The sequence below is a fragment of the Blastococcus sp. DSM 46786 genome, from assembly GCF_900109665.1.
In the GTDB taxonomy this organism is placed as follows: domain Bacteria; phylum Actinomycetota; class Actinomycetes; order Mycobacteriales; family Geodermatophilaceae; genus Blastococcus; species Blastococcus carthaginiensis.
Genome location: NZ_FOAO01000019.1, coordinates 1 through 57,671 on the forward strand (window position 1 = coordinate 1; position 57,671 = coordinate 57,671).

Consider the following 57,671-nt stretch of genomic DNA (forward strand, 5'->3'; position numbering starts at 1 on the left):
AAGGCCTACTCCTCACGCGCGATCCGCACCCAGCTGCGCGAGCGTGGCATCGGCGCCTGCATCCCCGAACGGGATGACCAGAAGGGCCACCGCATACGTCGGGGCAGCCGCGGAGGACGACCACCGGCCTTCGACGCAGAGCGCTACCGCGGACGCAACGTCGTCGAACGCGCCTTCAACGAGGACAAGCAGTGGCGCTCCCTGGCCACCCGCTACGACAAGCTCGCCGTCGTCTACCGGGCCGCAGCAGTCCTGCGCGCGGTCACCCTCTGGCTCAAGCGGTTAGGAGACATGCCCTAGGAGCCGCCGCCGAACGAGGCGGCCAGCTGCCGCGCGCGGTCGGCGTCCTCCGGGAAGACCAGCACCTCGGCGCGGTGGGCGGCCGGGAAGCGCAGGGTGGAGCGGATCCCCGCGTCGGAGAGCACCGCCCGGAACGCCAGGGCCGACTCGCGGCGGCTCAGCGTCGCCACGTGGGTGAGCAGCCCGTCATCGACGAGCCCGCGGTGCCGGCGGTCGCGGGAAAGGTCGCTGCCGAAGGCCCACCGGGTGAACAGCGCCACCAGCGCGAACGCCGCCACGGCGATGACCGGCCCCCCGGCGTGCAGCAGGCTGTCCGCGACCGCCACGGCCCTCCTCCCTCCGGGTTCACCCTTTCTCGAGTGTCCCACCGCACACTCTTCCCGGCGGGGCTGCTACCGGCCGGTAACCGCCCTACACTCCGCCGGTATGCCGTTCCCGCAGACGCCGGACGAGCGTGACCGCCCCTGGGTCATGCGCACCTACGCCGGCCACTCCTCGCCGGCCGAGTCCAACGCCCTCTACCGCCGCAACCTGGCGAAGGGTCAGACCGGTCTCTCGGTCGCCTTCGACCTGCCGACGCAGACCGGCTACGACCCCGACGACGAGCTCGCCCGCGGGGAGGTCGGGAAGGTCGGCGTGCCCGTCACGCACATCGGGGACATGCGGGCGCTCTTCGACGGCATCCCGCTCGACGAGATGAACACGTCGATGACGATCAACGCCACCGCCATGTGGCTGCTCGCGCTCTACCAGGCGGTCGCGGAGGAGCACGGGCACGACGTCTCGAAGCTGGCCGGGACGACGCAGAACGACATCATCAAGGAGTACCTGTCGCGGGGGACCTACGTCTTCCCGCCGGCGCCCTCGATGCGGCTGATCACCGACATGGTCGCCTACACGGTGACGGCCATGCCGAAGTGGAACCCGACCAACATCTGCAGCTACCACCTGCAGGAGGCCGGGGCGACCCCGGTGCAGGAGATCGCCTACGCGATGAGCACCGCGATCGCGGTCCTGGACTCGGTCCGCGACTCCGGCCAGGTGCCCCAGGAGCGCTTCGGCGAGGTGGTCGCGCGCATCTCCTTCTTCGTCAACGCGGGGGTCCGCTTCGTCGAGGAGATGTGCAAGATGCGGGCCTTCACCCAGCTCTGGGACGAGCTGACGAAGGAGCGCTACGGCGTCGAGGACCCCAAGCACCGCCGCTTCCGCTACGGCGTGCAGGTCAACTCGCTGGGCCTCACCGAGGCGCAGCCGGAGAACAACGTCCAGCGCATCGTGCTGGAGATGCTCGCCGTCACCCTCTCCAAGGACGCCCGCGCCCGCGCCGTCCAGCTGCCGGCGTGGAACGAGGCCCTCGGCCTGCCCCGGCCGTGGGACCAGCAGTGGTCGCTGCGCCTGCAGCAGGTGCTCGCCTACGAGACCGACCTGCTCGAGTACGACGACCTGTTCACCGGCTCGGTCGTCGTGGAGAAGAAGGTCGCCGAGCTCGTCGAGGGCGCCCGCGCCGAGATCGCCCGCGTGCAGGAGATGGGCGGCGCCGTGGCCGCGGTCGAGTCCGGCTACATGAAGGGCGAGCTGGTGGCCTCGCTGGCCGAGCGCCGGCGCCGGATGGAGAGCGGCGAGGACGTCGTCGTCGGGGTCAACAAGTTCGACACCACCGAGCCCAACCCGCTCACCGCCGACCTGGACACCGCGATCATGGTGGTCGACCCGGCCGTCGAGGCCGCGGCCCAGGAGGCGGTGCGGACGTGGCGGGCCGAGCGAGACCAGGCGGCCGCCGACCGCGCGCTCGACGCCCTCCGGGAAGCCGCGGGCAGCGACGTGAACCTCATGCCCGCCACCCTCGAGTGCGCGCGCGCCGGGGTGACGACGGGCGAGTGGTCCGGCGTGCTGCGGGAGGTCTTCGGCGAGTACCGGGCCCCCACGGGCGTCGCCGCCGCCACCGGTGGCGGAGAGGCCGACGAGACGCTCACCGAGGTCCGCGAGCGCGTGCGGGCCACCGGGGAGGAGCTGGGCGGACGGCTGCGCTTCCTGGTCGGCAAGCCGGGGCTCGACGGCCACTCCAACGGCGCCGAGCAGATCGCGGTGCGCGCCCGCGACGCCGGGTTCGAGGTGATCTACCAGGGCATCCGGCTGACCCCGGCCCAGATCGTGAGCGCCGCCGTCGAGGAGGACGTGCACGTGGTCGGCCTGTCGGTGCTCTCCGGCTCGCACCTGCAGGTGGTGCCGGCGGTCCTGCAGGGGCTCCGGGAGGCCGGGATGGACGACGTCCCGGTCGTGGTCGGCGGGATCATCCCCGACAGCGACGCGCGGCGGCTGCGCGAGCAGGGCGTCGCCCGGGTGTTCACGCCCAAGGACTTCGGGCTGAACGACATCATGGGCCAGGTGGTCGACGTGGTCCGCGAGGCCAACGGCCTCCCCGCCCACCCGCGGGAGCAGGTCCCCGCCCCGGCGTGACCGGAGGAGATCCGCGGGTGTCCCGCCCGCGGATCTCCTCTAGCGTCGGGGCATGGCTGACGGAGCACCCCGGGTCGAGCGCGACGGCGACGTCGTCCGCATCACGATGACGCGCGCGGCGAAGCGCAACGCGCTCTCCCGCGAACACCTGACGCAGCTGCTCGCCGCCGTCACCGAGGCGGGGGAGAGCGACGCCGCCGGCATCGTGCTGGGCGCGGAGGGGCCGGTGTTCAGCGCCGGTCACGACTTCGCCGACGTCGCCGGGGCCTCGCTGCCCGAGGTGCGCAGCCTGCTGCAGCTGTGCACCGAGCTGATGCAGACCGTCCAGGACGTGCCGCAGGTCGTCGTGGCACGCGTGCACGCCCTGGCCACGGCCGCCGGCTGCCAGCTGGTGGCCTCGTGCGACCTGGCCGTCGCGGCGGAGTCCGCGGGGTTCGCCGCACCCGGCGGGAAGGGCGGCTGGTTCTGCCACACGCCCATGGTGGCCATCGCCCGCAACGTCGGCCGCAAGCGGGCGATGGAGCTCGCGCTGACCGGCGACGTCATCGACGCGGCGACGGCGCTGGACTGGGGGCTGGTCAACCGCGTGGCGCCCGACGCCGAGCTCGACGCCGCCGTCGACGGGCTCGTGGAGCGGGCCACGCGGGGCTCGCGGGCCAGCAAGGGGTGGGGCAAGCAGACGATGTACGCGCAGCTGGACCGGCCCGAGCGCGACGCCTACACCACCGCGATCGAGGTCATGGCCGCGGCCAGCCAGTTGCCGGGAGCGCGCGAGGGCATGGCTTCCTTCCTGGAGAAGCGGAAGCCGGTCTGGACGGACTGAGGGGCCGGTGTCCCGTCGTCCGCCGACGGGCATTGCGGCCGGGTCAGCTACCCGGGCGACGACGGCCGGCCCGGGCCGCGAAGGCGTCCACGGCAGCCAGCACCTCGCGGGCCTGCCACAGCCGGTTGCGCGCCCGGCCGGAGAACTCGGTGACCACGCCAGCGGCGAGCAGCGGTTCTAGAGCACGAAGCGCGTTGCTCGGTGCGACGCCCACGTCCCGGGCGATGGTGGCGGCGTCGATCACCGGATGGCGGAGGAGGAGATCGGCGACCCGCCAGGCGGCGGCGTCGCGGCGGGCGACCACGACGTCGTCCCACCGGGCGCGCACCTGGTGCAGGTCGGCCACCAGCTGCCGGGCATTGACGATGGCCTCCAGTGCGCCGTTGGCCAGCGCCGCGACGATGCCGGTCGGATCGCCCTCCCGGTAAGCGGTGAGCGCTGCGAAGTAGCCGTCCACGTCGGTGAGCAGCCCGGCGGACACCGGGACGGTGACCGCCCGAGTCAACTCGTACCGGCGAAGCAGGGCGTGGATCAGCGCCCGACCCGTCCGCCCGTTGCCGTCGGGAAAGGGGTGGATGGTCTCGAACTGGGCATGGACGAGGGCAGCGAGCACCAGCGGGGGGATGTCGTCCCGCCGGGCGAAGGCGATCAGATCGTCGATGAGGTCGGGAACGTCGTCGGCGACCGGCGGGACGAATGCCGCGCCGTGGGGTCCGTAGGAGCTCCCGCCGATCCACACCTGCTCGGTGCGCCACCGGCCGGCGATGGCGGGTTCGACCTCCTCGAGCAGGGCCGCATGCATGGCCAGGATGGAAGTCGGGTCCAGCTCGCCGGCCAGGTCGAGTGCGGCTCTCATCGCCCTGACGTTGCCGACGACCGAGACTGCGTTACGGGTCGTGCCGTTGCCCAGCTCGGCCACAGCGATGGCCTTGGCGCCGGCGGTGAGCTGCTCGATCTGCGATGAGGAAGCCGATTCGCTGCGCAGTAGTACCGACGCGAACGGGGCGACCTCACCGCCCAGTTGCGCATCGAAGCGGGTGACCTCGCGAGATGCCTCGTCCGCCAGCGCGGCGGTTGCACCGTCGACCGTCAGTGTCGACGTCGCGATCCGCGGGACGATCGCCGCACGGTAGGGGCCGGAGTGCCGTTGCCGAACCGACCGCGGAACGGCGTCGGGTGGCACGCTCGGCCGCCAGGTCACGTCGCGCCACGTGACGGTAGGCCAGGAGGGCGTGGGAGGCGAGAACACGAGCCGACCTTATTCTCACTTAGAAGAAGATGTGAGAACTAGTTTTTCTCCGTTTTCCCTACTTCGGTGGACGTCGATCAGTCGGTCTCGAAGCCGGACTGCTCGAAGCGGAGGGTGCCGGCGTTCTCCGAGACGGTGCGGACGACGTCGTCGCCGAAGCCATCGGCCGTGGTCGCCGAGATCTCCAGCTCCACCTCCAGCTGCGCGTCGGTGGCCGACAGCCGCTGCAGCACCCCTTCCACGACGACGGCGAAGTCCTTGCCGTACGTCTGCGGGTCCAGGGTTCGCACTCCGAGGCCAGTGCGACGTCCGGCCGCACGAGCAGGGTCGTGCCGGTGACGGGCAGTGGCGCCGACCCGGTCCAGGAGCGCGCCGGCGTCGCCACCGACCTGCGAGGCCCGCCACCGCGTAGGCGGCCGGCCGCGACGGGCCCGGACCTCGCAGGAGGTCCGGGCCCGTCGCTCATCCCTCGGTCAGGTCGGCGCAGCCGGACTCGTGCGGCAGCAGCGGCCGGAGCACCACCGACCACCGCGCCCCGTCGTCGCCGACCCACGGGGTGGCCGCGTTGCCCTCGGCGGCGGCCTCGAGCACCGCCTGGGCCTGCTCCCCGGTGGCCGTGACGCACGTCGTCCCCGGTGCGATGGGCTCACCCGGCAGCTCCGGCCCCGGCCACGGCAGCTCCGGCTGGGCGGGGTCCACCTCGACGTAGGGGCCCACCACCGCGGCGACCGCCTCGGGCTCGTACGGCTCGGGCCCGGACACCCGGTCGGCACCCAGGGCGGCGACCGGATCGCGCAGCGCCTCGGCCAGCTCCGCCAGCCGGGCGCGCGCGGCCGCCTGCTCCTCGGTGATCCCGGTGTCGACCCCGGTGGGGAGACCGCCGTCCTGCTCCCGCTCGGGCGCCGGGCCCATGCCGAGGGCGTACACCTCGCGGGTCACCGTCTCGCCGCCGGTTCGGACGGTGAAGCGGGTGCTGGTCACGTCGGCGACCGGCGGGGTGCCCAGGTCGCCGGTCTCCGTCACGCCGGCGGCGACCGCGCGCTCGACGAGGTCGCGCACCCCGCCGTCACCCAGCCGGTACACCTGCAGGTTCGGCAGGGCGGGGGCCGGCCAGATGGCGATCACCGGACCGTCGGTGATGAGCCGGCCGTCGGCGTAGAGCGTCGCGGAGGGCACTCGTCCGGCGAGCAGGGCCGGCGTGGTGAAGCCGCCGACCTCGCTGACCTGGAGCACGACGGTGGCGTCCTCCGCGGCCGGGGGCGACGGGTCTGCAGCGGGCGTGCCGCCGCCACCGGCCGCGTCGGCGCAGGCGGCGAGCAGCAGGGCCAGGACCAGGAGGGTGGCGGCGCGCAGGGGACGGGTGCTCATACCCTTGACGACGGGTCGGGGTGGCCGGGAGGTTCCCCGGGGCCGAGGTCATGGCCTGGCAGGCCGGGTCGGTGTGCAGCCCCATGGCCAGCCCGATGTCGAGCTCGATGACGTCGGGGTCCAGCCGCAGGACGTGCCGGAGGCTGGCGTAGCCAGCGCCCGCGTCGTCCACGCTCACGGCGATCCCCGCCCGGCCAGCCGGTCCGCGTGCGGGGTGCCGGTCGCCGCCGTTGCGCTCACCCGCCCGTTCTGGGGCGCCGGCGGCCCGGACGACCCCGTTTCCGCACCGGCACCTTTCCGGAACACGGTGCCGGCCCGGCCTCCGGTCGCGGCGCGGTAGCGTCGGCGCCCGTGCGTCTGGTCATCGCCCGCTGCTCCGTCGACTACGTCGGTCGGCTCACCGCCCACCTGCCGATGGCGACCCGTCTCCTGCTGGTCAAGGCCGACGGCTCGGTGTCGGTGCACGCCGACGACCGCGCCTACAAGCCGCTGAACTGGATGAGCCCGCCGTGCCGTCTCGACGAGGCGCTCACCGACGGTTCGGGCACGTGGACGGTGACGAACAAGGCCGGCGAGCAGCTGATCATCAGCATCGAGGAGGTGCTGCACGACCACGCCCACGACCTCGGGGTCGACCCCGGGTTGCAGAAGGACGGCGTCGAGGCCGAGCTGCAGCGCCTGCTGGCCCTGCACGTGGAGACCTTCGGGGAGGGCTGGTCGCTGGTACGGCGGGAGTACCCGACGGCCATCGGCCCGGTGGACCTGCTCTGCCGGGACGCCGACGGGGGAGTCGTGGCGGTGGAGATCAAGCGCCGGGGCGAGATCGACGGGGTCGAGCAGCTGACGCGGTACCTCGAGCTGCTCAACCGCGACCCGCTGCTGGCCCCGGTCAAGGGCGTGTTCGCAGCCCAGGAGATCAAGCCGCAGGCGCGCGTGCTGGCCCAGGACCGCGGCATCGACTGCGTGACCGTCGACTACGCCGTGCTCAAGGGCACGGACGACCCGACCCAGCGTCTCTTCTGAGCGGACGCCGTCCCTCCACCCTCCGCTCGCCCGGGGCGGGCCTCCGGACGGTGCCGTGGCTACCTGCCGGTAGCCCCTGCGGCCCCGGGCGGCCGGGGTGAGAGACTTCCCCGCGATCACCGGCGATGGGAGATGGCAACGTGGCCAGGGAACTGAACGAGGTCGGCGTCGTGGGGCTGGGCACCATGGGTGCCGGCATCACGGAGGTGCTCGCGCGGGCGGGGCTGTCGGTCACCGCCGTGGAGACCGGTGAGGACGCGCTGGCGCGCGGCCGGGGTCACGTGGAGCAGTCGACCGACCGGGCGGTCGCCCGCGGCAAGCTCGACCCCGCCGACCGGGACGCGATCTTCGAGCGGATCCGCTTCTCCACCTCGCTGGAGGACCTGGCGAACGCGGAGCTGGTCATCGAGGCCATCCCCGAGCGCATGGAGCTGAAGGCCGACGTCTTCGCCAAGCTGGACAAGATCTGCCCGCCGGACACGATCCTGGCGACCAACACCTCCAGCCTGTCGGTGACCGAGCTGTCGGTGGTCACCGGCCGGCCGAGCAAGGTCATCGGGATGCACTTCTTCAACCCCGCGCCGGTCATGAAGCTGGTCGAGGTGGTCCGCACCGTCGTCACCGAGCCCGAGGTCGTCGAGACCGTCGAGGCGCTCGCCGACCGCCTGGGCAAGGTCGACGTGACCATCGGCGACAAGGCCGGCTTCATCGCCAACGCCCTGCTCTTCGGCTACCTCAACCACGCGGTCTCCATGTACGAGAACCGTTACGCCTCGCGCGAGGACATCGACGCCGCGATGCGTCTGGGCTGCGGGCTGCCCATGGGTCCGCTGTCGCTCATGGATCTCATCGGCATCGACACCGCCTACGAGATCCTCGACACGATGTACAAGCAGTCGCGGAACCGGCTGCACGCGCCCAGCCCCGTGATCAAGCAGATGATGACCGCCGGGCTGCTGGGCCGGAAGTCCGGGCGCGGCTTCTACACCTACGCCGAACCGGGCTCGGCCGAGGTCGTCGCCGATGCGCAGACCCCCACCCCGGGCGGTGCCGCGGCCGGCGCCCGCGAGGTGCGGACCGTCGGCGTCGTCGGCTCGGGCACGATGGCCACCGGCATCATCGAGGTCGCCGCCAAGGGCGGCTACGACGTGCGCTTCGTCGCCCGCTCGCCCGAGAAGGTCGAGGGCGTCACCACGGCGCTCACCAAGTCCCTGGACAAGCAGGTCGTCCGCGGCCGTCTCGACGAAGCGGCCAAGGATGAGATCCTCGGCCGGGTCTCCGGCACCACGTCGCTGGACGACCTCGCCGACCGCGACCTGGTCATCGAGGCCGTCGTGGAGTCGCTCCCGGTCAAGGAGGCGCTGTTCGCCAACCTCGGCGAGATCGCCAAGCCGGGGGCGGTGCTCGCCACCACCACCTCGAGCCTGCCGGTCATCGAGTGCGCCAAGGCCAGCGGCCGCCCGGCCGACGTCGTGGGCATGCACTTCTTCAACCCGGCGCAGGTCATGAAGCTCGTCGAGGTCGTCTCGACGATCTCGACCGCGCCCGACGTCGCCGCCACCGTCCACGCCGTGTCGGCGCAGCTGGGCAAGCACGCCGTCTCCTGCACCGACCGCGCCGGCTTCATCGTCAACGCGCTGCTCTTCCCGTACCTGAACGACGCGGTGAAGATGCTGGAGGCGCACTACGCCACCTCCGACGACATCGACGCCGCCATGAAGGTCGGCTGCGGCTACCCGATGGGGCCGTTCGAGCTGCTGGACGTCGTGGGCCTCGACGTCTCGCTGGCGATCGAGAAGGAGCTCTACACCGAGTTCCGCGAGCCGGGCTTCGCGCCGGCGCCCCTGCTGGAGCACCTGGTCACCGCCGGCTACCTGGGCCGCAAGACCGGCCGCGGGTTCCGGGACTACGCCGGCCGCTGACGCGTGCCCCGTCGCCGCCCCCGGGCCGGTTCCCGACCTGGTGGTCGGGAGCCGGTCCGGCGCGCCGACCCGGTCGAGGAGGCCGCCGACGGCGACTGGGTCGTGCGGCCGATCACCGGTGCCGCCACCGGCAAGACCTACCGCTGCCCGGGCTGCGACCAGGAGATCCGCACCGGGACACCGCACGTGGTGGTCTGGCCCGCCTACGTGCGGGACTCCGGCCTGGACCCGTGGGACGTCGACTCGGCGGCCGACCGGCGGCGGCACTGGCACACGGCGTGCTGGCGTTCGCGCGAGCGCCGGCGTTGACGAAGCGCCTCCTGCCCCCACCGCTCGCACCGGGCCCCTGCAGGAGGCCGTTCCCTCACGTCGCGAGACGGGCCCAGACGACGACGTTGTCCCGGTAGCTGCCCGTCGCGGCATCGAACTCCCCGCCGCAGGTGATCAGCCGGAGCTCGGCCCGGGGTGTCGGGCCGTAGACCTCCCGGGTCGGGAACCGGTCCTTCGGGAACCGTTCGGCACCGGTCACGGTGAAGCGCACCGTCGTGCCGTCGGCCTGGTCCACCAGCACCTCGTCGCCGGCCACCAGTTCGTCCAACCGGAAGAACACGGCGGGCCCGTCCCGGGAGTCGACGTGCCCGGCGATCACGGACGGCCCGACGGCACCGGGGGCCGGCCCCCCGGCGAACCAGCCGGCGCGGGTGTGGTCCGCGGGCGGCTCCAGGGCGCCGACGCCGTCGACGCCGAGTTCGACCAGCGGGCTGTCCACGCCGATCGCCGGGAGTCGCACCCGGACCGGCGATGCCGCCGTGACCGCGGTGCCGTACCCGGCCACCAGGGGGGCCGGTGAGTCCGCGATGACCTCCGCCGCCGGAGGGTCCGCGTCGGGGGACACCAGTGCGACCGTGCCAGCGACCAGCGCGGTGCCGGCGAGCAGCCGCAGCAGCGTCGGTACGGACCGTCGCGGCCGGCGGTGGGAGCCCACCGGACCCGCCTCAGGAACCGGCGGCGTGCCGGGACGGGTCGCGGCGCGACCACGCAGCCAGCAGCAGGCCGGTGAGGAGCGTCAGACCCGCGGCGCCGGCCACGAGGGCGGGGAGCGGACCTCCGGCCCCCGCCGCCCCGCCGGCTCCCGCCTCCACACCGCCGGTCGGGACCACGCCCGGGCCTGCGGCGTCCAGGACCGGGCGCACGGTCAGCCCGCCCCCTGGCTCGTCGAGGACGAACAGGCTGTACACGGAGCCGGGTGCCAGCTCCAGCGGCAGTTCGGTGGGCTCGCCGTCCACCGTCAGCTGCAACGATCCGGCATCGCCGGCCACGGTGGCGTAGTCGCCGGCCTCGGCGAACGCCAGGTCGGTGGCGAGGTCCGTGCCGCCGACGGCGGCGTCCAGCGTCAGCGCCGAGGCGGCGGCGGAGATGATCCGCACGCGGGCCTGGCCGGACGGCGCGAGCGTGAGGTCGTCCTCGAGCACCTCCAGGCCCAGATCGGCGAAGGGCCCGACCCCGGCGACGGTGCGCACGTCGCCGTCGCCGATCTCCACGGTGGTCGACAGGACCGCCGGAGCGGACGGGTCGGCGCCGGCCTGCCGCATGCTCACCGTGTAGACACCCGCCGGCACGTCCTGGTAGTCGGAGATGGTTCCGTAACCGACACCGGGCACGGTGAGCAGCGCCGTCCCGTCCCCCGGGTCGGCGACCGAGTCGACGTAGACGTCGACCGCCGGGGTGTCCGGTGAGAGGTGCGCCAGGCGCAAGAGCCCGGCGTCCTCGACGGCGGCCCCCGCGCCGGTGGGGGCGACGAGGAGGAAACCGGCACCGAGCGCGGCGACGGACAGCAGACGGATCAACCGGTCCACAGTGGCTCCAGGAGTTCGGGATCGGACCGGGAAGAGGCCCTCGGCTCCATTCGGCCACTCCACGCGTCTTCTGTCCAACCGGGCGTCACGGGGTCCCTTCGGCGACGAGCGCGTCAGGGTCGGACGCGTAGCGGTAGGAGAGCAGGACGCCCTCCTCCACCACTTCGACGCGGTCGGGTGCGAACGGCGGGAGCTGGGCCTCCAGCCAGGTGCGCAGTCTCGCGGTGGCTGCTTTCCCGGCGCCGACCGGTGCGCTGCCCACGGCATCGATCAGCACGGTGCGCGCCGGCCCCTCGGCCCCCTCGACGCGCGGGAACGACGCCACGCCGACGCCCTCCCGGGCGGTGAGCACCGCCAGGAGGGACAGCAGCCGCATGTCCACGTCGGCCGATCGCAGCACCGCGGCGGCCTGCTCCCCGGCCCGCGCCGTGGGGTTGGCCAGCACCGCCTCGGCCAGCGCCCGCCGCCGTTCGAGGTGCTCCTGCGTCGGGGTGCCGGGGGAGGGGTCGCCCAGGACGAGTTCGTCGAAGCGGGCGACCACCCGGCCGCCGGGCTCTGCGGAGCCGTCGGTCACCGTGAGGACGAGGTCGTCCGGGCCAGTGGACCGGCCGGTCGCCAGCAGCTCGTCGCCTGCACCGGCGGCGCTCAGGTCGTCGCGCACGTCCCCCTCGGCGCGCAGCTGCGTGCCGGGAGGCAGTTCGCGGTCGGCCCAGTCCAGCAGGGCCGCTGCGGCGGGCGGGGCGGTGGCGCCGGTCCGGGGCGCGCTGCCGGTTCCGGGGACGGTGGTCGCCGTCGGGGCGCTGGACGGGGCAGGCCGCTCCGGCCCCGTCACCAGGGTCGCTGCCGCCGCGACCAGCACCGCGACGAGCGCCCCCACGAGGACGAACGGCGCGCGGCGGTCGCCGAGAGCCGCGCGGAGCGGCCCCACGGCGCGGTGCCGGGGGCGGTGCCGCGCGCTGCGGGTCGGCACCGCACCTCCTCCCCGGCGTCCGTGGACGGCTCGGCCCGCGGCTAGCGAGGCCGGTGGGCCACGGGCCTCAGCCCTGGGCCCGGACCGGCTGGTCGACGGAGTCGGTGGCCGGGTTCCCGGTCGCAGCGACCGCGTGGTCGGGCTGCTCCGTCGAGGTCGCGCCGCTGCCCGTCGGGCGTGGCGGCAGGGGCAGCGCCCGGGTGGTCGGCTCGGCACGCTGGACCGCGGGGAAGGTGGCGGTCACCGGCTCGGCGCGGGTGGGCTGGCGGGCCGCGGCGGCCTCGCCCTCGCCCCGGGCGGCCTGCACGACCGGCTGCTGCCCCGTCTGCGGCCCGGCGACCGGGGCGGGAGCCTGACGGGTGGGTGCCGGCGCCTCCGCGCGCTCCGACTGCGCGGCCTGGGCCGGCTGCGGAGCGGTGGTCGGCTGCGCCCCCGGCGGCTGGGGTGCCGACTGCGGGGCCGTGGTCTGCTGCCGGGCCGACTCGGTGGTGCGGGCGGTGGGCTGCGGGCGCCGCCCGGCGTCGGCGTCCTCGCGGGGCTGCTGCGGGCGGTCGCCCAGGTCGGGCAGGTTGTCCAGCAGGCGCCGGGCCTGCACCAGCCGGCTGGTGAGCTCGTCGCGGACCTCCCGGATGGCCTCGGCGCGGGCCTCGGCCTCGGCGACGAGCCCTGCTGCGTGCTGCTCCGCGGCGGCGATGCGCTGGCGCGCGGCCTGGGTGGAGACGCGCTCGCGCTCCTCCTCGACCCGCGCCGCCTCGGCTCGGCGGGCGCGCTGCGCGATGTCGAAGTCCTCCTCGACCTTGGCGCGACGGGCCTGCGACTCGGCGTCGAGCCGGGCGACCCGCTCCTGGGCCTTGGCGACCAGCTCGTCGGCGCGCTGCTGGGCCTTCTGCGCGATCTGCTCGGCGCTCTGCCGCGCCTCGGCGATCATCCGCTCGACCTCCGCCTGCCCGGCGGCGTGGCGCTCCAGCAGCGCCCGCTCCTCGGCGGCGGTCTGCTCGCGCACGGCCATCGCGTCGGCCTCGGCGGCGCGGCGGATCTCCCCCGCCTCCTCCTCGGCCAGCTGCAGCATGTGCTGGATGCGCTCGCTGATGTTCTCGAACGTGGGTGCGGCGGCGGTCGCGGCCTTGCGGCGGAGCGACTCGATCTCGCCGTGGAGCGCCGACAGCTGGCTGGCCAGGTCGGAGGAGCGCGCGACGGCGGCGTCACGGTCGGCGAGGGCGATGCGGAAGTCAGCCTCGAGCCGCTCGATCGTGTCGGCGACCTGGCTGCGGTCGTACCCCCGCAGGACCACGTCGAACGAGTGCTGCGCCTCGTGCACCGGCATGTCACGGCGGGGGTCGCTCATGGGTTCCATCCTCGCAGAAGGGCTGGGGCCCGTCACCGTCCCGGGCGTGGTCCGCCCCAGATGCACCGGGCGTCCCAGACGACACGCCGGGCGACGCGCGCAGGGGCCGGACCGCAGCCGCGGCCCGGCCCCGGGCGCCGTGCTGGAACGGCCCTCCTGCAGGCCCCGCCGCGAGCGTGCGCGCGGTGGGGGGCAGGAGGGTCCTTCTACACGCCGCGGAACCGGTTGATCGCCTCGATGTGCTTCTCGCGCTTCTCGGCGTCCTTGACGCCGAGCCCCTCCTCGGGGGCGAGGGTCAGGACGCCGACCTTGCCCTGGTGGGCGTTGCGGTGGACGTCGAGGGCGGCCTGGCCGACCTCCTCCATCGGGTAGACCTTCGACAGCGTCGGGTGGATGAGGCCCTTGTCGATGAGCCGGTTGGCCTCCCACGCCTCCTTGTAGTTGGCGAAGTGCGAGCTCAGGATCTTCTTGAGGTTCATCCAGAGGTACCGGTTGTCGTACTCGTGCAGGTAGCCAGTGGTCGAGGCGCAGGTGATGATCGTGCCGCCCTTCTTGGCCACGTAGACGCTGGCGCCGAAGGTCTCCCGGCCGGGGTGCTCGAAGACGATGTCGACGTCCTCGCCGCCGGTGAGCTCACGGATCTTCTTGCCGAGGCGCTGCCACTCCTTGGGGTCCTGGGTGTCGTCGTCCTTCCAGAACTGGTAGCCCTCGGCCGAGCGGTCGATGACCAGTTCGGCGCCCATCTTGCGGACGATCTCGGCCTTCTCGGGGCTGCTCACCACGCACACCGGGATCGCGCCGCCGTTGAGCGCCATCTGGGTGGCGTACGAGCCCAGGCCGCCCGAGGCGCCCCAGATGAGCACGGTGTCGCCCTGCTTCATGTTGGCGCCGTTCTTGCTCACAAGCTGGCGGTAGGCGGTCGAGTTGACCAGGCCCGGGCTCGCGGCCTCCTCCCACGTGAGGTGGGCGGGCTTGGGCATGAGCTGGTTGCTCTTGACCAGCGCCAGCTCCGCGAGGCCGCCGAAGTTGGTCTCGAAGCCCCAGATGCGCTGCTGCGGGTCCATCATCGTGTCGTCGTGGCCGGCCGGGTCCTCGAGCTCCACCGAGAGGCAGTGCGCGACGACCTCGTCGCCCGGCTTCCACTTGTTGACCCCGGGGCCCACGCGCAGCACGACGCCGGCGAGGTCCGAGCCGACCACGTGGTAGGGCAGGTCGTGCCGCTTGGTGAGCTCGGAGACGCGGCCGTAGCGCTCGAGGAAGCCGAAGGTGGAGACCGGCTCGAAGATCGACGTCCAGACGGTGTTGTAGTTCACCGAGGAGGCCATGACGGCCACGATCGCCTCGCCCGGGCCGAGCTCCGGGGTCGGGACCTCCTCGACGTGGAGGGACTTGCGCGGGTCCTTCTCCTTGGTGGGCAGGCCCACGAACATGTCCTGCTCGTCCTTGCGGACCAGCACGGCGCGGTAGGACTCCGGCACGGCCAGGCCGCCGAGGGCGTCCAGCTGGTCGGCGAGGATGGCGTCCCTGATCTCGTTCACGCGAACTCCTGGGTCGTCGGTGGCCGTGTCGGCCGGCTCGGAGGGCGGTGCAGGTGCGGGTGCGGAGAGGTTACCGGTGGGTAACCGCGCGGGTCGGGGTGGTCAGTGCGCGGTGCCCGCGGCCGGCTCGACGAGCTCGACCAGGACGCCGCCGGCGTCTTTGGGGTGGACGAAGTTCACCCGGCTGTCCGACGTGCCGCGCCTGGGCGTGTCGTAGAGCAGCCGCAGGCCGCGCTCGCGCAGCGTCGCGCTGACCGCCTCGACGTCGTCGACCCGGAAGGCGAGCTGCTGCAGGCCGGGCCCCGAGCGGCCGATGAACTTGGCGATGGTGGACTCCGGGGTCAGCGGCGCGAGCAGCTGGATCCGGGTCTCACCGGTGCCGACGGCGAGCATCGCCTCGCGGACGCCCTGCTCCTCGTTGGTCTCCTCGTGCACCGAGTGCACCCCGAAGGCCCGGGCGTAGAAGGCGATCGCCTCGTCCAGGTCCGGGACGGCGATGCCCACGTGGTCGATGGTCGTCAGCAGGCCCTCGGGCAGCCCGGGGCGCTCGGCGTCGTTGCTCACGCCAGGCATAGTGCCGTCAAGACGTCTGAGACGACAGGTCGGTGTGGCAGGCCTCACCCCCACGGCGTGACCTCGGCCACTCGTCCGGCCCTGCCGCGTGTCGGGCGACCGTCCTATCCTTCCCGGAAGGCCCGACGCCGCGCCGGTATCGCCGTCGCGGTGCGTCCCGACAACGTGGTCGCCACCGGCGGCGGCCCGGCACTGGAGGCAGCATGTCCCGCTCGGTCATCGTCAGCGGCGCCCGTACCCCGATGGGCCGGCTCCTCGGCTCGCTGAAGGACTTCTCCGCGGCCGACCTCGGGGGTGTCGCCATCAAGGCCGCGCTCGAGCGGGCCGGCATCTCCGGCGACCAGGTCGACTACGTGATCATGGGCCAGGTCATCCAGGCAGGGGCCGGCCAGAACCCCGCCCGCCCGGCCGCGGTGGCCGGCGGCATCCCGATGTCGGTCCCGTCGCTGACCATCAACAAGGTCTGCCTCTCCGGCATGAACGCCATCGCGCTCGCCGACCAGCTCATCCGCGCGGGCGAGTACGACGTCGTCGTCGCCGGTGGCATGGAATCGATGACCCAGGCGCCGCACCTGCTGGCGGGCTCGCGCACCGGCACCAAGTACGGCGACACCGCGCTGATCGACTCGATGGCCCACGACGGGCTGTCGGACACCTTCGACCAGGTGGCGATGGGCGCGCTCACCGAGCAGGCCAACAGCCGCTACGACCTGACCCGCGAGGAGCAGGACGAGTTCGCCGCCGCGAGCCACCAGAAGGCCGCGCGCGCCGCCAAGGACGGGATCTTCGACGAGGAGATCACCCCCGTCCTCATCCCGCAGCGCAAGGGCGACCCGATCGAGTTCCGCGAGGACGAGGGCATCCGCCCCGACACCACCGCCGAGAGCCTCTCGAAGCTGAAGCCCGCCTTCGCCAAGGACGGCACGATCACCGCCGGCACCGCCTCGCAGATCTCCGACGGCGCCTGCGCCGTCGTGGTGATGAGCGCCGAGAAGGCTGCCGAGCTGGGCTGCACGGTCATCGCCGAGATCGGTGCCCACGGCGTCGTCGCCGGCCCGGATGCCACGCTGCAGAGCCAGCCGTCGCGGGCGATCCAGAAGGCCTGCGAGCGCGAGGGCATCGACCCGAAGTCCCTCGACCTGGTCGAGCTGAACGAGGCCTTCGCCGCGGTCGGCATCGTCTCCACCCGCGAGCTCGGCGTCGACCCGGAGAAGGTGAACCCCAACGGCGGCGCCATCGCCCTGGGGCACCCGATCGGCATGAGCGGCGCCCGGATCGTCCTGGACCTCGCGCTCGAGCTGCGCCGCCGCGGTGGTGGCGTCGGTGCCGCGGCGCTCTGCGGCGGCGGCGGTCAGGGCGACGCGCTGATCCTGCACGTGCCCGCGAAGGCGTGACGACAGAGGGGACCGCAGTCCGGTCGCCGGATTCGGGGCCCCCTCGGGGGCAAGCGCCCACCCGTCGCTCCCGGCGGTCCGCCGACGTCCCGGCGCTCGTCGCGGGCGCCCGCGAGGGTGACGCGCGGTCGGTGGCCCGGCTGATCTCGCTGGTGGAGGACGCCAGCCCGGCGCTGCGCGAGGTGGCGGCGGCGCTGGCGCCGCACACCGGCGGCGCCCAGGTCATCGGCCTCACCGGTTCACCGGGTGTCGGCAAGTCGACGTCGACGACCGCGCTGGTGCGCGCCCTGCGGCAGGCGGGCAAGCGGGTCGGGGTCCTGGCCGTCGACCCGTCCTCGCCCTTCTCCGGGGGTGCCCTGCTCGGCGACCGCGTGCGCATGCAGGACCACGCCGGGGACAGCGGCGTGTTCATCCGGTCGATGGCCTCCCGCGGTCACCTCGGTGGGCTCTCCTGGGCCACGCCCCAGGCGCTGCGGGTGCTCGACGCGGCCGGCTGCGACGTGGTGCTGATCGAGACGGTCGGCGTCGGGCAGTCGGAGCTCGAGATCGCCTCGCTCGCCGACACCACGCTCGTGCTGGTCGCCCCCGGCATGGGCGACGGCATCCAGGCGGCCAAGGCCGGGATCCTCGAGGTCGCCGACGTCTTCGTCGTGAACAAGGCCGACCGGGACGGCGCCGACCAGACGGTGCGCGATCTGCGCTACATGCTCTCCCTCGGTGGCCGGCACTCCGAGGCGGGTCACTGGCGCCCGCCGATCTGCCGCACGGTCGCCGCCCGCGACACGGACAACGGCGTCGACGAGGTGCTGGCGCGGATCGAGGAGCACCGGCAGTGGCTGGAGTCCTCGGGTGAGGGGCACCGCCGGCGCAGCGAGCGGGCCGCCCGCGAGATCGAGGCGATCGCGCTGGCCACGCTGCGGGAGCGGATGGGGGACGTGCGCGGCTCGGCGGCGCTGGGCACGCTGGCCGACGCGGTGGTGGGCGGCGGGACCGACCCCTACCGCGCCGCCGACGAGCTGCTCGGCCAGCTGTAGCGCTGACCGCGCAGGTCGGGCGCCCACCGGCCAGGATGGGACGGGTGAACGGACTACGGCAGTGAACGGCACGGCGGACGCCGTCGTCGTCGGAGCAGGGCCCAACGGGCTGGCCGCTGCCCTCCGCCTGGCCGCCGCCGGCCTGCGGGTGCAGGTGGTCGAGGCGGGCGAGCGGCCCGGTGGCGGGATGCGCACCGAGGAGCTCATGCGCCCCGGGTTCCACCACGACGTCTGCTCGACGGTGCAGCCGCTGGCCGCCGCTGCGCCCTTCTTCCGCGAGTTCGACCTGCCGGCGCGGGGCGTGCGCCTGGTGCACCCGGAGGTCAGCTTCGCGCACCCGCTGGACGGCGGCCGCGCGGCGGTCTCCCACCGCTCCCTGGAAGAAACCGCGGCCGGCCTCGGGGTGGACGCCGACGGGTACCGCCGGCTGTTCGAGCCGCTCGTGGAACACGGCGCCGACATCGTCGACTTCTTCCTCACCAGCCGGCTGCGCAGCCTGCCGATGCGCAGCCCGGTGCAGATCGCCAAGTTCGGGCTCACCGGCCTGCCCAACGTCCGCTGGCTGGCGCACCGGTACTTCGGCACCCCGGAGGGGCGGGCGCTCATCGCCGGCGCCGCGGCCCACGGGATGCTCGACCTGCGCCAGCCGCTGACCTCGGCGCTCGGCATGCTGCTCGCGATGCTGTCCCACCACGTCGGGTGGCCGCTGGTCGAGGGCGGGTCGCAGAAACTCGCCGACGCCATGGTGAGCGCCCTGGAGGAGCAGGGCGGCGAGGTGGTGACCGGCCACCTGGTCACCGACCTGCGCGAGTTCGAGGGCGTGCCCGCCGTGCTGCTCGACACCTCGCCGGACGCGTTCGTGGCGATGGCCGGGGACCGGGTGCACGAGGGCTACCGCCGCTGGGTGCAGCGGTACCGGCACGGCGCCGGCGTCTTCAAGATCGACTGGATCCTCTCCGAGCCGGTGCCGTGGGCCAACGCCGACGTCCGCCGCGCCGGGACCGTCCACGTCGCCGGGACCCTGGAGGAGACGATCGCGGGGGAGCGGGCGCCCAACGAGGGGCGGGTCACCGACCGGCCCTACGTGCTCGCCGTCCAGCCCACCGTGCCCGACCCCAGCCGCGCCCCGGACGGCGGGCACATCTTCTGGGCCTACGTGCACGTGCCGCACGGCTCCGACGTCGACATGACCGATGCGATCGAGCAGCAGGTCGAGCGGTTCGCGCCCGGCTTCCGCGACACGATCGTCGACCGCCACACCAAGAACGCCGTCGCCATGGAGCAGTGGAACCCCACCTACCTGGGCGGCGACATCTCCAACGGCCAGACCACCCTCTGGCAGATGCTCGCCCGGCCGGTCCCGCGCTGGAACACCTACAAGACGCCGGCCCGCGGAGTCTACCTGGCGTCGTCGGCCACCCCGCCCGGCCCCGCCGTCCACGGTGCCTGCGGCGACCAGGCCGCACGCGTCGCCCTGGCCGAGGTGTTCGGTGTGCGGCACGTCCCGCCGCTTCGCCCGCCGCTGCGCTGATCGGGGCCGCCCGTTGTCGAGTGGACGTGGGGTCGGGCGGCCCGGATCCCACGCGTGGTCGGCAGTCAGTGGACAAGCCGCAGGGCTGCGGCGATGCGGGCGATCAACTGGACCGGTTCGGCGAGGTCCTCCGCGGTCACGAAGACGACGGTCCAGCCGGCTGCGGTGAGGCGGTTCAGGCGTCGTCGGTCCCGGGCCACGTTCTGCCGCTCGCCGTGCCAACGACCCTCGTACTCGACCGCGAGCCGGTGGTCCGGCCAGGCGAAGTCCACCCGTGCGACGAAGCCGTCGCCGTCGCGCACGGTGTGCTGCGCGACCGGCCGAGGCAGCCGCGAGGAGTGCAGGAGGAGCCGCAGCCGTGTCTCCTGCGGCGAGCCGGCCAACCCGTCGGCGAGGTGCACCGCGACGCGGGCCCGGCGACAGCCCGGACCGGTCGCCGCGCCGGCCGCCGTCCGGACGGCTGCCAGGTCGACGACTCGGCGACCGGCCAGCTGGTCGATGTGCACGACCGCGTCCTCCCGGGGCAGGTGCCGTGCCAGGTCGAGGGCCGTCTGTACCGGCGTCGTGAGGCGGACGCCGGCCCGGACGGTGACGGCGTCGGCACCGAGGGAACGCCGCTGCACGCGTACACCGCGCACCGCGGTGACGTTGTGCCCGGGTGGCACGGTCAGCTCGACGTCCTCGTCGATGCCGGCGGCGTCCACGCCCCAGAGGACCGCGGCGCTGCGTCCCGTGACGACCGACCCCGGGAGCACCTTCCAGGACGCTGCGCTGGCGCGGACGCGGTGGGTGACCCGCACGCACGCGCACACGTACACGTCTCGGAACAGGCGCTGCCACGCCCGGCTGCGCAGCTCGTTCTTCGTCAGCTGACCGGCGGCGACCATCTCGGAGCCGCGGAAAACCTTCCGGTGGAGCTCGGCAGGGCTGCGAGGGGTCGGCGGCACCGCGGCAGCGTGCCGTGTCGCAGGAGAACGCCGCGGCCTCTTTCCACAGGTACCGGCCTGTGTCGACTTGTCGTGGTGTCGGTCGGGGTCGACACCACGGCATGTCGACACCGGGCAAGAGCGGCGGCGGTGCAACAGCGCCCCGGTAGCGTGCCGCGCATGGTCCGACCGCTGGGGCTGCCGTTCGACCCGATCGAGCGCGCCGGGGAGAAGTGGGAGAAGCACTTCGGCCCGTCGTCGGCGATGCGGGCGGCGACGTCGGTCTTCCGCGTCCAGCAGATCCTGCTCGCCCGCTTCGACGAGGTGCTGCGCCCGCTGGAGCTGACGTTCGCCCGCTACGAGGTCCTCGTGCTGCTCACCTTCAGCCGGTCGGGGGAGCTGCCGCTGAAGGTGATCGGCAGCCGGCTCATGGTGCACCCGACCAGCGTCACCAACGCCATCGACCGGCTGGTGGCCGCGGGGTACGTCGACCGCCGCCCCAACCCCGCCGACGGTCGCGGTGTCCTGGCCGCGATCACCGACCGCGGCCGCACCGTCGTCGAGGAGGGCACGCGGGCGCTGACCGCGCTCGACTTCGGGCTGGGGGAGCTCGCGGAGGAGGAGCACGAGGCGCTGTTCACGACGCTGCGCCGGGTGCGGCTGGGCGCCGGGGACGTGGCCGGCGACGCGCCATGACGCTCGACACACGATAGTTGGACGTCCTAGCATCTTCGGCATGAGCGACGACGCCCGGCAGCGGTGGCAGCAGCGGTACGACGCGGCGCTCGCCGCGGGGCGGGTGCGTGACGCGGACTTCACCACGCTCTCGGGCGTGGAGGTCGACCCGGTGTACGGCCCCGCCGACGAGAGCACCATCGAGGGCTTCGAGCGGATCGGCTACCCGGGCGAGTTCCCGTTCACCCGGGGCCTGCACGCCACGGGCTACCGCGGGCGGGCCTGGACCATCCGGCAGTTCGCCGGCTTCGGCAACGCCAAGCAGACCAACGAGCGCTACAAGATGATCCTGGCCGAGGGCGGCGGCGGGCTCTCGGTCGCGTTCGACATGCCCACGCTCATGGGCCGCGACTCCGATGACCCGCGCAGCCTCGGGGAGGTCGGGCACTGCGGCGTGGCCGTGGACACCGCCGTCGACATGGACGTGCTCTTCGACGGCATCGACCTCGAGGCCACCACGACGTCGATGACCATCAGCGGCCCCGCCGTCCCGGTCTTCTGCATGTACCTCATCGCAGCCGAACGCCAGGGCGCCGACCTCGGCCGGCTCAACGGCACGCTGCAGACCGACATCTTCAAGGAGTACATCGCGCAGAAGGAGTGGCTCTTCCCGCCGGAGCCGCACCTGCGCCTGATCGGCGACCTGATGGAGTACTGCGCGGCGGAGATCCCCGCGTACAAGCCGATCAGCGTCTCCGGCTACCACATCCGCGAGGCCGGTTCGACGGCCGCGCAGGAGCTCGCGTACACGCTGGCCGACGGCTTCGCCTACGTGGAGCTCGGGCTCTCCCGTGGCCTGGACATCGAGCAGTTCGCCCCCGGGCTGTCGTTCTTCTTCGACGCGCACGTCGACTTCTTCGAGGAGATCGCCAAGTTCCGCGCCGCCCGCCGCATCTGGGCGCGCTGGCTGCGCGACGTCTACGGCGCCCGGACCGAGAAGGCGCAGCAACTGCGCTTCCACACCCAGACCGCCGGCGTCAGCCTCACCGCCCAGCAGCCGGACAACAACATCACCCGGACGGCGGTGGAGGCGCTGGCCGCGGTCCTCGGCGGCACCCAGTCGCTGCACACCAACGCCCTCGACGAGGTGCTGGCGCTGCCCAGCGCCAAGGCCGCGCAGATCGCGCTGCGCACCCAGCAGGTGATCGCCGAGGAGACCGGCGTCATGAACGTCGCCGACCCGCTCGGCGGCTCGTGGTACGTCGAGGCGCTCACCGACGAGCTCGAGCGCCAGGCGGAGGAGATCTTCGCCCGCATCCGCGACATGGGCACCGACGGCACGATGACCTCGGGCATCCTGCGGGGCATCGAGGACGGCTGGTTCACCGGCGAGATCGCCGAGGCCGCGTTCGTCTACCAGCGGGCCCTGGAGAAGGGCGACAAGAAGGTCGTCGGCGTCAACACGCTGGTCGGCTCGGTGGACGCCCACGACAAGCTGGACATCCTGCGGGTCAGCCACCAGGTGGAGGTCGAGCAGAAGGCCGAGCTGGCCGGCCGCCGGCAGCAGCGGGACGACGACGCCGCACGTGCGGCCGTCGCGCGCATGGTCGAGGTGGCGCGCACCGAGGCGAACATGGTCCCCGCGATGCTCGACGCCGTGCGCGCCGAGGCCTCCCTCGGCGAGATCTGCGACGCCCTCCGCGCGGAGTGGGGCGGCTACACCGAGCCCGCCCGCTTCTGAGCTGTGGCATCGCGGTCCTCCGGACCGCACCGCGGCCACGTGCCGTCCCCGACGGGCGCTGAGCCACTCCTCGGCACACCTCGGGGAGCCTCCGGGCCCCGCTCGTGCTGCTGTTCTCCGCGGACCTCGACGCGAGCGTCGCCGCGGTGGAGGCCGCCGGTGGGCGCGTGGCCGAGGGCCCGTACGAGTTCCCGGGCGGGCGCCGGTTCCACTTCGAGGATCCCAGCGGCAACCAGCGGGGCGTCTGGGCGGAGCGCTGAGCCCCGGCCCGGACGCACCCGGACCCGCGGTGGGATGATCGAGGTCATGCAGCCCACCCGCCCCGGACGTCCCGACCCGCGCGCGCAGGCGCAGCAGGCCCAGATGGCCGCCACCATGGCCGGCGCCGTCGACCTCGCCGCCGTCAAGGCGCGCTCGGAGGCCGCAGCACGCGCCCAGGCCGCCCCGCCGCCGAGCGCCACCGCGCCGGCGGGTGCCCCGGGGGGTGCGGTCGTCGACGTCACCGAGGCGACGTTCCAGGCCGAGGTGCTGGACCGGTCGTTCCAGGTGCCGGTCGTGCTCGACCTGTGGGCCGAGTGGTGCGGGCCGTGCAAGCAGCTCTCCCCGGTGCTCGAGGGGCTGGCCGCCGAGGGCGGCGGCTCCTGGGTGCTGGCGAAGGTCGACGTCGAGGCCAACCCCGCGCTGGCCCAGGGGTTGCGCGTCCAGGGCATCCCCGCCGTCAAGGCGGTGTGGCAGGGCCAGCTGGTCGCCGAGTTCACCGGGGCGATCCCCGAGGAGCAGGCCCGCCAGTTCGTCACCGAGCTGGTGCAGGCCACCACCGGTGGGGCGGTCCCGGGCGCCGAGCCGCAGGAGGAGGCGGAGGACCCCCGGCTGGACGCCGCCGAGGCCGCCCTGGAGCGCGGCGATCTGGCCGCGGCCGAGGCCGCCTACCAGGCGATCCTCGCCGAGGAGCCCGACCACCCCGACGCCGGCATCGCGCTGCGCCAGGTGCAGCTGTTCCGCCGGGCCGAGGAGGCGGGGCCCGATGCGCTCGCCGCCGCGGACGCCGCGCCCGACGACGTCGCCGCGCAGACCCGCGCCGCCGACTTCCTGCTGGGCACCGGCAACATCGAGGCGGCCTTCGACCGGCTGCTCGACGTGGTCCGCCGCACCGGGGGAGAGGACCGGGACGAGGCGCGCAAGCACCTGGTGGAGCTCTTCGCGGTCGTCGGCGACGCCGACCCCCGCGTCGCGACGGCCCGCCGCCAGCTCACCGCCGCGCTCTTCTAGACGGCGGGGGGTCAGACCCCGATCCCGCAGGCCGCTCCGCCGTCCAGGAAACCGTTCCGGAAGGCGCCGACCAGCTCGAAGCCCGAGGCGTCGGTGCCGGGGAAGACCTCGTCCTCGACGCCGTACCGCAGCAGGAACTGGACGGCCTCGTCGAGGTCGCCGGGGCTGATCTCGGCGCCGACGACGTCGGAGAACTCGGCGTTGTACCACTGCGCCTGGTACCAGCCGGTGAGGCAGACCGCCGACCGGGTGGCCTCGCCGTCGTCGACCGGGAGACCGGCCTGATCCCGCACCGCCAGGGCGTAGGGGAGGGCCATGGCGGTGGCGAGGGCGAAGTCGCCGATCTCGTCGTAGGCGGGCACCGCCAGGTCGGTCTCGTCGATGTAGACGGTCCGGTCGTCGGCGCAGTAGCCCAGGTCCCGGCCGTCGAGCCCGTCGCAGCCCGGCGCGCTGCCGACGAAGCCGGCGATCTCGGGCTCCTCGAACTCCCCGCCGAACGCCGCCGGGAAGACCTCGCCCCAGAAGACGGGCAGGGTGGCGCCGACCCAGTCCACGATGTCGGCGAAGTCGGCGTTCCCCTGGTCGAGGTCGGTGGGCGTGAAGGCCGCGGCGGTGAACAGCCGGTCCTCGCCGAATGCATCGCGGCAGGTGCCCAGGCCGCGCTCGAAGCCGTCGTAGAACGCGGAGACCCGGTCGAAGTAGGAGCCGTGGGCCTCGACGTCGTCCGGGTCGCTCCCCACGTCGTCGCGGAGCAGGAGGAACCCCCGGACGACGTCGTCGAGCTCGGGCTCGCGCAGCGAGAGGTGGGCGGCCCGGCCGTCGGCGACCCAGCGCGTCCACGCCCCGGCCAGGCAGTCGGCCTGGGTCTCGTCCTGGATGCTGCGGCCGGACTCGGCGAACCCGAAGCGCCCCTGCATCGCATGGCCGAACTCGTGCGCCATCACCACAGGCACCAGGAAGCGGCCGTAGTCGTCGGACAGCTCCTGCAGCAGGGCGCGGTCGTAGGCGATGACGTCGCAGACGGGGTCGTAGAACGCGTTGCCGGCGACGTCCTCGGGTGCGGTGTACGAGCCCTCGCAGCCGATCCCGGTGCCGGGGTAGGCGCTCTCGTCGAGGGCCTCGGAGTCGACCGAGAAGTAGCCGCCCGCCAGGGGCGTGTACTCCTCGCCGAAGTACTCGGGGTAGGCCTGCGCCCAGAAGGCGTCGAGGTCGGCCAGGGCGTTGCGGGCGAACTGGTCGATGGGCTCGTCGCCCGCCCCCGTGACGGGGAACTCGCCGGCGGTCACGTCGGTCGGCCCGTCGCCCGGCGGTGTCGCCTGCCCCCGCACGGTGCCGGTGGCGCAGCCGGTGAGCACCAGCGCCGCGACGACCACGGGGGCCACCCGGTGCAGCAGCTGTCTCATCGGGCGGTTCCTCCACGTGCGGCGCGGGCGTGCGCCGCACAGCATGCCACCGGTGACGTGCTGGAACGGCCACCCTTCAGGGCCCCACGCCGAGCGTGCGAGGCGTGGGGGGAAGGGTGGTCCTTCTACTCGTGCAGGAACCAGACGGTGCCCAGGGGAGGTGCGGAGATGGTCGCCGAGTACGGCTGGCCGTGCCAGGGCTCCGGCTCGGCCTCGATCCCGCCGTAGTTGCCGACGCCGGACCCGCCGTACCCCTCGCCGTCGGAGTTCAGCACCTCGCGCCACTGACCGGGGCGGGGCAGCCCGATGCGGTACTCGTGGTGGGGGGCGCCGGAGAAGTTGACGACGCAGGCCAGCGCCGAGCCCTGCGCGGCCTCCTCGGCGGCCCCGTCCTCGACGGGAGCGGCGGGGCCGGCGCCCTGCGGCGCGGCGCCGTAGCGGAGGAAGGAGAGCACGTTGCCCGAGGCGTCGTTGGCGTCGATCCACTGGAACCCGGCCGGGTCGACGTCCAGCGACCAGAGGGCGTCGAGCTCCTTGTAGCGGCCGTTGAGGTCGGTGACCAGCTGCAGGATGCCGCGGTGCGCGGGGTCCTCGAGGTGCCACCAGTCCAGCGAGCGGCTCTCCGCCCACTCCGAGTCCTGGGCGAACTCCGACCCCATGAACAGCAGCTGCTTGCCCGGGTGGGCCCACATGTAGGCCAGGTAGGCCCGCAGGTTGGCCAGCTGCTGCCAGCGGTCCCCGGGCATCTTCCGCAGCATCGAGCCCTTGCCGTACACGACCTCGTCGTGGCTGATCGGCAGGACGTAGTTCTCGCTGTACGCGTAGTGCATCGAGAACGTGAGCTGGCCGTGGTGGTAGCTGCGGTAGATCGGCTCGCGCTCGACGTAGGCGAGCGAGTCGTGCATCCAGCCCATGTTCCACTTGAACCCGAAGCCCAGGCCGCCCAGGTGGGTGGGCCGGGTGACCCCCGGCCAGGCGGTGGACTCCTCGGCGATCGTCATGACGCCGGGGACCTCGCGGTAGACGGTGGCGTTGAACTCCTGCAGGAAGGCCACCGCCTCCAGGTTCTCCCGGCCGCCGTACTTGTTGGGCAGCCACTCGCTGCGGGAGTAGTCCAGGTAGAGCATCGAGGCCACCGCGTCCACGCGGATGCCGTCGATGTGGAACTCCTTGCACCAGTACAGCGCGTTGGCGACCAGGAAGTTGCGGACCTCGGAGCGGCCGAAGTCGAAGACGTAGGTACCCCAGTCCAGCTGCTCGCCCCGGCGCGGGTCACCGTGCTCGTAGAGCGGCGTGCCGTCGAAGCGCGCCAGCGCCCACTCGTCCTTGGGGAAGTGGGCGGGCACCCAGTCGACGATGACGCCGATGCCGGCCTGGTGCGCCCGGTCGATCAGGTAGCGCAGGTCGTCCGGGGAGCCGTAGCGGGACGTCGGCGCGTAGTAGGAGGTGACCTGGTAGCCCCAGGAGCCGCCGAACGGGTGCTCGGCCAGCGGCATGAACTCGATGTGGGTGAACCCGGCGTCGCGGACGTAGTCGACGAGTTCGTCGGCCATCTCGCGGTAGGACAGCCCCTGGCGCCAGGAGCCGGCGTGCACCTCGTAGACGCTCATCGGCCGCTGGTGCCAGCCGGCCTCGGCCCGCTGCTCGAGCCAGCTGTCGTCGGCCCACTCGTAGGTGGACTCGGTGACGACGGAGGCGTTCAGCGGCGGCACCTCCGTGGCGAAGGCGAGCGGGTCGGCCTTCTCCCGCCAGGTGCCGTCGGCGCCCAGGACGTGGTAGCGGTACCGGGTGCCGACCTGCGCACCCGGGATGAAGATCTCCCAGACGCCGGAGGACCCGAGCATCCGCATGGGGTAGGCGCGGGCCTCCCAGTAGTCGAAGTCGCCGGTGACCTTGACGCCCTGGGCGCTGGGCGCCCAGACGGCGAAGGAGACACCCTCGACGGTGCCGCGCGGGGTCTCGTAGCGCCGGACGTGCGCGCCGAGCACCTCCCACAGCCGCTCGTGGCGTCCTTCGCGGATGAGGTGCTCGTCGACCGGCCCGAGGGTGGGCAGCCAGCGGAAGGGGTCGTCGACCGTGTGCGTCGTGGTCCCGCCCTGGCCGTCGCCGTAGACGACCTCGATCCGGTAGTCCCCGGGCTGGCGCGGGAGCGACGCCTCGTAGACGCCGCCGCCATGCAGCTGCGCCGCCTCGTAGCGGCTCCCGTCCTCGTCGAGGACGGCGACGCTGACGGCGTCCGGGCGCAGCGTGCGCACCGCCCAGCCGTCGGCGGTGCGGTGCGCGCCGAGGATGCGGTGCGGGTCGCGCGACCAGCCCTCGACGATCGCCCGGAGGTCGTCCTCGCCGAACTCCTCGACGTCGGCGTCCCCGGCCGCGCCGGCGGTGGTGCCGCCCGCGGGGGAGCCGTCGCCGGTCGGGGCATCGGCGGTCGGGGTGCCGGCGGTCGGGATGCCGGCGGTCGGGGTGTCCGCGGTCGGGGCATCCCCGGTCGGGGTGCCGGCGGTGGACGGGGCGTCGGCCGGGAGGACCGGCGCCGCGGGCTCCGCGGACCCGTCGGAGGCCGCCCGGTCCTCGTCCGGGGCCTGCGGGGTGGGCGGCGTCGCCGGGTCGGGGTCGGGGGCCACCGGCTGGCCGGCCGGGGCGCCGGTGCCGTCACCGGGCTCGGCGATCGGTGCCGGTGCGACCACCGGGTTGGCGGTGACCTCGGTGTCCTCGCCGCCCTGCTCCGGGGTGGCCTCGGTGGCGGTGGGCGCGGCGGCGACCTTCTTGGCCGTCGACCGCTTCGCCGCCGTCGCCTTCGTGTCGGTGGCCGCCTCGGCCGGCGCGGCCTTCTTCGCCGGGGCCGCCTTCTTGGCGGCCGCGGTCTTCTTCGCGGGCGCCGCCTTCTTGGCCGCGGCCCGCTTGGTGCTCTTCCTGGCCGGCTCGGCGTTCACCGGCGGCTCGCTGCCCGCGGCCGCCTCCGCCTGCGCCACCTTCTCCTCCACGGCGCGCTGCAGATCGTCCTTGCCGGCCACGGGGCTCTCGCCTCGGTCGTCGGTCGTCATCGTCTCGCCGTCCTTCGTCCGTTCTCGGTGCTCTGGTCCGTCGGTTCGGGAGCTCAGTCGCGACCGGCGAGCCGGGCGATCGACTGGAGCGGGATCATCAGCCAGTGCGGACGGTTCCTCGCCTCGTAGACGCATTCGTAAACCGCCTTGTCGGCCTCGAACGCCCGAAGGAGTGGTGACTCCCCGCACGGGTCCATCCCGCTGGCCTCGGAGTAGCCGGCGCAGAACGCGGCCCGGTTGCGGGCCGCCCACTCCTGGGCGCGGTACTCGCGCTGGCTGTCCTCGGGCTGCTCGACGAGCAGGTGCCGGGCGGCGTAGTCGAAGCTGCGGAGCATCCCGGCGACGTCGCGCAGCGGGCTGTCGAGCTCGCGGCGGGCGGCCAGCGCGCGGGCCGGCTCGCCCTCGAAGTCGAGGATGATCCAGCCCGTGGCCGTGCGCAGCACCTGACCCAGGTGGAGGTCGCCGTGCACCCGCTGCCGCACGACCGGCTCCTCGCTGCCGGCGACGGCGGCGTACACCTGCCGCAGCGCCTCGGCGTGCTCCTGCAGCTGCGGCACGATCTCGACCGCGGCGTCGAGGCGGTCCGACATCTGCTGGGCGACGGTGCCCAGCCAGCCGGCCGCGGCCTCCTCGGTGGGCAGGACCCGCGCCAGGTCGGCGTGCACCGAGGCGGTCGCAGCGCCCAGCCGCTCGCTGTCGGCGGCGAAGTCGCCGCCGACCTCGTCGGCGTGCAGGTCGCCCTCGGCGTAGAGGTCGCGGACGCTCGCGGTGGCCAGCCGCCACCCGTCGCTGGCATTGGGGACGAAGGTCTGCAGCATCGCGACCGTGGCCGGGTCCCCGCCCTGCGGGTCGTCGATCTCGATGTGGCCCAGCAGCGCGGCGATGTGCGGGTTGTCCGCCCGGCGCAGCGCGTCGTGGATCTCGACGTCGGGGTTCAGCCCCGGCTCCAGCCGGCGGAAGAGCTTGAGGATCGCCTCCTGGCCGTAGACCAGCGAGGTGTTGCTCTGCTCGGTGGAGACGATGTCGCCCGGCAGGCCCTCGGGGATGTCGCCCTCGCCGGCGGGGGAGAAGCGCATCGGCCCGATGGCCGAGCCCTGGGCCAGGTGGATCAGCCAGGGCGCGGTGGACTCCCGGTCGCGCATCGCGTCGTAGGCGTAGGTCTCGGTGCCCTCGTTCGCGACCGCGCCGACGAGCGCCTGCTCGAGGTCCTCGGCCGGGTGGTCGCGCCAGGACAGCGGTACCAGGTAGGTCTCCACGGCGTCGTCGGTGTACCGGATGCGGACCCGGTGCACCGAGAGGACCGGGTTCCCCCGGTCGAGGAAGAACCCGTCCTCGGTGACCTCGGCCCACTCGCGGCCCTTGCCGCCGAACCACCGCTGCTGCGGGATCCAGTCGCGGAACAGGTCGGTCAGCGCGCTCATCGGACATCTCCGGACTCGTCGGACGGCTCGTCGGCGGCGCTGACCACGCCCGCGGCCAGCAGGGTGTCGGCCACCGCGCTGGACGTCGCGTTGGCCCAGTCCTCGTGCTCGTCGGGAGCGGGCTCGATCGGCTTGGCGAGCTCGAACCAGTAGAAGCCGTGCCCGGCGAGGGTCAGCATGTACGGCAGGACGCCGATCTGCGGGAATTCCACCCGCCCGGTGAGCTCGATCGGCGTGTAGCCCTCGAACTCGCGCAGGTCCAGCTCCACCGGCTGCGGGAAGCGCGAGAGGTTGTTGACGCACAGCACGATGTCGTCGCCGAACCGGCGGACGAACGAGAGCACCGTCGGGTTGCGGGAGCCGACCTCCTCGAAGGTGCCCAGCCCGAAGGTGGGGTGCTGCCCGCGGACCTGGATCATCCGCCGGACCCACTGGAGCAGCGAGTTGCTGTTGCGCAGCTGCGACTCCACGTTGGTGACCTGGTAGCCGTACACCGGGTCCTGGTTCAGCGGCAGGTTCATGCGCTGCGGGTCGGCGGTGGAGAAGCCGCCGTTGCGGTCCGGCGTCCACTGCATCGGTGTGCGGACGCCGTCGCGGTCGCCGAGCCAGATGTTGTCGCCCATCCCGATCTCGTCGCCGTAGTACAGGACCGGTGAGCCCGGCAGCGAGAGCAGCAGCGCATTGAACAGCTCGAGGGTGTTGACGTCGTTGTCCAGCAGCGGGGCCAGCCGCCGGCGGATGCCGATGTTGGCCTTCATGCGGGGGTCCTTGGCGTACTCGGCCCACATGTAGTCGCGTTCCTCGTCGGTGACCATCTCGAGCGTCAGCTCGTCGTGGTTGCGGAGGAAGACGCCCCAGGTGCAGTTCTCGGGGATGTCCGGCGTCTGGGCCATGATCTCCGAGATCGGGAAGCGCTGCTCGCGCCGGACGGCCATGAACAGGCGCGGCATCACCGGGAAGTGGAAGGCCATCTGGCACTCGTCGCCGTCCTCGCCGAAGTACTCGACGACGTCGGCCGGCCACTGGTTGGCCTCGCAGAGCAGCACGGTGTCGGGGTAGTCGGCGTCGACGACCTTGCGCACCTGCTTGAGGAACTCGTGGGTGCGCGGCAGGTTCTCGCAGTTGGTGCCCTCCTCCTCGAAGAGGTAGGGCACGGCGTCGAGGCGGAAGCCGTCGATCCCGAGGTCCAGCCAGAAGCGCAGCGCGTCGATGATCGCCTCGCGCACCTTCGGGTTCTCGAAGTTGAGGTCCGGCTGGTGGGAGAAGAACCGGTGCCAGAAGTACTGCTTGCGCACCGGGTCGAAGGTCCAGTTCGAGCTCTCGGTGTCGACGAAGATGATGCGGGCGTCGGCGTAGCCGCTGTCGTCGTCGGCCCAGACGTAGAAGTCGCCGTAGGGGCCCTCGGGGTCGCTGCGGCTGGCCTGGAACCAGGGGTGCTGGTCCGAGGTGTGGTTCATGACGAAGTCGATGATCACGCGCATGCCGCGGGCGTGGGCCTCGTCGAGGAACTCCTTGAAGTCCTCGATCGTGCCGAACTCCTGCAGCACCGCGGTGTAGTCGCTGACGTCGTAGCCGCCGTCCCGCAGCGGGGAGGCGAAGAACGGCGGCAGCCAGAGGCAGTCGACGCCGAGCCACTGCAGGTAGTCCAGCTTGTCGCGCATGCCGCGCAGATCACCGACGCCGTCGGCGTTGCTGTCGGCGAAGCCGCGGACGAGCACCTCGTAGAAGACCGCGCGCTTGTACCACTCGGGGTCGGTGCCCGGCGGCGGCAGCGCGGAGCGGTTCGCGGGTGCGTCGGGGACGGGAACGGTCATCGGGAGCGGGTTCCCCTCTCGGGAGAAGGACCCCGTCCTCCCCACCCTTCGCAGGCTCAGGGCGGGACCCGGGACGGAGCCGGAGATCGATCTCTTCAGGAGACGGGTGTGGGGAACTGGACGGGTCGCGGGAAGCTGAGCGAGAAGACGTGCGCCGGCTCCCGGTAGGGGTCGAGCTCCACGTAGTTGAACTGGCCCCAGTCGTAGCGGGCACCGGTCAGCTCGTCGGTGACGCCGAAGCGCTCGTGCCAGTCCAGGCCGAGCGCCGGGAGGTCCAGCGCCGTCGTCCCGATCTGCGTGTCCCGGCTGGACAGGTTCACGATGACCAGGACGGCGTCGTCGGACGCCGGGTCGGTCTTGGAGAAGCAGAGCAGGTTCGGGTTGTCGACCTGGTGGAACCGCAGCGTGCGCAGCTGCTGCAGCGCCGGGTGGGCACGCCGCACCTCGTTGAGCCGCCGCAGGTAGGGGGCGAGGCTCCGCCCCGACGCCTCGGCGCCGGCCCAGTCGCGGGGGCGCAACCGGTACTTCTCGCTGTCCAGGTACTCCTCGCTGCCCGGCTTCACCGCCACGTGCTCGAACAGCTCGAAGCCGGAGTAGACGCCCCAGGTCGGGCTCATCATCGACGCGAGCACGGCGCGGATCTTGAACATCGGCGGGCCGCCGAACTGCAGCGACTCGTGCAGGATGTCCGGGGTGTTCACGAAGAAGTTCGGCCGCATGTAGTGGCTGTTGGCGGCCAGCTCCCGGCCGTACTCCTCCAGCTCTTCGCGCCCGGTCCGCCAGGTGAAATAGGTGTAGGACTGCGTGAAGCCGAGCCGGGCGAGCTGGTGCATCATCGCCGGCCGGGTGAACGCCTCGGCGAGGAAGAGCACGTCGGGGTGGCTCTGCTTGACGTCCCAGATCAGCCAGTGCCAGAAGTTCAGCGGCTTGGTGTGCGGGTTGTCGACGCGGAAGATCGTCACGCCGGCGTCGATCCACACCTGGAGCACCCGGCGGCACTCGGCGTAGATGCCCTCGGGGTCGTTGTCGAAGTTGACCGGGTAGATGTCCTGGTACTTCTTCGGCGGGTTCTCCGCGTAGGCGATCGTGCCGTCGGGCTTGGTGGTGAACCACTCCGGGTGCTCGGCCACCCAGGGGTGGTCCGGGGCCGCCTGGAGCGCGAAGTCCAGGGCCACCTCCATGCCCAGCTCGCGGGTGCGGGCGACGAAGGCCGTGAAGTCGTCCATCGTGCCCAGCTGCGGGTGGACGGCGTCGTGCCCGCCCTCGGCGCTGCCGATCGCCCACGGCGAGCCGACGTCGTCCGGACCGATCTCGTGCGGGTTGCCGCCGGGGAACTGGCTGGAGTTCGGCCCCTTGCGGTTCACCGTGCCGATCGGGTGGATCGGCGGCAGGTACACGACGTCGAAGCCCATGTCGGCGACGGCGGGCAGCCGGTCGGCGGCCGTGGTGAAGGTGCCGTGGGTGGGCACCCCGGCCACCACCGGGCCCTCCGACCGCGGGAAGAACTCGTACCAGGAGCCGAAGAGGGCCTCCTCGCGGTCCACCCACACCTCGTAGCGCGGCGACCGGGTGACCAGCTCGCGCACCGGGTGCTCGTGCAGGTAGCGCTGCAGGCCGGCGGCGAGCGCCGGGGCGATCCGGACGGTGAGCTCCTGCGAGGTGTCCCGCAGCGCGGCGGCCGCGGCCTCGACGCGGCCCCGCCACTCGTCGTCGGCCTCCGCGGCCACGCGGTCGAGCAGCCGGGCGCCCTCCTCGAGGTCGTTGGCCAGCTCGTCCGGGCCCTGGCCGGCCTCGACCTTCACCTCGACGGCGTGCCGCCAGGTGGCCAGCGGGTCGCTCCACGCCTCGACGCGGAAGGTCCACCGCCCCTCGCGGTCGGGCACGACCGTGGTGAGCCACCGGTCCGGTTCGGGGGGCAGCTTCGCCATGCGCAGGAAGGGCCCGCTCGCCTCGTCGCCGCCCGGCGGCGTCCAGACGACGTTGGCCGCGACGGCGTCGTGGCCCTCGCGGAAGACGGTGGCGGTGATCGGGACGTGCTCGCCGATCACGGCGCGGGCGGAGAAGGACCCGCAGGACACGACGGGGGCGACATCGGTGATGCCGAGGCGGAGATCAGGGCGGCCAGTCATCGCCGACCACGCTACTGAGCTGCCGCCTCACCAGCATCTCGGCAGCCGTTCCGGTCCCTGCGCCTCACCCGTCCGGGCTGCGGCGTGCCGTTCCGGACGGTGCCCGACGCCCCTGCCGGTGGGCCCGGATCTCGCTAGGCTCGCCCGGTGCGAGCACTCCGTCGGTTCACCGTCCGCGCGGCTCTGCCGGAGCCGCTCCTGCCCCTGTCCCAGCTGGTGATGAACCTCCGCTGGTCCTGGCACGCCGAGTCCCGCGACCTCTTCGAGGCGCTGGACCCCGACCTCTGGCGCCGCTGCGGCGGCGACCCGGTCAAGGCGCTCGGCGAGGTGTCGGCCGAGCGGCTGGCCACCCTCGCCAAGGACCGGCGCTTCGTCCGCCGGCTGACCGACGCCGTCGACGACCTGGAGGAGTACCTCGCCACGCCGCGCTGGTACCAGTCGCTGGGGAACGAGGCGCCGCGCAGCATCGCCTACTTCTCCGCCGAGTTCGGCATCACCGAGGTGCTGCCGCAGTACTCCGGAGGGCTGGGCATCCTCGCCGGCGACCACCTCAAGGCCGCCTCCGACCTCGGCGTCCCGCTGATCGGCGTGGGCCTGCTCTACCGGGCCGGCTACTTCAGCCAGGGGCTGTCGGCCGACGGCTGGCAGCTCGAGCACTACCCGTCGCTGGACCCGCACGGCCTGCCCATCAAGCTGCTGCGCCAGGCGGACGGCTCGGCCGTGGTCATCACCGTGCCGTTGCCCGAGGGGCGCACGCTGCACGCCCACGTCTGGCGCGCGCAGGTGGGCCGGGTGTCGCTGCTGCTGCTCGACAGCGACATCGAGGAGAACTCGCCCGCCGAGCGGCTGGTGACCGACCGGCTCTACGGCGGCGACGAGGACCACCGCCTCCGCCAGGAGATGCTGCTGGGCATCGGCGGGGTGCGGGCGGTGCGCGCCCACTGCTCGCTGACCGGCACCCCGCAGCCGGAGGTCTTCCACGCCAATGAGGGCCACGCCGGCTTCCAGGGCGTCGAGCGCATCCGCGAGCTCAGCGAGGCGCACGGCCTGGGCTTCGCCGAGGCGCTGCAGGCCGTCCGCGCGGGCACCGTGTTCACCACCCACACACCGGTCCCGGCGGGCATCGACCGGTTTCCCAAGGCGCTCATCGAGCGCTACTTCACCGGGTTCGGCGTGCCGATGGACCAGCTGCTGCCGCTGGGCGCCGAGGACGACCCGGCGAAGTTCAACATGGCGCACATGGGCCTGCGGCTGGGCCAGCGGGCCAACGGCGTCAGCCAGCTGCACGGGCACGTCAGCCGCGGCATGTTCAACGACCTGTGGCCCGGCTTCGACGAGGGCGACGTGCCGATCGGCTCGATCACCAACGGGGTGCACGCCCCCACCTGGACCGCCCGCGAGCTGGTTGAGATGGGTACCCAGACCTCCAGCCAGGGCGACCCGGTGGAGGTCGACGGCGAGGTGCACTTCGACGGGGTCGACCGCATCCCGGCCGCCGAGCTGTGGGGCACCCGGCGCATGCTGCGCGCCCGCCTGGTCGAGGAGGTGCGCCGGCGCGTCCGGGAGACCGCGCTCTCGCGCGGGGCGACCGAGGCCGAGGTCGGCTGGACCGACAACGTCTTCGACCCCGACGTGCTCACCATCGGCTTCGCCCGCCGGGTGCCCTCCTACAAGCGCCTGACCCTGATGCTGCGCGACCCCGAGCGGCTCAAGGCGCTGCTGCTGGACCCCGAGCGCCCGGTGCAGCTGGTCATCGCCGGCAAGAGCCACCCGGCCGACGACGGCGGCAAGAAGCTGATCCAGCAGATGGTCGCGTTCGCCGACGACCCGGAGATCCGGCACCGCATCGCGTTCCTGCCCGGCTACGACATCGGCATGGCCCGCTACCTCTACTGGGGCTGCGACGTCTGGCTGAACAACCCGCTGCGCCCGCTCGAGGCCTGCGGGACCTCGGGCATGAAGGCGGCGCTCAACGGCGGGCTCAACCTCTCCATCCGCGACGGGTGGTGGGACGAGTGGTTCGACGGCCAGAACGGCTGGGCGATCCCGACCGCCGACGGCGTCGCCGACCCCGACCGTCGCGACGAGGTGGAGGCCCGGGCGATCTACGACCTGCTCGAGACCCAGGTGCTGCCGCGGTTCTACGAGACCGACCACGACGGGATCCCCGCCCGGTGGGTCGAGATGGTGCGGCACACGCTGCGGGAGACCGGCCCCCGCGTGCTGGCCACCCGCATGGTGCGCGACTACGTCCGCGACCTGTACGTGCCGGCCGCGGGCTCGGCCCGGACGATGGCCGCCGAGGGGTACGCCCCCGCCCGCACCGAGGCGTCGTGGCGGGCGCACCTGCTGGCCAACTGGAACGACGTCCGCGTGGCCCACGTGGAGGCGACCGGCGCCGGCGACACCCCGGAGATCGGCTCGACGCTGGCGCTGCGCGCCGAGGTGGAGCTCCCCGGGCTGCAGCCCGACGACGTCGAGGTGCAGGCCGCCTACGGCCGGGTCGACGACGCCGACGGGCTGCACGAGGTGACCACCGTGCCGATGAGCCACGAGCACACCGACGGCTCGCGGCACTGGTTCACCGCGACCCTCCCGCTGGAGCGGACGGGGGCCTTCGGGTACACCGTGCGGGTGCTCCCGCACTCCGAGCACCTGGCCGACCCGGCGGAGCTCGGCGTGGTCAGCACCGCCTGACGGAGAACCAGCGGGCACTCGGGCCACGCCGGTCACAGTGACCTCGTGTGACGTCGTCGCGCCCCGGCGTGGCGGTGGCCCGCGGCCAGCCAGAACGCTCGCGCATCACTAGGCTGGACGCCATGCCCGACCGCTGTGAAGTCCTCCCCGGAGATGCCGTCGTCGCGCGCCGTGGCGGCGGCCTGCTGTGGGTCGACGCTCCCGGCTCGCCCGCCCTCGTGTCGGCCCTGCACGCCTGCCTGGGTGTGTCGGGTCCCGGGGCCGACCGCGTGCTGGCCGCCGTGGCCGGCGAGGTGAGCTCGCTGGCCTCCGGTGGCGCCTCGTTCGCCCTCGTCCTCACGACCGACGCCGGTACCGGCGTCGCGCTCTGGGCGGGCAAGGGTCAGCCGGCCGTCGACGGCGTCCCGGTCTCCGGCTCGTCGATCGACGGGGGCAGCCTCGCCACCGGCATCTCGCTGGGGCAGTCGCTGTACGTCGGCCCCGGCCAGTCCGCGCCGCGCACCCCGCCGGGTGTGAGCTACGACCTGGTCGAGGGCACCGTGCCCGGCGGCGGCGCCACGCTGCACCTGGCCGGGGCGGCACCCGCCGCCGCGGCCGCGGCCCCGGCGGCGGCGCAGTCGTTCTCGGCGGGCACCGACTCCGGCTTCGGGTCGGGTGGCGCCTCGGCGTCCGCGGCCGCGGCCCGCCCCGAGTCGGGCGAGCAGACGGCCTTCTGGCGGCCCGAGTCGGCCGAAGCCACGCCGATCCTGCGCTTCGACGACGGCATGGTCGTCACCATCGACGAGGACCTGGTGCTCGGCCGGCGTCCCGACAACCACGAGATGGTGTCCAGCGGCTCGGCCCGCGCCGTCCCGATCGCCGACACCCAGAACGTGCTCTCCTCGGCCCACGCCGCGCTGACCCGCAGCGGCCGCGAGGTCTCGCTGGTCGACCTGGGCTCGCTCAACGGCACCCACGTCGCCGGCCCCGAGGCCACCGAGTGGACCCAGCTCGAGCCCGGAGTGGCCCACCCGCTCTCCGACGGCGACCGCCTGCTGCTGGGCTGGACCGTCATCACCTTCGAGCAGCCCCAGGAGTAGGCCCAAGCGTTGAACGCCGGTGGCCCAGAACCTCTGAGGTTCTGGGCCGCCGGCGTTCTACGACGTCTCCCGGCTCTCTCGACGGCTCCGGCCGGCGTGAGGTGGGATGCGCCCGTGCACATCGAAGCCTTCGCCGACGACCTCGCCCTCAGCTCGCCGACCCGGCTCCCGGTGACAGCCCGCCGGTCGTCGCAGAAGGTGCTGCTGGTCCTCCTGTCGGGCCGCATGTGGGTGCGCGACGCCGACGGGCGGCGCCGGGAGATCACGGGACCGACGTGGGTGGTCTGGTACCCCGGCGAGACGCTGGAGTACGGCGCCCACGGCGCCACGGTGCACTGGGTGTTCGCCGCGCCGACCGGGCCGGTGCCGACCGGGTCGCCGCGACCGGGCTCGCTGGTGCGCCTGCGGGACGTCCGGGATGACGACGGGGTCGAGGACGCGCTCCTGGTCGACTACCTGGACGACTCGCCGGACGGGTCCGGGCCCCTGTCGGTGGTCGCGGACGGCGCCGGCAGCGGCATCGGGGTTAACGCGCTCACCGACGTCCTGCAGGTCGTGGACGAGGCGGACGAGGACCTGCGCGGCTGGTCGTACGGGCCCGGGCACGACCACCCGCTGCGTCTCGACCGGAGCTGACCGTCAGGGGCGGCGCTCGACCCGCAGCAACCAGACACACCGGCCGGGCAGCTCCACCGGCCCCGGTGGCAGGAACGTGAGCGCCGGGGGGGCGCCGCGGGCGTACTCCGTCGAGAGCACCAGCTCGTAGCCGTCCGCCCATGGCGGGCCGGGCAGCTCGACGGTCACCGGGTCGGGCCCCGCGTGCAGCTGCACCAGGTAGGAGTCGTCGACCACCGGGTGGCCGTGCTCGTCGCGGTGCCGGATGCCGCGGCCGTCGAGGTACATGCCGACGGTCTGCAGTCCGGTGTCGAACCAGTCCGCGGTGGTGAGCTGGCCGCCGCCCGGCGCGAACCAGGCGAGGTCGCGGGTGCCCTCGGTGCCCGCCAGCTCGTGGCCCTCGAAGAACGCCTCCTGCCGCAGCACCGGGGCGCCGCGCCGCAGCCGGACCAGCCGGGTGACGAAGGCGAGCAGGTCCTCGTGGGCGGCCGCCCAGTCCAGCCAGGAGATCTCGTTGTCCTGGCAGTAGGCGTTGTTGTTGCCGCCCTGCGTGCGGCCGAGCTCGTCACCGGCGGTGAGCATCGGCACCCCGGTGGAGAGCAGCAGGGTGGCCAGCAGGTTGCGCACCTGGCGGGCGCGCAGGGCGAGCACCTCGGGGTCGTCGGTCGGCCCCTCGACGCCGCAGTTCCAGTTCCGGTTGTGGCTCTCGCCGTCCCGGTTCTCCTCGCCGTTGGCCTCGTTGCGTTTGCGCTCGTAGGTGACCAGGTCGGCGAGCGGGAAGCCGTCGTGCGCGGTGACGAAGTTGATGCTGGCGAACGGGCGGCGGCCGTCGGAGCGGTAGAGGTCCGAGGAGCCGGTCAGCCGGTAGGCGAGGTCGCGCACGCCGACGTGGGCGCCGGACCACACGTCCCGCACGGTGTCGCGGTACTTGCCGTTCCACTCCGTCCACGGGGGTGGGAAGTTGCCGACCTGGTAGCCGCCGGGGCCGACGTCCCACGGCTCGGCGATCAGCTTCACCTGGCTGACCACCGGGTCCTGGTGCACGACGTCGAAGAACGCCGACAGCCGGTCGACGTCGTGCATCGACCGGGCGAGTGCCGAGGCGAGGTCGAAGCGGAAGCCGTCGACGTGCATCTCGGTCACCCAGTAGCGCAGCGAGTCCATGAGCAGGCCGAGCACCGCCGGCCGGCGCACGTCGAGGGTGTTCCCGCAGCCGGTGTAGTCGGTGTAGCGGGCGGGGTTGCCGCCGTCGAGCCGGTAGTAGCCCGGGTTGTCGATGCCCTTGAACGACAGCGTGGGCCCGGTGTGGTCGCCCTCGGCCGTGTGGTTGTAGACGACGTCGAGGATCACCTCGATCCCGGCGGCGTGCAGCTCCTTCACCATCGTCTTGAACTCGGTGACCTGCTGGCCACCGCTGCCCGCGGCGCTGTAGGCGGCGTGCGGCGCGAAGTAGCCGAGCGTGTTGTAGCCCCAGTAGTTGGTCAGCCCGCGGCGCAGCAGGTGCGGCTCGCTGACGAAGTGGTGCACCGGCAGGAGCTCCACCGCCGTCACGCCGAGCGCGAGCAGGTGCTCGACGAACGCCGGGTGGGCGAGGCCGGCGTAGGTGCCGCGCAGGTGCGGCGGCACGCCCGGGTGCCGGGCGGTCGCGCCCTTGACGTGCACCTCGTAGATGACGGTGTCCGACCAGGAGCGCCGCAGCGGGCGGTCGCCGTCCCAGGGGAAGGGGTCGTGGACGACGACGCCGCGGGGCACGTGCGGCGCGGAGTCCTGGTCGTCGGGGACGGCGGAGTCGGGGTGCTCGAAGGGGTGCCCGAACAGCGCGGTGTGCAGCCGCAGCCCGCCGTCGACGGCCCGCGCGTAGGGGTCGAGCAGCAGCTTGGCCGGGTTGTAGCGGGAACCGGACGACGGGTCGTAGCCGCCGTGCACCCGGTAGCCGTAGCGCTGCCCCGGGCCGACGCCCGGGAGCCGGCCGTGCCAGATCTGGTGGGTGGTCTCCTCCAGGCGGTGCCGGTGCTCGGTGCCGTCGGGGTCGAACAGGCACAGGTCCACGGCGGAGGCGCCGGCCGACCACAGCGCGAAGTTCGTCCCGCGGCCGTCCCACACCGCACCGAGGGGTGCGGGTGCGCCGGGCAGCACGTCGGGGAGCAGGTGTCCGGCCGCTGCGTGTTCGGTCACCGGGCGATCGTGCCTGGTCCCCGCCCGCAGCGGGCGCACCGACCGGCGCGAGGGTTGGTTGGATGGGGGCGTGCCGAATGCTGACGCCCTCGCGGGGGCGGTCGTACGGATGACCGGGGTCGACGTCGTGCGGGGCGAGAACCACCTGCTCCGCGGCGTCGACTGGGTGGTGGAGGAGGACCACCGCTGGGTCGTCCTCGGCCCCAACGGGGCGGGGAAGACCACGCTCCTGCAGTTGGCCGCCGCGCAGCTGCACCCGACGCGGGGCGAGGTGCGGCTGCTGGGCGAGACGCTCGGCGCCGTCGACGTCTTCGAGCTGCGGCCCCGCATCGGGCTGACCAGCGCCTCGCTCGCCCAGCGGATCGCGCCGTCGGAGAAGACCGGCGACATCGTCGTCTCGGCCGGCTACGCCGTCGTCGGCCGGTGGCGGGAGCGCTACGACGTCCACGACCTGACCCGGGCCGGGCTGCTCATGGCGCAGTGGGGCGTGGCCCAGTACGCGCACCGGCCGTTCGGCACGCTCAGCGAGGGGGAGCGCAAGCGCACCCAGATCGCCCGTGCGCTGATGCCCGATCCCGAGCTGCTGCTGCTCGACGAGCCCGGTGCGGGCCTCGACCTCGGGGGGCGCGAGGACCTCGTGGCCCGGCTGTCGGACCTGGCGCGGTACCACTACGCGCCCGCGCAGGTACTGGTCACCCACCACGTCGAGGAGATCCCGCCGGGCTACACCCACGCGCTGCTGCTGCGGGAGGGGGAGGTCGTGGCCTCCGGCGCGGCCGACGACGTCCTCACCGCCGGGCACCTCTCCGACACCTTCGGGCTCCCGCTCGAGCTCAGCCGCACCGATGGCCGCTTCACCGCTCGCCGGGCTCGCTAGGGTGCCGTCCATGGCATCGACGCCCGAGTTCGTGACCCTGCAGGTGGCCGACGCGGTGGGCACCATCCGCCTCGACCGGCCGAAGATGAACGCGATCGACGAGCAGCTGCACAGGGAGGTCAGGGCCGCGGCGCTCGAAGCCGGGGAGCGGGCCGACGTGCGCGCCGTCGTGCTCTACGGCGGCGAGCGGGTCTTCGCCGCGGGCGCCGACATCAAGACGATGTCGCAGCTGGACGGGCGGTCGATGGAGGCCTGGGGCCGCGAGCTGCAGAACTCCTTTCGCGCGGTGGCGCAGATCCCGAAGCCGGTCATCGCCGCGGTCACCGGCTACGCGCTGGGCGGTGGCTACGAGCTGGCGCTGTGCGCGGACTTCCGGGTGCTCGGCGCGGGCGCGAAGGTCGGCCAGCCCGAGATCCTGCTCGGCATCATCCCGGGCGCCGGCGGCACCCAGCGGCTGGCCCGGCTGGTCGGCCCGGCCCGGGCCAAGGACCTGGTCTTCACCGGCCGGCACGTCGGCGCGGAGGAGGCCCTGGAGATGGGGCTGGCCGACGCCGTCGTCCCCGACGCCGAGGTCTACGACACCGCGCTGGCCATGGCGCGCAAGCTCGCCGCCGGCCCGCCGCTGGCCCTGGCCGCCGCGAAGCGGGCGATCGACGAGGGGCTGGACCTGCCCCTGGACCAGGGGCTGGACCTGGAGAGCCGGCTGTTCACCGAGCTGTTCGACACCGAGGACCAGCAGTCCGGGATGCGCTCGTTCCTGGAGAGCGGCCCGGGCAAGGCCGAGTTCAGCGGCCGCTGAACCGGCGTGGACGACGTCGTCGACCGGTCCGACCCCGGCGGCCGGGCCTGGGTCGACCGGGCGGTCGCCGTCGTCGAGGCCGACGCGCGGCGGAGCGCTGACACGCACCTGCTGGTCTACCCGCTGCCGCCCGAGTGGGGCGTCGACCTCTACCTGAAGGACGAGTCGACCCACCCCACCGGCAGCCTCAAGCACCGGCTGGCCCGGTCGCTGTTCCTGTACGGGCTCTGCTCCGGGCAGATCACCGAGGGCAGCACGGTCGTCGAGGCCTCCAGCGGGTCGACGGCGGTGAGCGAGGCCTACTTCGCCCGCATGCTCGGCCTGCCCTTCGTCGCGGTGATGCCGCGCTCCACCAGCCCGGAGAAGATCGCGCTCATCGAGTTCCACGGCGGCCGGTGCCACTTCGTCGACCGGGCGCCCGACATCTACGAGGAGGCCCGCCGGCTGGCCGCCGACTGCGGGGGCCACTACCTCGACCAGTTCACCTACGCGGAGCGGGCCACCGACTGGCGCGGCAACAACAACATCGCCGAGTCGATCTTCGAGCAGCTCGCCGCCGAGCGGCACCCGGTCCCCGAATGGGTCGTCGTGGGCGCCGGCACGGGAGGCACGAGCGCCACCATCGGCCGGTACATCCGCTACCGCCGCCACCCCACCCGGCTGGCCGTCGTCGACCCGGAGAACTCCGCCTTCCTGCCCGGTTACGCGGCCGGCGACCCCGCGTGGACCACCGGGACCCCGTCGCGGATCGAGGGCATCGGCCGGCCGCGGGTCGAGCCCTCGTTCGTCCCGACGATCGTCGACCGGATGATCGGCGTGCCGGACGCCGCCTCGCTGGCGGCCATGCGGCACCTGGAGCGGGTGACCGGGCGCCGGGCGGGCGGGTCCACGGGCACCAACCTGTGGGGGGCCTTCGGCTTGGTCGCCGAGATGGTCGCCGCGGGCCGCCGCGGGAGCGTCGTGACGCTGCTGTGCGACGGCGGCGAGCGGTACGCGCGCACGTACTACTCCGACGACTGGGTGGCGGCCCAGGGGCTGGACCTGGCGCCGCACGAGGAGACGCTCGAGCGGTTCGCCGCGGCGGGGGAGTGGGCGACCCCACCGGTCACTCCGGCGTGATGTGCCTCACCCGCCCCTCGTGCCGCGGCGGCGTTACCCCGCAGTAGCCTCCATCATCAGAGCCAGGCGGGCCTCGTGCCCGCATCCTGAACGCGTCCTGAGGAAGGTTCAGCGCGATGAACATCGTCGTTCTTGTCAAGCAGGTCCCGGACTCGGGAAGTGAGCGGAAGCTGGACCCGGCCGACAACACCGTCGACCGGGCGGCTGCCGACAACGTGATCAACGAGATGGACGAGTACGCCATCGAGGAGGCGCTCACCCTCAAGGAGGCGCAGGGCGGCGAGGTCACCGTGCTGACCGTCGGCCCCGAGTCCGCCACCGACGCCATCCGCAAGGCGCTGTCCATGGGCGCCGACAAGGCCGTGCACGTCATCGACGACGCGATCCACGGCTCGTGCGCGGTGCAGACCTCCGCGGTTCTCGCCGCGGCGCTGGGCCAGATGGAGTACGACCTGGTCATGTGCGGCGCGGAGGCCACCGACGCGCAGCTGTCGGTCATGCCCGCCCTGCTCGCCGAGCGCCTCGGCCTCCCGCAGCTCTCCGGGGCCCGCAAGGTCACCATCGAGGGCGGCACCGCGAAGGTGGAGCGGCAGACCGACGGCGGCTTCTGGGCTCTCGAGGCCCCGCTCCCGGCGATCATCTCGACCTGGGACACGATCAACGAGCCGCGCTACCCCTCGTTCAAGGGGATCATGGCCGCGAAGAAGAAGCCGGTGGAGACCAAGACCCTGGCCGACCTGGGCGTCGACGCCGGCAGCGTCGGCCTGGCCAGCGCCACCAGCAAGGTGCTCGACTTCGCCGGCCGCCCGCCGAAGGGCGAGGGCGTCAAGGTGACCGACGAGGGCGACGGCGCGCAGAAGTTCGTCGACTACCTCGCCGGCCAGAAGATCGTCTGACCCCGCCCGGATCGAAGGAAGAGGAGAACACCCCATGGCAGAGGTCCTGGTCCTTGCCGAGCTCAACCCGGCCGGTGGCGGCGTCCGCAAGACCACCCTGGAAGCCCTGACCGCGGCGCGCGCGCTCGGTGAGCCGTCGGCCGTCGTCCTCGGTGCGCCGGGCACGGCCGCCGGCGTGAAGGACGTCCTCGCGGAGTACGGCGCCGCGACCGTCTACGTCGCCGAGTCCGAGGACGTCGAGGCCTACCTGGTGGCCCCCAAGGCCGAGGTGCTGGCGCAGCTGGTGAGCGAGAAGTCGCCCGCCGCCGTCGTCATCCCCTCCTCGCCGGAGGGCAAGGAGATCGCCGCCCGCCTGGCCATCAAGACCGGCAGCGGCTTCCTCACCGACGTCACCGAGATCGCCTCCGACGGCACCGCCACCCAGGCGGCGTTCGCCGGGGCGACCATCGTGCACTCGCAGGTGACGGTCGGCACCCCGATCTACACGCTCCGCGGCAACTCGGTCACCCCCGAGCCGGCCCCGGCCGCCGGTGCCGAGCAGACCGTGGACGTCGCGGTGAGCGACGCGGCCAAGCAGGTCCGCGTCGTCGAGCGCGTCGTCGAGCAGAAGAGCAACCGTCCCGAGCTCACCGAGGCCTCGATCGTCGTCTCCGGTGGCCGCGGTGTGGCCAGCGCCGAGAACTTCTCGATCATCGAGGGCCTGGCCGACTCGCTCGGTGCGGCCGTCGGTGCCTCGCGCGCCGCGGTCGACTCCGGCTTCTACCCGCACAGCTTCCAGGTGGGGCAGACCGGCAAGACCGTCTCCCCGCAGCTGTACGTGGCCGTCGGCATCTCCGGTGCCATCCAGCACCGCGCCGGCATGCAGACCAGCAAGACGATCGTCGCCATCAACAAGGACCCCGAGGCGCCGATCTTCGAGCTGGCCGACTTCGGGGTCATCGGTGACCTGAACACGGTCGTGCCGGCCGCCACCGAGCAGATCAACGCCCGCAAATAAAACACCCCGTCCCCCTCACGCCTCGCTCCGCTCGGCGTGAGCCTCTGGACGGGGCGGCCGGTCCAGCACGTTGCCCTCGAGGGCCGGTTCCCGTGAGGGGCCGGCCCTCGACGCATGTCCGGTGACGGGAAGCAGCCGGGGGCACGGGTGGTTGGGCACGGCGTGGACACCGGAGCGCCCCCGGCGCTGTTCGACCGGGCGCACCGGCTCACCACCGCCGGGCTGCTGATGCTGGTCACCTTCGTCGCCTTCGAGGCGATGGCGGTGGCGACGGCGATGCCGACCGCGGTCGCCGAGCTGGACGGGCTGGCCTGGTACGCGTGGCCGTTCAGCGCGTTCCTCGTCGCCTCGGTGGTCGGGATGGTGCTCGGCGGCGACCTCGGTGACCGCCGCGGGTCCCGGGTGGCGCTGCTGACCGGTGTGGCGGTGTTCGCGGCGGGACTGCTCGCCGCCGGCGTCTCGGGGCACATGGCCGTGTTCGTCGCGGCCCGGGCGCTGCAGGGTGTCGGCGGCGGCGTCATCGCCGTCTCGCTGTACGTGGTGGCCGGGCAGGCGTTCGCGCCGGGGCTGCGGCCGCGGCTGTTCGGCGCGTTCGCCGCCGCGTGGGTGCTGCCGGCGCTGGTCGGCCCGGTCGTCGCCGGGCTGCTCACTACCCACCTCACCTGGCGGCTGGTCTTCCTCGGCCTGCTGCCGCTGATCCTCCTGGGCCTCGGCCTGGTGCTTCCCGCCGTCCGCGTGCTGCCCCGGCCCGCCGGAGCCGCGGCGCCCGCCTCCGCCCGCCGCTGGTGGGCGCTGCTGGCCGGAGTGGGCATCAGCGCCCTGCAGTACGCGGGCCAGCGCCTGGACCTCCTGGCGGCCGGGATCGCCGTCGCCGGGTTGCTGGCCCTGGTCGCCGGCCTGCGCCCGCTGCTGCCGCCCGGGACCGCCGTCGCCCGCCCGGGGCTGCCCGCGGTGGTCGCCGGCCGCGGGCTGCTGGCCGGCGCCTTCTTCGGCATGGACGCCCTGCTGCCGCTGGCGCTCACCGAGCTGCACGGCTACTCGGCCACCGCGGCGGGGATCCCCCTCACCGCCGGGGCCCTGGGCTGGGCCACCGCCTCGCAGCTGCAGGGCCGCAACCCGCACTGGTCGCGGGTGCGGCTGCTGCGGCTCGGGTTCGGGGTGCTCACCGCCGGGCTGCTGGCCACCGCCGCCATCGCCGTCCCCGGGGTCGGCGGGTGGCCGGCCTACGCAAGCTGGGCCGTCGCCGGGCTCGGCATGGGCCTGGGGATGCCGAGCCTCAGCGTGCTGCTGCTCGAACGCTCGTCGGACGCGACCCGCGGCGAGGACTCCGCGGCCTTCCAGATCGCCGACGTCACCGGCGCCGCCGCCTGCATCGGCGTGGTCGGGGTGCTCGTCGCCGCGGCCGCGGCCGGCACGCTCTCGCTCCCGGCGGCCGTGCTGGCCGGTGTGGTGCTGCTCTCGGCCGTGGCGGTCGCGGGTGCGGTGCTCGCCCCGCGGGCGGATGGTCCTCCGGCGGCGACGGCCGGCCCGGCCGTGCCCGCGACTACATTGAGCGCGTCATGACCTACTCGGAACCGGTCTACCTCGACCACGCGGCGACCACGCCGATGCTGCCCGAGGTGCTGGCCGCGATGACCGGCCAGCTCGGTCGCGTGGGCAACGCCTCGTCGCTGCACGCCAGCGGCCGGGCGGCGCGCCGCGCCGCGGAGCAGGCCCGCGAGCGGCTGGCCGAGGCGCTGGGCGCCCGGCCGTCGGAGGTGCTGTTCACCGGCGGCGGCACCGAGAGCGACAACCTCGCGGTCAAGGGGCTGTTCTGGGCCCGGCGCGAGGCGGACTCCCGCCGTCGCCGGATCGTCGTCAGCCCGGCCGAGCACCACGCCGTCCTGGACAGCGTCGAGTGGCTGGCCAAGCACGAGGGCGCCGAGGTCACCTGGCTGCCCGTGGAGCCCTCGGGCCGGGTGACCCCGCGCGCGCTGGCCGAGGCGCTCGGCGACGGCAGCGACGTCGCCGTCGCCAGCGTCATGTGGGCCAACAACGAGATCGGCGCGGTGAGCGACGTCGCCGCCCTCGCGGCCACCGCGCACGACGTCGGCGTGCCGTTCCACACCGACGCGGTGCAGGCGGTCGGGCAGGTGCTGGTCGACTTCGGCGCCAGCGGGGTCGACGCCCTCACCATGACCGGGCACAAGCTGGGCGGCCCGATGGGCGCCGGCGCGCTCCTGCTGCGCCGCGACGCCGAGTGCACCCCCCTGCTGCACGGCGGCGGCCAGGAGCGCGACGTCCGCTCCGGCACGCTCGACGTCGCCGCCATCGTCGGGCTGGCGGTGGCGGCGGACGCGGCGGTGCACGGCCGCGTCGAGCGGGCCGCCGAGCTGGCGAGGCTGCGCGACCGGCTGGTGGCCGGCGTCGCCGAGCAGGTGCCCGACGCGCAGCTCAACGGCCCGGCGCTCGACGACGTCGTGCGCTCCGGGCCCGGCCGGCTGCCCGGCAACGCCCACCTGTCGTTCCCCGGCGCCGAGGGTGACGCGCTGCTCATGCTGCTGGACGCCCGGGGCATCGAGTGCTCGACCGGCTCGGCGTGCAGCGCCGGGGTGGCCCGGCCCAGCCACGTGCTGCTGGCCGTCGGCGCCGACCCCGACCGGGCCCGCAGCTCGCTGCGGTTCAGCCTCGGGCACACCAGCACCGACGCCGACGTCGACGCTCTCCTCGACGTCGTCGCACCGGTGGTCGAGCGGGCCCGGCGGGCCGGGACGGGGCGCCGGTGAGGGTCCTCGCCGCGATGAGTGGCGGTGTGGACTCCGCCGTGGCCGCGGCCCTCGCCGTCGACGCCGGGCACGACGTCACCGGCGTGCACCTGGCGCTCTCCCCGGACCGGCAGACGTTGCGCAGCGGCGCCCGCGGGTGCTGCAGCGTCGAGGACGCGCACGACGCCCGCCGGGTGGCGGACGAGCTCGGCATCCCCTTCTACGTGTGGGATCTGGCCGAGCGGTTCACCGAGGACGTCGTCGACGACTTCGTCGCCGAGTACGCCGCCGGGCGCACCCCCAACCCCTGCCTGCGCTGCAACGAGAAGATCAAGTTCTCCGCGGTGCTCGACCGGGCGCGGGCGCTGGGCTTCGACGCCGTCGTCACCGGGCACCACGCCCGGCTGGCCGACGGCGAGCTGCGGCGGTCGGTCGACGCCGCCAAGGACCAGTCCTACGTGCTCGGGGTGCTCACCGCCGAGCAGCTGGCGGCGGCGGTGTTCCCGCTCGGCGGGATGACCAAGGACCGGGTGCGGGAGATCGCCGCCGAACGCGGTTTCGCGGTGGCCACCAAGGCCGACTCGCACGACATCTGCTTCATCCCCGACGGCGACACCCGCGGCTTCCTGGCCCGCCGGCTGGGCGAGCAGCCGGGCCCGGTGGTCGACGCCGCCACCGGCGCGACGGTGGGGGAGCACGCGGGCGCCTACGGGTTCACCGTCGGCCAGCGGCGCGGGCTCGGGGTCACCGCCGGCGACTCGCGGCCGCGCTACGTGCTGGGCATCGAGCCGGTGACCCGCACGGTGACCATCGGCACCGCCGACCTCGCCGGGGTGGGCCGCATCGTCACCGCCGCCCCCACGTGGACCGGGGCGCCGCCGGAGCTGCCGTTCCGGGCGGAGGTGCAGCTGCGCGCGCACGGCACCCCCGTCCCGTGCGAGGTGACCGGCGACGAGGCCGGTGGGCTGCGGATCCTGCTCGACGAGCAGCAGCGCGGGGTGGCCGCCGGGCAGTCCGCGGTGCTCTACGCCCCCGACCCCGAGCGCGGTGATCTGGTCCTCGGGCAGGCCGCGATCCGGACCACCGGTGACCGTGCCGCGACGGCCGGCCGGGAGCCGTCGGCGTGAGCGCCCCCGTCGAGGAGCCGGAGCCGGCCGGGGTGCCGTGGGGTCCGGCCTGCGGGGTGGGCTCGCTGCCGGGCAGCGACCCGGCCGAGGCGGTGCGCACCGTGGTGGGCGAGCTGCCGGGCTTCGCGCACCTCCCCGAGCTGCCCGGTCGGGGTGCCGGCGCCGACATGCTCGGGCGCACCGCCGCCCTGCTCGTCGACCTCGCCGTCGACCTGACCCCGGCGGGCTGGCGGCTCGTCCCGCGGCCCGGCATCGACCAGCAGCGGGCCGAGGAGTTCCTCGCCCGCGACCTCGACGCCCTGCACGACGTCGCCGGGGACTGGACCGGGCCGTTCAAGCTGCAGGCCGCCGGGCCGTGGACCCTCGCCGCGGGGCTCGAGCGCACGCGGGGCGACCGCGCGGTCGTGGACCCGGGCGCCCGCCGCGACCTGGGCCAGTCGCTGGCCGAGGGGCTCGTCGCGCACGTAACGGCCGTGCAGGCCCGGGTGCCCGGTGCGCGGATCGTGGTGCAGCTCGACGAGCCGTCGGTGCCCGCCGTCCTCCAGGGCGCGCTGCCGACCGCCAGCGGGTTCGGGAAGCTGCCGGCGGTCGCCGAGGACATCCTGGAGCAGGAGCTGGCCGCCGTCGTGCGGGCGCTGCCCGGCCCCGTGGTCGTGCACTGCTGCGCGCCGCGGATGCCGCTGGGGCTGTTCCGCGCCGCCGGTGCGGCCGGGCTCTCGTTCGACCTGGGCCTGGTGCAGGACCTCGACGCGGTGGGGGAGGCGGTGGACGCGGGCGTGCACCTGCTGCCCGGCGTCGTCCCCGGCACCGACGCCGCGCTGCCGGCGCCGAAGGCGACGGCGACGCGCGTGCAGGCGTGGTGGCGCGAGCTCGGTTTCGCCGCCGACCGGCTGCCGGACGCGGTGACCCTGACCCCGGCGTGCGGCCTGGCCGGGGCCTCGCCGTCCTACGCCCGCGCCGCGATGCGCCAGGTGCGCGAGGCGGCGAAGTACCTGCTCCCCGGCTGACGACCCGGACACCGGCCGGGTGAGCGCCGGTTCGCCGTCGTACCGGCCGGATACCGTTCGACCGTGAGCACCGACGCCGACCTCGTCGAACCGTCCGTCACCCCGGTGGCCGACCGCGAGGACCTCACCGAGGTCCCCGACGACGTGCGCACCCGGCACCGCGACCTCTCCGAGGAGCTGGACCGGTACGCGTTCGCCTACTACGTGCGCGACGAGCCGCTGATCAGCGACGGCCAGTACGACGAGCTCATGGGCGAGCTGAAGACGATCGAGGCCGCGCACCCGGCGCTGGTCACGCCCGATTCGCCCAGCCAGAAGGTCAACGGCGGCTTCACCGCCACCTTCGCGCCGGTGCAGCACCTGGAGCGGATGCAGAGCCTCGACAACGCCTTCAGCAGCGACGAGCTGTCGGCCTGGGCGGCGCGGGCCGAGCGGGAGGGGGCGGCAGGGGGCGGCTACCTCTGCGAGCTGAAGGTCGACGGTGTGGCCGTGGACCTGGTCTACGAGAAGGGCCGCCTGGTCCGCGCCGCCACCCGGGGCGACGGCGTGACGGGGGAGGACGTCACCGCGAACGTCCGCACGATGCGCGACGTCCCTCAGCAGCTCATGGGGGAGGACGTGCCCGAGCTGCTCGAGGTCCGCGGCGAGATCTACTTCCCGGTGGCGGCGTTCGCCGACGTCAACGCGGCCATGGTGGAGCAGGGGCGGCCGCCGTTCGCCAACCCGCGCAACGCCGCGGCCGGCTCGCTGCGCCAGAAGGACCCGAAGGTCACCGCGTCCCGCCCGCTGCGGCTGGTGGTCCACGGCCTGGGCGCCCGCACCGGGTTCGAGCCGGAGCGCCAGTCGGCCGCGTACGAGGGCCTGCGGGCGCTCGGCCTGCCGGTGAGCGATCGCTTCGAGGTCGTGGCCGACCTCGAGGGCGTGTGGGCCTACATCGAGCGCTACCGCGAGCAGCGGCACTCGGTGGAGCACGAGATCGACGGCGTCGTGGTGAAGGTCGACCAGGTGGCGCTGCAGCGGCGGCTGGGCTCGACCTCCCGGGCGCCGCGCTGGGCGATCGCGTTCAAGTACCCGCCGGAGGAGGCGACGACGAAGCTCGTCGACATCCGGGTCAACGTGGGGCGCACCGGCCGGGTGACGCCGTTCGCGTTCATGGAGCCGGTGAAGGTGGCCGGCTCGACGGTGCAGCTGGCCACGCTGCACAACGCGAGCGAGGTGAAGCGGAAGGGCGTGCTGATCGGCGACACCGTCGTCATCCGGAAGGCGGGTGACGTGATCCCCGAGGTGCTCGGCCCGGTGGTCGCGGCCCGCACGGGCGACGAGCGCGAGTTCGTGATGCCGACCCACTGCCCGGAGTGCGGCACCGAGCTGCGGCCGGAGAAGGAGGGCGACGCCGACATCCGCTGCCCCAATGCGCGGTCCTGCCCGGCGCAGTTGCGGGAGCGGGTCTTCCACGTGGCCGGGCGCGGGGCGTTCGACATCGAGAACCTCGGGTACGAGGCGGCGGTCGCGCTGCTGCAGAGCCGGCTGCTCACCGACGAGGGCGACCTGTTCTTCCTGGACGAGGAGCAGCTGCAGCGCTCGGCGTTCTTCACGCGCAAGAACGGCACGCTGTCGGCCAACGGCGCCAAGCTGCTCACCAACCTGCAGGCCCGCCGCGACGTACCGCTGTGGCGGGTGCTCGTGGCGCTGTCCATCCGGCACGTGGGCCCCACCGCTGCGCAGGCGCTGGCCCGTGACTTCCGCTCGATGGACCGGATCATGGCCGCGACGGAGGAGGAGCTGGCCGCCGCCGACGGGGTCGGACCGACGATCGCGCGGTCCGTGCGCGACTGGTTCGCCGTCGACTGGCACTGCGACGTCGTGGAGAAGTGGCGGCAGGCCGGCGTGCGCATGGCCGACGCGGCCGAGGACGCGCCGCCCGGTCCCCTCACCGGCGTCACCGTCGTGGTCACCGGCTCGCTGCGCGACTTCAGCCGCGACCAGGCGATCGCGGCGATCCAGGAGCGGGGCGGCAAGGTGACCGGCTCGGTGTCGAAGAAGACCGGCTTCGTCGTGGTGGGCGCCGACCCCGGCAGCAAGTACGACAAGGCCGTCCAGGTGAAGGCGCCGATCCTCGACGACGACGGCTTCCGCGTGCTGCTCCACCAGGGCCCGGATGCCGCCCGCGAGGTCGCGACCATCGGCGACGGCAGCGAGCAGTAGCCCTCGGCGACCGTGCCCGCATCGTGGCGCCCTGCCGTCGGCCGCGCCAGCGGTCGACCGGTCAGAACGGCGGGGGAGTGGTCGTCGCGGTCAGGCCGGTCGGGGTGGTGACGGTCAGCCGCCCGTCGGGTGCCAACTCGTACCGCCACCCCGGCGCCTGGTGCTTGCCCCGGTGGTGGCCGGTGCAGAAACCGGTGAGGTTCTCCGCACTGGTCGGCCCCTCGGGCCAGGGGCGGTCGTGGTCGAGCTCCCCGCCGAGCGGCACGCGCCGGCGGCAGCCGGGGAAGCGGCAGCGGCGGTCGCGGGTACGGAGATACCGGTCGAGCGCGGCGCCGGGGCGGTACCCGTCGGTCGGGCCGGGTGGTCCGAGCCCCGGACGGCCGGTGAGGTCGTGCATGCACCGGGCCGGCGCGCGGCGGCAGGCGGCGTCGTCGCAGTGGGCCAGGCGGCGCAGCTCACGGCTGTCGGTGAGTGCGAGCAGCGCGCCGGTGAGCTCGTCGATCACCGCGATCCGTGGCCGGTCGACGAGCGTCCCGCCGCCGCTGGCGTCGAGCAGCGCGGCCAGGGCTGCCCGGCAGGTCTCCTCGGCCGCGGCGCACGCCTCCAGGTCGCTCGGGGCACCGGTTACCCGGCCGGCGGCGCTGCGCAGCCAGGTGCTCTCGTCCTCGCGGTCGGCGCGCTGGGCGTCGTCCACCGTCCGGCGGGCGTGACCGATCGCCCGGTTCATGTAGAGCAGGGCATCCGCGGCAGCCTGCAGGGACCCGTGTGCGGTTGCCCAGCGAGCGGATGCGGCGCTGTCGTCGTCGTCGCCGCCGTCGCCGCCGTCGCCGTCGTTGCGGAGACCCGTCCTGGGAGCTGGGTCCGCTGCGGGCCGGTGATCGGGTGCTGTTTCGGGTTGGAAGCCGGAGTCGCCCGAACCCGGGCTGGAATCGGGGTCGCGTTCTGAGCCGGAGCTAGGACCGGGGTCGCGTCCTGGTCCCGAGCCGGCATCGAGGTCAGCGGGCTGCGCCAGGTCGGCGAAGGCACCGGCGCGCTCGAACCAGGCCTCGAAGGGTGCCTCCTCGGCCCAGCGCCGGAGCAGCTCGTCCTCCGGGGTGTAGTCCGCGCCGCCCCATTCGCCCCGGAGCGCGCGGGTCTCGACCTCCGCCCACCACCGCTCGTTGGCCTCCCGCCATTCCGCAGGCCAGGTGCGGAGCGGCCAAGCTTCGGTGGGGCAGACGTCGTCCGGCCAGGCATCGGTGGGGCGGACGTCGTCCGGCCAGGCATCGACCGGGCGGTCATCCGTCGGCGGGGGAGCGGCAGTGGGCGCGCTCGTGGTGCTGGCCTCGCCGGGATCCGGCGCCGCCCCGGGCAGCAGGCCCAAGGCGCGGGCGAGGGCGCGGACGACCTCGGCCGGCACCGGCTCACCGCCGATCTCGCCGGGCTGGTCGCCACCGAGCAGGGCCCGCACCCCGGCCACCACGGTCAGCTGCGCCTGCACGGCGGGGAGGTCGTTCTCCTCCGGCCGCAGCACCAGGTCGAGCAGGCAGTCGGCCATCTTCTGACCGCGGGTGCGGGAGTCATCCGGCTCGTCGAGCGCGTCGGCGTACCGGCCGAGCGCATCGAGCAGCGCCTGCGCCTCGGGCACCGTGAGGAGTGCGCCGAAGGCAGCCATGCCCTCGCGCCGATCGGACCGGACGGAGACCCCTCGCTCGCGCAGCGACGCCGCGAGCCGGGCGGCCACGTCGTGCGCATCGCGGGCCAGGCCGAGCCGGCGCGCCTTGGCGCCGAGCTGCGCCGGGGTGGTCACCCGGCCGGACATCCATGCGAGCAGTTCGCGCTCCACGGCGGCCCGCTTCGCCGCATCGGCGATGGGTGCCACCCGCTCCAGCATCGGCCAGAGGTGCCCCGGGTGGAGTTCCCCGCGCTCCAGTGCGGCCAACGTCGCCGGGAGTCGGTGCACCAGCGTGAGCGACCGGGTGAGCAGCTGCTCGGCGGCCTGGGCGGAGAGGGACAGCGCCACGACGAGCTCCTGCACCGCCCATTCGCTGACGTCGGCCAGCACCTCCGGCCGGGCGGCGCGGCGCGCCTCGCTCATCGCACCCGGCTGACCGGCCGGCCGGTCAGCCGACGCGGGACGGGCGGCGGCGAACTCGGCCACCGCCCGGGCGCGGATGGCGGTCTGACGGGCGATCTCGCGGTCGGCCGCCTGCACGGCCCCGAGCGGACCGGTGGCCCACCCGGCCGGCGGTGGGGAGACCGACGACGTGCCCGGCACCTCTCCGCCGGACGCGACTTCGGGCTCCGCCACCTCCTGTGCCGCCGCCTGCGCCATGTATTCGATCATACGTTCGAATGATCACCACCGCAACGGTTGGGACGTGCATGTGCCCAGGTCAGGGTCGGGGTGGCGGCGGTCGCGGTGAAGCCGCTCGCCGGAGGCGGGGGCGGGGGCGGCGACGTCAGGCGGGCGGCGCCAGACGGGCGAGGGCGTTCGGCTGGCGTGTGTACGGCACGTGAGAGGGACCTCCACCACCACGGATGTGCCGAAGGGGAGGTTCTGCTCGGCCATGACCCGGGTTGCGCGAACGCGCGGCGCCCTGAGCACCTGCGAAATGGACCCATGCCAGCACCCTCATCAGCCGTACTCAGGCAGGGGGCAGGTGCGCCACCGTCGTCGCGATGCCGGTGACGTGCGCCAGCCGGAGCAGCTCCGACCGGCGGAAGGCCGGCCCGCCGGAACGACCCAGCACGATCGCGCGGCCGGCTCCGTAGGGCACCGCCATCATCTCGATGGCCATCTCCTGCCACCGCTCGGGCAGCCACGGCTCGTCGCTGGGCAGCAGCCGCGGCCCCGTCAGCGGGAGCCACGGCAGGGTCAGGCCGGGGAAGGAGGGCGCGGCCTCCGACGCGGCGAGCACCGCACCCTCGTCCAGCGGGGCCGGCTGCCCCGCGTCGTCGAGGACCACCGCCCACCCGCTGTGGAAGACCCGCGGCAGCGAACTGGTCAGCAGCACGGTCGGCGGGCGGTCACCGCGGGCCAGGGCGTCCAGCAGGTCGAGCTCCCGGTGGGTGTCCAGCGGGCCGGCGAAAGGGCGCAGCGACTCCACCTGCACCCCGGGCACGGCCTGGGCGACGGTGATCAGGCTGTCGGGCAACCGGTCGCCGGGCAGGTCCACGACGACGTCGTCCACCGCGATGCCGTTGCCGCGCTCGAGCACGTCCAGCGAGACGATGTCGATGCCCGCGGTGCCGAGCGCCGTGGCGACGGCGCCGAGGATGCCCGGCCGGTCGGGCAGCACCAGGCGTAGGAGGTAGGACACGGTTCCTCCGGGGGAGTGCTCGCCGGTTCGGGCCGATCTCCGTCGATCGCGATCGGGGCGAGCCTCTCACGCTGACCAGGGCCGGGAGGCCTCCACGTACAGTGACCCGGTCACGTCCCGGGCCGAGAGCGGGCCGCCGGGCACTGCCGAAGTGGAGTTCCACCGCAGCATGAGCACCCCCTCCCCGAAGGGCCAACTGACCCGCGACGAGGTGGCCCACCTGGCGCACCTGTCCCGGCTCGCGGTGAGCGACGAGGAGCTGGACCTCTTCGCCGGCCAGCTCGCCGCCGTGCTGGACGCCGTCGCGCAGGTCGGCAAGGCCGACGTCGCCGACGTGCCGCCCACCACGCACGCGGTGCCGATGACCAACGTCATGCGTCCCGACGCCGTCCGGCCCAGCCTGCCCCGCGACGTCGTCCTCGACGGCGCGCCGGCGGCGGAGGACGACCGCTTCCGGGTGCCGCGGATCCTCGGGGAGGAGGCGTGAGCGACGTGACCGCCACGGACATCACCACCACCAGCGCCGCCGCGCTCGGCGAGGCGCTGCGGGCCGGTGAGCTCAGCTCGGTCGAGGTGACCCGGGCCTACCTCGACCGCATCGCCGCGACCGACGAGACGATCGGCGCCTACCTGCACGTCGACGCCGAGGCCGCGGTGGAGTCTGCGGAGGCGATCGACGCCGCCCGTGCGCGGGGCGAGGAGCTGGGTCCGCTCGCCGGCGTCCCGCTCGCGCTCAAGGACGTCGTCGTCACCGAGGGCGTGCCCACGACCAGCGGCTCGAAGATCCTGGAGGGTTGGCGGCCGCCGTACGACGCCACCCTCGCCGCCCGGCTGAAGGCCGCCGGCACGGTGCTGCTCGGCAAGACCAACATGGACGAGTTCGCGATGGGCTCCTCCACCGAGAACTCCGCCTACCGGGTCACCCGCAACCCCTGGGACACCGACCGCATCCCGGGCGGTTCGTCGGGTGGCTCCTCGGCCGCGGTCGCCGCCGGGCTCGCCCCGTGGGCGATCGGCACGGACACCGGCGGGTCGATCCGCCAGCCCGCCGCCGTCACCGGCCTGGTCGGCCACAAGCCCACCTACGGTTCGGTCTCCCGCTACGGGCTCATCGCGTTCTCCTCCAGCCTCGACCAGGCCGGCCCCATGACGCGCACGGTGCTGGACGCCGCGCTGCTGCACGAGGCGATCGCCGGGCACGACCCGCTGGACTCGACGAGCATCGACGCGCCGGTGCCCGTGCTGGCCGAGGCCGCCCGCCGCGGCGCCGGGGGCGACCTGGCCGGCCTGCGGGTCGGCGTCGTCACCGAGCTGGGCGGGGAGGGCCACACCGACGGGTACGAGCCCGGGGTGCTGGCGCGCGTCGCCGAGGCGGTCGCGCTACTGGAGGGCATGGGCGCCGAGGTGCGGCAGGTCTCCTGCCCGGCGTTCGACCTGGCGCTGCCGGCCTACTACCTGATCGCGCCGAGCGAGGCGTCGTCCAACCTGGCCCGCTTCGACGGCGTCCGGTACGGCCTGCGGGTCGGCGACGACGGCAGCCGCGACCTCGACGAGGTCATGGCGCTGACGCGCGAGCAGGGCTTCGGCCCCGAGGTGAAGCGCCGCATCATCCTCGGCACCTACGCGCTGTCCAGCGGCTACTACGAGGCCTACTACGGGCAGGCGCAGAAGGTCCGCACCCTGATCACGCGCAACTTCACCACCGCCTGGGACGACGTCGACGTGCTGGTCAGCCCGACCAGCCCGACGGTGGCCTGGTCGATCGGCGCCCGCGTGGACGACCCGATCGCCATGTACGCCGCCGACCTGTGCACGCTGCCGGCCAGCCTCGCGGGCATCCCGGCCATCTCGGTGCCGTGCGGGCTCTCCGAGGGTCTGCCCGTCGGCTTCCAGATCATGGCGCCGGCCCTGGCCGACGACCGCTGCTACCGGGTCGCGGCCGCGCTGGAGGCCGCGCAGGACGCGGCCCGCGGGCGCGCGCTGCTGACCGGGATCGGCTCGAAGGAGAACGCCCCCTCATGACCGACACCCTCGTGGACTACGACGAGGTCCTGACCCGCTACGAGCCGCTCATCGGCCTGGAGACCCACGTCGAGCTGGGCACCGCGTCGAAGATGTTCTGCGGTTGCTCGACCACCTTCGGCGCCGAGCCCAACACCCAGACCTGCCCGGTCTGCCTGGGGTTGCCCGGGTCGCTGCCCGTGGTCAACGCCGTCGCCATCGAGTC

48 protein-coding genes (1 of these 48 running past the window's edge) are annotated in these 57,671 nt (G+C 73.8%); 29 read left to right on the forward strand and 19 right to left on the reverse strand.

Annotation, left to right across the window (positions count from 1 at the left end; all coding sequences use genetic code 11):
* Positions 1-300: transposase (locus BMW62_RS16665; RefSeq protein WP_139206297.1), on the forward strand; the 300-nt coding region annotated here is incomplete at its 5' end.
* Here the strand turns inward: BMW62_RS16665 and BMW62_RS16670 are convergent.
* The gene (locus tag BMW62_RS16670; RefSeq protein ID WP_091933127.1) at positions 297-626 is read right to left on the reverse strand and encodes a hypothetical protein; all 330 of its coding nucleotides are present in this window, start codon (positions 624-626) and stop codon (positions 297-299) included. The genes BMW62_RS16665 and BMW62_RS16670 overlap by 4 nt on opposite strands.
* Before the next feature lie 100 nt (positions 627-726).
* On the opposite strand from BMW62_RS16670, the gene BMW62_RS16675 reads away from it, so the two are divergent.
* A complete protein-coding gene (locus BMW62_RS16675; RefSeq protein WP_091933130.1) occupies positions 727-2,757 on the forward strand; it encodes a protein meaA in 2,031 nt (676 codons plus the stop codon).
* Positions 2,758-2,809: 52 nt separating this feature from the next.
* Positions 2,810-3,580, forward strand: a complete 771-nt coding sequence (locus tag BMW62_RS16680) for an enoyl-CoA hydratase-related protein (protein WP_091933132.1) — start codon at positions 2,810-2,812, stop codon at positions 3,578-3,580.
* A gap of 43 nt (positions 3,581-3,623) precedes the next feature.
* Here the strand turns inward: BMW62_RS16680 and BMW62_RS16685 are convergent, their stop codons facing one another.
* The 3 genes from BMW62_RS16685 to BMW62_RS16695 form a co-directional block, all read right to left on the reverse strand.
* Entirely contained in the window at positions 3,624-4,781 is a 1,158-nt protein-coding gene (locus tag BMW62_RS16685; RefSeq protein ID WP_211435168.1) for a Fic family protein, read from the reverse strand.
* A 125-nt stretch (positions 4,782-4,906) separates the two neighbouring features.
* Positions 4,907-5,119, reverse strand: a complete 213-nt coding sequence (locus BMW62_RS16690) for a hypothetical protein (protein ID WP_091933138.1) — start codon at positions 5,117-5,119, stop codon at positions 4,907-4,909.
* A gap of 172 nt (positions 5,120-5,291) precedes the next feature.
* The gene (locus BMW62_RS16695; protein ID WP_091933140.1) at positions 5,292-6,197 is read right to left on the reverse strand and encodes a hypothetical protein; all 906 of its coding nucleotides are present in this window, start codon (positions 6,195-6,197) and stop codon (positions 5,292-5,294) included.
* A 351-nt stretch (positions 6,198-6,548) separates the two neighbouring features.
* Between BMW62_RS16695 and nucS the strand changes: the two genes are divergently transcribed.
* The 3 genes from nucS (at position 6,549) to BMW62_RS16715 (ending at position 9,451) form a co-directional block, all read left to right on the forward strand.
* Positions 6,549-7,220, forward strand: a complete 672-nt coding sequence (nucS, locus tag BMW62_RS16705; protein WP_091933143.1) for an endonuclease NucS — start codon at positions 6,549-6,551, stop codon at positions 7,218-7,220.
* 140 nt (positions 7,221-7,360) lie between these two features.
* On the forward strand, positions 7,361-9,142 hold the full coding sequence (locus BMW62_RS16710; RefSeq protein ID WP_091933146.1) for a 3-hydroxyacyl-CoA dehydrogenase family protein: 1,782 nt from the start codon (positions 7,361-7,363) through the stop codon (positions 9,140-9,142).
* Between the two features lie 3 nt (positions 9,143-9,145).
* Entirely contained in the window at positions 9,146-9,451 is a 306-nt protein-coding gene (locus tag BMW62_RS16715; protein ID WP_091933149.1) for a hypothetical protein, read from the forward strand.
* A 55-nt stretch (positions 9,452-9,506) separates the two neighbouring features.
* Here the strand turns inward: BMW62_RS16715 and BMW62_RS16720 are convergent, their stop codons facing one another.
* The 6 genes from BMW62_RS16720 to mce all read right to left on the reverse strand — a co-directional run bounded on the left by BMW62_RS16720 (position 9,507) and on the right by mce (position 15,415).
* Positions 9,507-10,127, reverse strand: coding sequence for a class F sortase (locus BMW62_RS16720; RefSeq protein ID WP_091933152.1), 621 nt, complete (start codon positions 10,125-10,127; stop codon positions 9,507-9,509).
* Between the two features lie 10 nt (positions 10,128-10,137).
* Entirely contained in the window at positions 10,138-10,998 is an 861-nt protein-coding gene (locus BMW62_RS16725) for a DUF4397 domain-containing protein (protein WP_244524101.1), read from the reverse strand.
* Between the two features lie 85 nt (positions 10,999-11,083).
* On the reverse strand, positions 11,084-11,968 hold the full coding sequence (locus BMW62_RS16730; RefSeq protein ID WP_091933155.1) for a hypothetical protein: 885 nt from the start codon (positions 11,966-11,968) through the stop codon (positions 11,084-11,086).
* A gap of 67 nt (positions 11,969-12,035) precedes the next feature.
* Positions 12,036-13,313 (reverse strand): DivIVA domain-containing protein, encoded by a 1,278-nt coding sequence (locus BMW62_RS16735; RefSeq protein ID WP_091933158.1) that lies wholly within the window; start codon positions 13,311-13,313, stop codon positions 12,036-12,038.
* 206 nt (positions 13,314-13,519) lie between these two features.
* Entirely contained in the window at positions 13,520-14,851 is a 1,332-nt protein-coding gene (gene ccrA / locus BMW62_RS16740; RefSeq protein ID WP_091933161.1) for a crotonyl-CoA carboxylase/reductase, read from the reverse strand.
* A 102-nt stretch (positions 14,852-14,953) separates the two neighbouring features.
* On the reverse strand, positions 14,954-15,415 hold the full coding sequence (gene mce, locus BMW62_RS16745; protein ID WP_244524102.1) for a methylmalonyl-CoA epimerase: 462 nt from the start codon (positions 15,413-15,415) through the stop codon (positions 14,954-14,956).
* 212 nt (positions 15,416-15,627) lie between these two features.
* Here mce and BMW62_RS16750 point away from each other — a divergent pair, with 212 nt between their 5' ends.
* The 3 genes from BMW62_RS16750 (at position 15,628) to BMW62_RS16760 (ending at position 19,383) form a co-directional block, all read left to right on the forward strand.
* Positions 15,628-16,818, forward strand: coding sequence for an acetyl-CoA C-acetyltransferase (locus tag BMW62_RS16750; RefSeq protein WP_091933167.1), 1,191 nt, complete (start codon positions 15,628-15,630; stop codon positions 16,816-16,818).
* Entirely contained in the window at positions 16,815-17,852 is a 1,038-nt protein-coding gene (gene meaB / locus BMW62_RS16755; protein ID WP_211435171.1) for a methylmalonyl Co-A mutase-associated GTPase MeaB, read from the forward strand. Before BMW62_RS16750 ends, meaB begins: the two co-directional genes overlap by 4 nt.
* Positions 17,853-17,913: 61 nt before the next feature.
* Entirely contained in the window at positions 17,914-19,383 is a 1,470-nt protein-coding gene (locus BMW62_RS16760) for a phytoene desaturase family protein (protein WP_091933172.1), read from the forward strand.
* Positions 19,384-19,448: 65 nt separating this feature from the next.
* On the opposite strand, the gene BMW62_RS16765 is transcribed toward BMW62_RS16760, so the two are convergent.
* A complete protein-coding gene (locus BMW62_RS16765) occupies positions 19,449-20,330 on the reverse strand; it encodes a DUF559 domain-containing protein (RefSeq protein WP_091933174.1) in 882 nt (293 codons plus the stop codon).
* 159 nt (positions 20,331-20,489) lie between these two features.
* Here BMW62_RS16765 and BMW62_RS16770 point away from each other — a divergent pair, with 159 nt between their 5' ends.
* The 4 genes from BMW62_RS16770 (at position 20,490) to BMW62_RS16785 (ending at position 23,994) form a co-directional block, all read left to right on the forward strand.
* On the forward strand, positions 20,490-21,005 hold the full coding sequence (locus BMW62_RS16770) for a MarR family winged helix-turn-helix transcriptional regulator (RefSeq protein ID WP_091933177.1): 516 nt from the start codon (positions 20,490-20,492) through the stop codon (positions 21,003-21,005).
* Positions 21,006-21,045: 40 nt separating this feature from the next.
* Complete coding sequence (locus BMW62_RS16775) at positions 21,046-22,725, forward strand: acyl-CoA mutase large subunit family protein (RefSeq protein WP_091933180.1); 1,680 nt, start codon at positions 21,046-21,048, stop codon at positions 22,723-22,725.
* Positions 22,726-22,829: 104 nt separating this feature from the next.
* Positions 22,830-22,985: a VOC family protein gene (locus BMW62_RS16780; protein WP_211435172.1), complete on the forward strand. Its 156-nt coding sequence runs from the start codon at positions 22,830-22,832 to the stop codon at positions 22,983-22,985.
* A gap of 46 nt (positions 22,986-23,031) precedes the next feature.
* Positions 23,032-23,994, forward strand: a complete 963-nt coding sequence (locus BMW62_RS16785) for a tetratricopeptide repeat protein (protein WP_170852437.1) — start codon at positions 23,032-23,034, stop codon at positions 23,992-23,994.
* Between the two features lie 11 nt (positions 23,995-24,005).
* On the opposite strand, the gene BMW62_RS16790 is transcribed toward BMW62_RS16785, so the two are convergent.
* From BMW62_RS16790 to BMW62_RS16810, 5 genes are all read right to left on the reverse strand, one after another.
* The gene (locus tag BMW62_RS16790; RefSeq protein WP_091933183.1) at positions 24,006-25,397 is read right to left on the reverse strand and encodes a neutral zinc metallopeptidase; all 1,392 of its coding nucleotides are present in this window, start codon (positions 25,395-25,397) and stop codon (positions 24,006-24,008) included.
* A gap of 125 nt (positions 25,398-25,522) precedes the next feature.
* Complete coding sequence (gene glgB / locus BMW62_RS16795; protein WP_170852438.1) at positions 25,523-28,441, reverse strand: 1,4-alpha-glucan branching protein GlgB; 2,919 nt, start codon at positions 28,439-28,441, stop codon at positions 25,523-25,525.
* Between the two features lie 53 nt (positions 28,442-28,494).
* Positions 28,495-29,862, reverse strand: coding sequence for a maltokinase N-terminal cap-like domain-containing protein (locus BMW62_RS16800; protein ID WP_091933186.1), 1,368 nt, complete (start codon positions 29,860-29,862; stop codon positions 28,495-28,497).
* Positions 29,859-31,676 carry a maltose alpha-D-glucosyltransferase gene (gene treS / locus BMW62_RS16805; protein ID WP_091933189.1) on the reverse strand — a complete coding sequence of 606 codons (1,818 nt, stop codon included), beginning with the start codon at positions 31,674-31,676 and terminating at the stop codon, positions 29,859-29,861. The genes BMW62_RS16800 and treS overlap by 4 nt, the downstream gene beginning before the upstream one ends.
* Before the next feature lie 95 nt (positions 31,677-31,771).
* Positions 31,772-33,805, reverse strand: coding sequence for an alpha-1,4-glucan--maltose-1-phosphate maltosyltransferase (locus BMW62_RS16810; protein WP_091933192.1), 2,034 nt, complete (start codon positions 33,803-33,805; stop codon positions 31,772-31,774).
* Between the two features lie 147 nt (positions 33,806-33,952).
* On the opposite strand from BMW62_RS16810, the gene glgP reads away from it, so the two are divergent.
* From glgP to BMW62_RS16825, 3 genes are all read left to right on the forward strand, one after another.
* Entirely contained in the window at positions 33,953-36,502 is a 2,550-nt protein-coding gene (glgP, locus tag BMW62_RS16815; RefSeq protein WP_091933195.1) for an alpha-glucan family phosphorylase, read from the forward strand.
* Positions 36,503-36,624: 122 nt separating this feature from the next.
* Positions 36,625-37,581 carry an FHA domain-containing protein gene (locus tag BMW62_RS16820; RefSeq protein ID WP_091933198.1) on the forward strand — a complete coding sequence of 319 codons (957 nt, stop codon included), beginning with the start codon at positions 36,625-36,627 and terminating at the stop codon, positions 37,579-37,581.
* 114 nt (positions 37,582-37,695) lie between these two features.
* Positions 37,696-38,217, forward strand: a complete 522-nt coding sequence (locus tag BMW62_RS16825) for a hypothetical protein (RefSeq protein WP_091933200.1) — start codon at positions 37,696-37,698, stop codon at positions 38,215-38,217.
* A gap of 3 nt (positions 38,218-38,220) precedes the next feature.
* Here BMW62_RS16825 and glgX read toward each other — a convergent pair whose 3' ends face one another.
* Entirely contained in the window at positions 38,221-40,371 is a 2,151-nt protein-coding gene (glgX, locus tag BMW62_RS16830) for a glycogen debranching protein GlgX (RefSeq protein ID WP_091933203.1), read from the reverse strand.
* A 70-nt stretch (positions 40,372-40,441) separates the two neighbouring features.
* Here glgX and BMW62_RS16835 point away from each other — a divergent pair, with 70 nt between their 5' ends.
* The 10 genes from BMW62_RS16835 to ligA all read left to right on the forward strand — a co-directional run bounded on the left by BMW62_RS16835 (position 40,442) and on the right by ligA (position 52,142).
* The gene (locus tag BMW62_RS16835) at positions 40,442-41,248 is read left to right on the forward strand and encodes an ABC transporter ATP-binding protein (protein WP_244524103.1); all 807 of its coding nucleotides are present in this window, start codon (positions 40,442-40,444) and stop codon (positions 41,246-41,248) included.
* Positions 41,249-41,258: 10 nt separating this feature from the next.
* Positions 41,259-42,047 (forward strand): enoyl-CoA hydratase/isomerase family protein, encoded by a 789-nt coding sequence (locus BMW62_RS16840; protein ID WP_091933343.1) that lies wholly within the window; start codon positions 41,259-41,261, stop codon positions 42,045-42,047.
* A gap of 6 nt (positions 42,048-42,053) precedes the next feature.
* Positions 42,054-43,166 carry an L-cysteine desulfhydrase Cds1 gene (locus BMW62_RS16845; RefSeq protein ID WP_091933208.1) on the forward strand — a complete coding sequence of 371 codons (1,113 nt, stop codon included), beginning with the start codon at positions 42,054-42,056 and terminating at the stop codon, positions 43,164-43,166.
* A gap of 116 nt (positions 43,167-43,282) precedes the next feature.
* Positions 43,283-44,062, forward strand: a complete 780-nt coding sequence (locus BMW62_RS16850) for an electron transfer flavoprotein subunit beta/FixA family protein (protein ID WP_091933211.1) — start codon at positions 43,283-43,285, stop codon at positions 44,060-44,062.
* 34 nt (positions 44,063-44,096) lie between these two features.
* The gene (locus tag BMW62_RS16855; RefSeq protein WP_091933214.1) at positions 44,097-45,059 is read left to right on the forward strand and encodes an electron transfer flavoprotein subunit alpha/FixB family protein; all 963 of its coding nucleotides are present in this window, start codon (positions 44,097-44,099) and stop codon (positions 45,057-45,059) included.
* A gap of 162 nt (positions 45,060-45,221) precedes the next feature.
* On the forward strand, positions 45,222-46,622 hold the full coding sequence (locus BMW62_RS16860; RefSeq protein ID WP_244524104.1) for an MFS transporter: 1,401 nt from the start codon (positions 45,222-45,224) through the stop codon (positions 46,620-46,622).
* Positions 46,619-47,824, forward strand: a complete 1,206-nt coding sequence (locus BMW62_RS16865) for a cysteine desulfurase family protein (protein WP_091933220.1) — start codon at positions 46,619-46,621, stop codon at positions 47,822-47,824. Before BMW62_RS16860 ends, BMW62_RS16865 begins: the two co-directional genes overlap by 4 nt.
* The gene (mnmA, locus tag BMW62_RS16870) at positions 47,821-48,930 is read left to right on the forward strand and encodes a tRNA 2-thiouridine(34) synthase MnmA (RefSeq protein ID WP_091933223.1); all 1,110 of its coding nucleotides are present in this window, start codon (positions 47,821-47,823) and stop codon (positions 48,928-48,930) included. Before BMW62_RS16865 ends, mnmA begins: the two co-directional genes overlap by 4 nt.
* Entirely contained in the window at positions 48,927-49,937 is a 1,011-nt protein-coding gene (locus tag BMW62_RS16875; protein WP_091933225.1) for a methionine synthase, read from the forward strand. Before mnmA ends, BMW62_RS16875 begins: the two co-directional genes overlap by 4 nt.
* Before the next feature lie 63 nt (positions 49,938-50,000).
* Positions 50,001-52,142 (forward strand): NAD-dependent DNA ligase LigA, encoded by a 2,142-nt coding sequence (ligA, locus tag BMW62_RS16880; protein WP_091933227.1) that lies wholly within the window; start codon positions 50,001-50,003, stop codon positions 52,140-52,142.
* Between the two features lie 61 nt (positions 52,143-52,203).
* Here the strand turns inward: ligA and BMW62_RS16885 are convergent, their stop codons facing one another.
* Together BMW62_RS16885 and BMW62_RS16890 are read right to left on the reverse strand one after the other, a co-directional pair.
* Positions 52,204-54,468 carry an HNH endonuclease signature motif containing protein gene (locus BMW62_RS16885; protein ID WP_244524106.1) on the reverse strand — a complete coding sequence of 755 codons (2,265 nt, stop codon included), beginning with the start codon at positions 54,466-54,468 and terminating at the stop codon, positions 52,204-52,206.
* 301 nt (positions 54,469-54,769) lie between these two features.
* Positions 54,770-55,444 (reverse strand): ACT domain-containing protein, encoded by a 675-nt coding sequence (locus tag BMW62_RS16890; RefSeq protein WP_091933229.1) that lies wholly within the window; start codon positions 55,442-55,444, stop codon positions 54,770-54,772.
* Positions 55,445-55,613: 169 nt separating this feature from the next.
* Between BMW62_RS16890 and gatC the strand changes: the two genes are divergently transcribed.
* The 3 genes in view from gatC to gatB are tightly spaced (at most 5 nt apart) and all read left to right on the forward strand, a layout consistent with a single transcriptional unit that may run on beyond the window.
* Complete coding sequence (gatC, locus tag BMW62_RS16895) at positions 55,614-55,931, forward strand: Asp-tRNA(Asn)/Glu-tRNA(Gln) amidotransferase subunit GatC (protein WP_091933348.1); 318 nt, start codon at positions 55,614-55,616, stop codon at positions 55,929-55,931.
* Positions 55,932-55,936: 5 nt separating this feature from the next.
* Positions 55,937-57,466 carry an Asp-tRNA(Asn)/Glu-tRNA(Gln) amidotransferase subunit GatA gene (gatA, locus tag BMW62_RS16900; RefSeq protein WP_091933351.1) on the forward strand — a complete coding sequence of 510 codons (1,530 nt, stop codon included), beginning with the start codon at positions 55,937-55,939 and terminating at the stop codon, positions 57,464-57,466.
* Positions 57,463-57,671, forward strand: the 5' end (the start) of a protein-coding gene (gene gatB / locus BMW62_RS16905) for an Asp-tRNA(Asn)/Glu-tRNA(Gln) amidotransferase subunit GatB (RefSeq protein ID WP_091933231.1). It continues 1,291 nt past the right edge of the window; the window shows 209 of its 1,500 coding nt (coding positions 1-209); the start codon lies at positions 57,463-57,465; its stop codon lies off the right edge, out of view. Before gatA ends, gatB begins: the two co-directional genes overlap by 4 nt.

Excerpts from the sequence above, each read along its gene's own strand:
- BMW62_RS16770 (WP_091933177.1), top strand. The coding sequence starts at position 20,490 with ATGGTCCGACCGCTGGGGCTGCCGTTCGACCCGATCGAGCGCGCCGGG.
- BMW62_RS16855 (WP_091933214.1), top strand. The coding sequence starts at position 44,097 with ATGGCAGAGGTCCTGGTCCTTGCCGAGCTCAACCCGGCCGGTGGCGGC.
- treS (WP_091933189.1), bottom strand. The coding sequence starts at position 31,676 with ATGACCGTTCCCGTCCCCGACGCACCCGCGAACCGCTCCGCGCTGCCG.
- BMW62_RS16820 (WP_091933198.1), top strand. The coding sequence starts at position 36,625 with ATGCCCGACCGCTGTGAAGTCCTCCCCGGAGATGCCGTCGTCGCGCGC.
- BMW62_RS16785 (WP_170852437.1), top strand. The coding sequence starts at position 23,032 with ATGCAGCCCACCCGCCCCGGACGTCCCGACCCGCGCGCGCAGGCGCAG.
- BMW62_RS16675 (WP_091933130.1), top strand. The coding sequence starts at position 727 with ATGCCGTTCCCGCAGACGCCGGACGAGCGTGACCGCCCCTGGGTCATG.
- BMW62_RS16800 (WP_091933186.1), bottom strand. The coding sequence starts at position 29,862 with ATGAGCGCGCTGACCGACCTGTTCCGCGACTGGATCCCGCAGCAGCGG.
- BMW62_RS16750 (WP_091933167.1), top strand. The coding sequence starts at position 15,628 with ATGTCCCGCTCGGTCATCGTCAGCGGCGCCCGTACCCCGATGGGCCGG.
- BMW62_RS16695 (WP_091933140.1), bottom strand. The coding sequence starts at position 6,197 with ATGAGCACCCGTCCCCTGCGCGCCGCCACCCTCCTGGTCCTGGCCCTG.
- BMW62_RS16885 (WP_244524106.1), bottom strand. The coding sequence starts at position 54,468 with ATGATCGAATACATGGCGCAGGCGGCGGCACAGGAGGTGGCGGAGCCC.
- BMW62_RS16790 (WP_091933183.1), bottom strand. The coding sequence starts at position 25,397 with ATGAGACAGCTGCTGCACCGGGTGGCCCCCGTGGTCGTCGCGGCGCTG.
- glgB (WP_170852438.1), bottom strand. The coding sequence starts at position 28,441 with ATGACGACCGACGACCGAGGCGAGAGCCCCGTGGCCGGCAAGGACGAT.
- BMW62_RS16810 (WP_091933192.1), bottom strand. The coding sequence starts at position 33,805 with ATGACTGGCCGCCCTGATCTCCGCCTCGGCATCACCGATGTCGCCCCC.
- BMW62_RS16840 (WP_091933343.1), top strand. The coding sequence starts at position 41,259 with ATGGCATCGACGCCCGAGTTCGTGACCCTGCAGGTGGCCGACGCGGTG.
- BMW62_RS16775 (WP_091933180.1), top strand. The coding sequence starts at position 21,046 with ATGAGCGACGACGCCCGGCAGCGGTGGCAGCAGCGGTACGACGCGGCG.
- BMW62_RS16735 (WP_091933158.1), bottom strand. The coding sequence starts at position 13,313 with ATGAGCGACCCCCGCCGTGACATGCCGGTGCACGAGGCGCAGCACTCG.
- gatC (WP_091933348.1), top strand. The coding sequence starts at position 55,614 with ATGAGCACCCCCTCCCCGAAGGGCCAACTGACCCGCGACGAGGTGGCC.
- BMW62_RS16865 (WP_091933220.1), top strand. The coding sequence starts at position 46,619 with ATGACCTACTCGGAACCGGTCTACCTCGACCACGCGGCGACCACGCCG.
- BMW62_RS16850 (WP_091933211.1), top strand. The coding sequence starts at position 43,283 with ATGAACATCGTCGTTCTTGTCAAGCAGGTCCCGGACTCGGGAAGTGAG.
- BMW62_RS16680 (WP_091933132.1), top strand. The coding sequence starts at position 2,810 with ATGGCTGACGGAGCACCCCGGGTCGAGCGCGACGGCGACGTCGTCCGC.